Genomic DNA, 57,671 nt, shown 5'->3' with positions numbered 1-57,671 from the left:
ACAAAGAAAGAATATCATATTACGCCGTTTCATTTACTAATCACGCCAAAAAAAGACCTAGAGCGAGTGCTGTAGGTCTCTGTCTTTATCAATTGATTAATAACACAGAATATGCCATTTATCGAAATAAAAATCGTGCCATTTAAATCAAAAAATGACAGTTACAACGTGCAGCCATTACGATCAAATAACGAAATCGGCGATTTTTTATTTTTCTTGCGCCGAAATAAATTTGCAAAGAGAGACATCTTCCTTTTTTTGTTTGGAATTAATACAGGACTGAGAATGTCCGATATTGTTTGTCGAAAAGTTGGCGATATTAAATACTCCAGTACTCCCCAAATCATCGAGCAAAAAACAGGAAAAAAAAGAACCCTCTATTTAGAGAGCATGCAAAAACAAATTGAAGACTACACAGTAAACATGGACGACAATGACTGGTTTAGCAGAAAAGGAACTGGACATCTGCAGCCAAAAGCTGTTTATCAAATATTCCAAAAAGTGGCAGATGGTTTGGAAAGAGACGATATCGGAACCCACACGCTACGGAAAACATTTGGCTATCACTACTACAAGCGTACAAAAGATATTGTTTTTCTTATGGAAATATTCGGACATTCCAATCAACAAATCACTAAACGATATATCGGGATCACACAAGACGAAATCAGTGATTCGTTGAAAAATTTCCGTTTAGGCTTCTAAATGGATCACCACAGGGGCATTCTAAGCGAGTTTCAAGAATTTTAACCTATAATTATCACTAGAAAAAAAGAACGTCTTAAGAAAGACGAACGAATGTTGCACCAGGTACCACTTAAAAAAACTCTACTTCCGAACGAGAGATGTTCTTCAGGAATTTTAATGCATTTTAATAGCTTGTTGACTGGAATTTTGATAACAAAAATGTTATTATGTATATGTAAAGAGGACGTACTCGACATACGTCCTCCAAGTAGAACCGTTTAAGACGGTAGCAAAAATTAATTTCATATTTAAATGACCGTTAACTTGCCAAAGTTATTGAACGGTCATTTATTTTTTGTCGTTTTTCAGCAAATCCACAACCAACTTTATCAAAGCAATGGTAAACATACCAAAGCTTAGAATCAGTTGAACTGCTTCTAATGCGGACAAAAGGCTAACTCCTTTCATAGATTTCAGCACTTATTCTCATAAGCACCACCACCTTTCGGAAGTCGCCACCGTCATACCTTTTCTACCCTCTTATTATAACATAATTTTTACAGCGCAATAAACCCTCTTTTATGTGCCTAAAACGAATAGATGTTATAGTCTTTGCAATACAGACTATTTTTCAGTAATCTTTTACAGAAATGGAAAATTAAAATTCAACATGAAGTGCTGCGCAACATTCAAAAATTCTTTCATTTCAACTTTTCCTATAACCTTTACATTACGGCTTCCGTTATCCGTATAATCTAACGAATAAACCTGTTTTGTATTCACTTTGCTATCCTTTTGTAATGCTTTGCTGTTTATTGGAAGAAAGTATGGTCGCTGCTTATCTGTTGAAGTAATCGGGCAAACAATGATCAGACTTGACGATAAGTTGTATTCGTCCCGACTCATCACTAGAGCAGGACGTCTTTTTTGAACTTCACTCCCTTTAGAAGGATCAAAATTTATTGTCACAATATCGCCTTGTCTAATCATCTATTTCACTTCCATTAGGAACAAAATTCAATGACAATTCATCTTCATCATCTACAAACTCACCTTTTTTTGCATTTTGAAAAAAGTCCTCGGCCTTAGGTATTAGAGAAATGATTCCCTCTTCATCTTTAAAATAGTAAAATTCTTGTCCTTCTTTTACTGCTAACTTACTTGCCAAAGTAACCATTATTGCGTTACCTTGCTTTCTTGCCTTTACTGTTTCCATATTATGCACCTCCTCTTTTCTACATCTTATCATGTAATCACTAGTAATTACAATATTTTTTATTCAACTTTATAAAAGAATATTTTTTATAAAAAAAGACGTGTTTCTTCTTTCAGCAGTTTATTCCCTTTTTGAGAATTTACACTAGCTATGAAGTTATATATAAATTTCAAGTCTTCCTTCATTTTAATTTCCTACCCATCGCTTTATAGTATTTATAAAGATTTATACTACCATCTAAATTTAAAATGGTTCTAAGATTTCCATTTTTATCAAACACTTCTAAATGATCTTTATGAAGTCCATCAAGATAAACTTGGTCATTTTTTTGAGATTTCCTGTCTTTTTATCAACTTTATAGACAGTTTGTCCATCTACTCGTTTTTTAGTTTTTGTTGAATTATCCTTTAACTCCGATCCAAATTTTGTTTCAAAAAATTCATCCATATTCTTAACAGACTTTCCAGAGTCATAATTATAGCCGTTACCTAAATTTCCCCAAGCACTTGTAACGACCCCTGCTCCACCTGAAAAGTAAGTAGAAGCTGCTGAACCACCAAATGCCCATAATCCACCGCCTATAAACTCTGCTCCACCTTGTACTAAAGAAGCTAAGTCCGCAACAAATTGACCAATCGCATAGCTTTGTGTTCCTGAAAGTTCTGCTCCGACTTTTCGTTCACCAAACCATTCGTTTAATAATGATTTACCGTTATTATTCGCTAGTTGATCGATAAATCCTGAACCAAAACCTTTAATCAAGTTGAAGTTCTGCGTTCTAATTGCTTCCTGCAATGTATTAGTTAATTCTGCATCAAATTTCCCATCAACATAGACACCTGTCACATTGCCGTATTCATCAAACTTCGTCGTGATTTCTTGATTGGCAAGGTTATAGGCTTTTACTTTAGCATCAATTTTTTTCTGGCGATCTTCCTAACGAGTAGTAATTGGTTTTGCCCAATTCATATCTAATTTACTGATATCAAACGTACCTGTATAGGCATTCCACGCTTTGCAGCCTTCTACCTGTGCAATGCCTGCATTAAATTCTTGTTGGCTTGCTTGATATTCTGAAAAGAAACTTCCTGATCGCACGTTATAGTCATGAAATTTTTCTAGCTTCTCTCGTTGTTTTTGGATAGCATCGTAGGCGTTCATTCCTCGTCTTTTCAAATCTGGACGTTGTGTCTTAGCCGTACTAATCAAGTGATCGATCTGTTGTAACAATTGCTCCCCACGTTGGATCTCTTCTAGCAATTGATCTTCATCTAAGTCTATACTACTCACTGTACTTTGGTATTCACTTAGAAATTTCTTGTGCGCTGCTTCCAATGCCTCACCTGTCATAATTGCTGAACGACACAACGGCGTATAGGCAACCATGAAATAATTTTTTGCTAAATCATACGCTTTTCCTGATAGTGGCGCTGACAAAAACGACTGGATACTTTGTTGCAATGAAGCCATTGCTTGACTTGCGTGACTGTTTAATTGTGCTGCTTGTGAAGCTCGTGCTTGTGCTTCGCCAACATAAAATTTAAGTCCCATCCGTTTTCTCCTTTCCGTTCATCTTCAGAAAGGTTTGTTGTTCGGTACGTACTTTCTCTTCTTTCTCAAATAGAAAACGTTCTTCTTTTTGAAGTAGAATTAGCTCTTCATCAAATTCTCTTTGCGCTTTTTTGGCCAAATGAAGGCTTTCGTCACCACGTACTTCATAAAAAGCACGCTCGTCTGGCTCTGAATTTGCGATAACAGCATTGTATAAGGCTTGTTCCTTCTGTTGCAAGTCAAAGAACTCTTCTTGTAAGAACTCTATTCTTGCTCGTTCTTTGCGAATCTCCAACTGGTCATCTTGCAGCTGTTCCAATTTTAACCGATAATGATAATTTTTATCTTCTATTTCTTGCTGCTTTTCTACCTCGCTCATGAAAATCCTCCAGGAAAATTAAATTTGGGAAGCTGTGCTATCTTTTGATCGATACACTCAAATTCTTTGGCTACAGAATGAATATTATCACCCGCTGACACAACGCTAGTCGACATTTGTTTTAACCCATTTTGAAAAGTAGAAATAGATTCTTCAGCTGCAGCATTCTCAGAAACATTAATTCTTGAAGCAGTTGGAACAACATTTATACTATTCAATAGACTTGTGGACTGACTAAGTGAAACAGAAGCGCTCCCTGCTATACTTGAATCACTACTAATCGTCATGTGAGTCCCCTTTTCTTAGTTTAAGAAAAGTATAACAAAACAAGAGAAGCCATACAAATCTATTCTTACTCAACGTATATAATAGAATTTTTTTAGACTGTAATTTAAGACAAAAAAATGATCCAATACACAGCTGCAAAGGAGCATTTGCAATTCACCATCCGCTAATTGTTCTAAAACCTCCCCATCTGGAATTAGTTCATCATTTTCTCCAGTAAATTCTTGCATTTTTTATGGTATCTGACAAAGTAATCTTTGTCATTTCATTCATTACAATTGAAAACGAGCTGCCCTCTCTCATCCAAACCTTCTTAATCAAATATTTATTACGACAGAAAAAAATAAGATTTGGTTAGAAAATACTCCCTACATCTTTTTCAGGAAAGGAACCTTATATTTAACAACCACTCTTGATGTTTATTCACGGAAAATTGTTGGACAGGCAATATCTTTCAGAATGAAAGATCAGTTGGTAATTGATGCCTTCCTTCAAGCCTGTAAGGAAGAACAACCGTAGGTAGGACTCAATATTCATACGAATCAAGGTCACAGTACACAAGCACTAACTTCCAGTTAAAGTTAAGAAAAAAAGAAGCTGTCTTTACTAGTATAAGCCGCAAAGAAAATCCTTATGATAATGCTCTGATGGAATACTTTTATAAAACAATAAAAAGAGAGCTAATCAATGATGCAAATTTTACAAGCATTGATCAAGCTCAACTAGAGATAGTCAAATATATTGAAACGTATTACAACACCAAACGACTACATTCAGCACTTTCTTCTCAATCTCCCAAGGATTTTGATAAGTAACATCTTAAATTCTCTTAATTCATTGTCTAATTTTTCTTGACAAGTCCACCCCTTAAATTGAATATTAGTCTAGGCTATAGGAGACAACAAATAACAGTCTAACTTTTTGGGGTCACTGCATAGTGCTTTTCTGATCTAGCATTTTTTATTCAAAAAACTATTTTTCTAAAATCTCGATGATCTCGTCCATATTCTTTGAACCAAAAACAATTTCTTGATCGTCGATAATCATTGCTGGAACACTCATGATTTTCTTTTCTGTTTTCAATTCCGGAAAGACACCAATATCAATCATTTCCGCTTCGACATTATGATTAATTGAAGCAATTCTTTGACATGCTGCCACCACGTCTGGGCAGTAATGGCATGTTAACGAAACAAAAATTTGCACTTTCTTTTTAGGTAATTCTTTGATTTTGTCCACAGCAGGCGCTTCAATTGGTTGGCCCGCACTACCAACATTGTAAACTGCCAAAACAATTGAATTAACTTCGTGACCACTTGGAATGCCGCTGAATTTGATCCCAGTATATTCACCTTGGTCGTTCAAGACAACGACACTTGGTAATTTATCGATACCATAAGCTGTTTCCAATTCAGGTTTTTGACCTTTTTGAATGGTTTCTAATAGAATTTTATCGCTTAATGAGGCAAACTCCGTTAGGAAAGAATTTAGTTCTAAAGATTTCTCTTCACTGCTGTCCATTACTTGTAGCAGAGTAACTTTTTTTGTCAGTTTTCCGAAGATCCCCCCTAATTGTTCTCTCATTGCATCTGGGAACCAAGTATTATTGCCACTTGATTTAATAGGCTTTTTCTCCGTTTTTGGTTGGATTTCTTTGGCTGCAGCATGTACTTCAGCCAAACGTTTCTCTAAACGTTTATTAACAATTGGTAAGTCAGCTTTGGTTTTTACTTCTGTTATATATTTTTGCGCACTGGTTGCAGCAATTGCACCGTCTGCTACAGCTGTCACGATTTGACGTAATTCTTTGATTCGCAAGTCTCCTGCAGCATAAACACCAGCCACGTTTGTTTCCATATTTTCATTTGTTGGTACATACCCACGATCTAATTCAACTTTGCCTTCAAAGATCTCTGTACTAGGTTTATTTCCTGCAAAGACAAACATCCCAAAAGTGCTGTCTGAGGGCGCTTCATACGTAGTTTCTTCACCTGTTTGATTATTGACAAAAACTGCTTTACGTACAAAATCATCGCCTGTTATTTCTTTAACTTCAGTATTATAGACAATTTTAATATCAGGATGTTGTTTAGCCGCTTCTGCTGTTAATTTAGCACAAGTAAAATCAGGTTCCCGAATAATCATTGTTACAGATTTACCATAGCGAGTTAAATAAACCGCTTCTTCTGCCGCTGCATAACCGCCGCCTAAGACAAAGATATCCAATCCTTGGAAAAATTCACCATCACAAGTTGAACAATAAGCGATACCCCGACCTGTAAATTCTACTTCACCCGGAAAACCAATCTTACGTGCAGATGCTCCAGTTGCAATAATTACAGCATATGCTTGATAGGTTTTTGTTGCTGATTTCACGGTTTTAACGGTTTGACTTAAATCTACATCAATAATTTCATCCGTCGTAAAATCAACGCCAAAATCTAGTGCTTGTAAACGCATATCTTCCATTAATTCAGGACCCGTTGTAGCTCTGATTGCCGGATAATTTACAATCTCTGAAGTTGTGGTCACTTGTCCGCCGATTTTATCTTTTTCAATAATCAATGTATCCAACATTGCCCGTCCAGCATAAATTCCTGCGGATAAAGCAGCTGATCCGCCGCCAATTACGATTAAATCATAAATTTCTTGACTCATGTATTTACTCCAATCCCTTTTTATAAGCTATTTCAATTTTTTTAATATTTTAAGAAAGACTCCCCAAAAAAGGAAGCCTTAGGATTTATTTATTAAGTTAATTAGATTTTACCAACTAAGTCTAGACTTGGTGCAATTGTTTCTTCACCTGGTTTCCAATTTGCTGGACAAACTTTATCACCATGTTCTGCTACAAATTGAGATGCTTCTAATTTACGTACTAATTCTTCTGCATTACGTCCAATCCCCATATCGTTGATTTCGTAAGATTTGATTTCACCTTCTGGACTCACGATAAAGGTTCCACGGTAAGCTTGACCTAAATCTTCATTTAAAACACCAAAGAAACGAGCGATCTTACCATTAGGATCAGCTAGCATAGGATATTTGATTTTGCCGATTGTATCTGTCGCATCAGCCCATGCTTTGTGAACAAAGTGACTGTCTTCCGATACAGAGTATACTTCACAATTCAACTCTTTTAAGTGATCGTAATGATCTTGCATGTCCCCTAATTCTGTTGGACAAACAAATGAAAAGTCCGCTGGGTAAAAGAAGAAAATACTCCATTTTCCTAAAACATCAGCTGTTGAAACTTTGATAAAATCTCCATCTTGGTATGCATCACATTCAAAGTCTAATAATTTTGTGTTGATTAAATTCATTGCTATTCCTCCTATTTTTTAAAACAAAATAAGCTTGGGCTATTCCGATAAAAATAGTTCTTAAACTGGTTTAGTTTTATTCACATTTTCCCGATAAGCCAAACATTTTTCTACTTTATTAGCGTATCAGTTTGAAATAATTGTGTCAATAGAATTATTATAATTAAGTTATTTTATTTTAGATATTTCAAGTAGATTCTTGAGAAAATTACTCTTGTATTCTCAATAAGACTGAATTTAGCAAATAAATAGTTACTCAGCAAATATTACAGATTAGTAAAAATAAATTAAAATAATTCTGTTTAAATTTGGTATAATAAATAAAATGAATTTTTTAATCGGGAGGTAAGCTTCAAATGAAAACAATTGGTTTATTAGGTGGGATGAGTTGGGAAAGTACTGTTGATTATTATAAACTAATCAATGAAACGATAAAACGTGACCTTGGTGGTTTGCACTCAGCAAAATGCATTTTATTCAGTGTGGATTTCCAAGAAATTGAGTCCTATCAATTTTCTAATCAATGGGATAAAAGTGCTGCACTTTTGTCTGAAGCCTGTCAATCTTTAGAGAAAGCAGGGGCTGATTATATTGTTATTTGCACAAATACCATGCATAAAGTAGCGGACGTTATTCAGCAACAAATCAACATTCCTATTTTTCATATTGCTAAAATCACTGCGGCAGAACTAAAACGGAACCAGATAAAAACAGTTGGCTTACTTGGAACAAGCTTCACTATGGAAGAAGAATTTTATAAAAATATAATAGAAGAAGAAGGAATCCAAGTACTTGTTCCTGAGAAAAATGATCGTGATAAAATCAGTCAGATTATTTATGAAGAATTATGTCTTGGAAAAATCAACCAAGATTCAAAAGAGTTTTATTTGAATATAGTCAATGAACTTAATCAAAAAGGAGCTGAAGGTGTTATTTTAGGCTGCACAGAAATCGGCATGTTAATTAACCAAAATGATACTGAAGTTCAGCTTTTTGATACAACCAAAATTCATGCAGTTCAAGCCGCCTTGCATTCTTTAAACGATTAACGATACTTAAGAGCTGTAGAAAACTGAACTTTGGTCTGCTACAGCTCTATTATTTTTTACTCACCAGAGTTGAATATAGCTATGAAAGATGCCAAATCAGTGTAACTATTTTATTTAATTAAGACTGGATTTTACACCAATAAAAAGCTTTCATCCATCGTTTTATTTCTACTAAAATGCTTTCCGTGAACATCAATTGCCGCATGCCATTCTTTGCATAACTCATGAGGAATCCCGTCTACTAAATGGATAAACTCTTTGCGCATTTCAGCGTAAGTTTTATATTCACCAAAACCTAAACGATTAAACAAGCGGATTGCATATTGATCGGCAATAAAAACATTACGCTCAAAAATGTATAGCAGCATTGCATCGGCAGTTTCAGCACCCACACCTTTAATTGTCAAAAGTTCTTTTCTAAGCGTTTCTGTCGGATATGTACGAAACTTTTCAAGATCACTGCCATAAGCGATAAACCAATTGATAAGTTCTTTAATGTAATTACTCTTTTGTGTGTAAAATCCTGCTGGACGAATAAGTTCTTGCAGTTCAAATAGTTCGAGTGCTCGGAGTTTTTCTACAGTTAGATGTGGTTCAAGATTCGCTAATGCTTTTTTAGCATTTTTTTCTGTAGTTTGCTGGATTAAAATCATTGAAACCCAATCGGAAATTCGATTTTCATCTTCCCACCAATACTGAAAACCGTAGTGTTCGACTAAGCTATTTAGAACCTTAATTTTTTCTTTGTCTGTTTTCATCGTTATTCTTTCCTTTGTTTCAAATTTTACTTTGCTAAAATGTACATAAAAACCCAAATCAAAATCATAACATTTTAACTTGAGTTTCATTTTTACTATTCAACTATTTCTTTGTTCTTCGTAATCATAATCACTCCATCACCTAAAGGCAATAACGTTGAAGTCAGATCAGGATGCGTCATCACTGTATCTAAAAATTCATTTAATTTCCGATGAATCGTTCGTTGTCCGCGCGGGATTTCTTCAATCGGATCTAAAATTGTACCTGCTTGAAAGACATCATCTACCATTAATACTCCGCCAACACGTAATAAACGTAAACATTCCGGTAAAAACTCAATATATTTCGATTTGGCACTGTCCATAAAAATAAAATCATATGGTCCAGATAACGTTGGCAAGATATCCGAAGCTTGACCTTCCAAAAGCGTAACTTTATCAGTTAAACCTAAGCGTTCGTAGGTAACTTTCGCTTTTCTAATCATTACATCAAAACGATCAATTGTCGTAACATGACCATCTTCTCCTACATATTGAGCCATTAGACTTGAAGAAAATCCAATTGCTGTTCCAATTTCTAAAATATTTTTAGGTTTGATCTGATCTAAGAAAAATTGTAAGAAAACCACTGTTTCATGAGGAATAATCGGCACACCAGCAACATGTGCTTCTTCTTCAATTACGCCTAACTCTCCTTCAATTTTCTTTTGTTTATTTCGCATAAAATCGACAAGTTCCTGTTTCACTACTGGTCGATGCATCATTTCGTTCCGCACGTTAATCGCCTTCCATTCATCAATCATTTTTCTCTCAATTCACTATTAGTAATATAGCAGAAATCACTTTCAGATAATAGCTTTATGACCGAATTTTTTTCAAAAGGAATGATAGAAAAATGACGATTAACTCTATGTTAACTCTATATTCCATTAATTAAAACTAGTATTTAACTGTTTTTTTACGTCTTGATAAAGTTTCAATTGCTGACTTTTTTTCACATAATTTCTTGTATTAAAACATTGATAATTATTTTTTCTAACTGCATCAAGAATTCCTTCATAAAATGCTGCCGATAAAAGAAGAGCTTCTTGACAATCACTATCAATATCTGAAATCATCGATTTCGCTCCTTGATATAATTTTTCTGCTCGCATTGCTTCGTACTCCCAAAGTTTGATAAAACTCTCATCAATACGCTCATGTTTTAAAGTATCTAATGTAACATGATACTTTTTCATTACTTCTTTTGGAAGATAGATTCGCTGGTTTTTAAAATCTTCTCCAATATCTCGTAAAATATTGGTAATCTGCATTGCCTGCCCTAATTGAATGCCTTGATTTTTAACTTTTTCAGCTTGGTTTGATAAGATCGGCAGCAGCATTAATCCGACAGATCCAGCTACATAGTATGAATATTCTTCTAATTGCTCTTGTGTTTCCGGTTGTTGAAAATCCCAATCCATTTTCTGCCCAGTTAACATATCATAAAAGGCTTGTGGTTCCATCTTATATGTTTCAAAAACTGGAACTAATGCGCGCCAAAAATAACGATCCGGAATATTACCTGACAGAAATTCAGTTAGCTCTTTTTCCAGCAATGTTAAACGACCTAGATCATTATAAACATCAATGATATCATCTGCCTCCCGACAAAATGAGTAAACCGCGAACACACTCCAAGCTTTTTGTTTAGGTAGTTGTGCAAAAGCTCGATAGAAGCTTTTAGAATGTTTACGAATTGTTTGCTCGCACTCTGCAAAATCTTCGCTATATGCTATAAACAATTCATTCAAGTCCTTTTCATTTCTTTTGCCCATCATCTTTCATCAGCTCCTCTACCGCAAGTTTGGCACTAGTTAAAACAATAGGTACTCCCGCTCCTGGATGAGTACTACTACCGCAAAAATAAAGATTATCTGCATAGTCAAACTTGTTATGCGGTCGATAGTAATTACTTTGTTTTAGGGTAGGTTTTAACCCAAAAGTTGCGCCATTATAAGCATTAAAATTTTGTTCAAAGTTTTTTGGTGTATAGCATTTTTCATAAATAATATGTTCTTCAATATCTGAAAAAATAGTTTCTTTTTTAACCAATGATAATACATTTTTACGAAACTCTTGTGTTGTAGTCTCATCCCATGTTACTCCTTGGGAAAGCTCAGGGACAGGAACTAAAATATAAACACCTTCTTGTCCATCTGGTGCAAGGCTTTGATCGATTGAAGAAGGAACATAAATATAAAATGATGGATCTTCCGGCAATCGATGGTCCTCAAAGATATCGTTAATATTTTTTTCAAAATCTGCTGCAAAACGAATGGTATGAAGAGATTTCACTGGATATTTTTTATCTAAACCTAAATAAAGAATAAAGCACGAACATGAATAGTCCATTTTATCGATTTTTTTATTTGAATATTTTCCACGATCTTTTTCATTTGGCAACAAGTTTTTCATAGCATAAGGAAAATCTGCATTACAAACCACATAGTCACTTTCAACTAGACCAGTTTCTGTGGTAATACCTTTGGCCTGTTTATTTTCAAGTACAATTTCCTTAACTGACGTATTCAAGTGGATAGTCCCGCCTAATTCTTCAAATAAACGTGCCATACCTGTTGCTAAACTATACATTCCACCTTCGATATACCAAATTCCGTAAATCAATTCAATCATTGGAATAATCGTATATAAAGATGGACCATTATAAGGAGAAACACCGATATATAGTGTTTGAAATGCTAATGATTTACGCAAACGTTCATCTTTAACAAATTTAGAAATGGAACTATACGCATCATTAAACGTATGTAATTTAAAACCAGCAATTAAGGATTTTGGATTATAAAAATCCCAAAAAGAACGAAATGAACGCATAATAAAAGCTTTCTTAGCAATTTGATACCGTTTATAAATGCTAGCTAGATACTCCAAATAACCTTGCATATCATCTTCGGAAATACCTTCCAATGTATTCGTCAAAGATACTAAGTCCGAAGAAAAATTCAGTGGTTCTTCATTCGGAAAATTCAATGTAAGCATTGGATCAACTTTTTTCATGGGAATATAATTTTCCGGATCTCTCCCACACACTTCAAATACTTCTCGATAAATTTCAGGCATCATAACAATCGTCGGCCCAACATCAAATGTAAATCCTTGTTCTTTTATTTGATACATTTTACCGCCAACTTGCGGATTTTTTTCGTATAAATGAACATCATAACCTGAATTTTGTAGCCTTACCGCCGCAGCTAAACCTGCTGCACCTGCACCAATTACAATAACTTTTTTCACTGACTTACACCTCCAAAATCAATTTAACAAAAAAACTTATCAATCGATCAGTTTTTTTAGTATATCGTCATTTGTCATTAATGTAAAACTTTTAGCTTAAAAAAACAGAACGAAACTAAAAACTAGTTATCTGTTCTGCTTTTTTGGATGTTTAGTATAAAAGACCCACTAAATCTTCTTTTTCAATATTGCCAAAATACTTTTTAACATCAATTTTATCAACTGCTGCTTCAATTGCTGCTTTTTCATATTTTGTTCCAATTAAAATTTCTTCTACATCTTTAATTTCACCCAAACCAAAGAAGTCTCCGAAAATTTTGATTTCTTTAATTTCACCATCTTCCACATTCATTTGAGCTTCAATGGAACCAATTGGGAAGCGATGGCGGCGCTCTAGGTTGAAGGCTGGTGATTTACCGTAATTCCAGTCCCAATTCCGATAATATTCATCAGAAATTTTATTAATTTTTTCCCAGTCTTCATCTGTTAATTCATAAGTCTTCACTTGATCGATAGAATCTACACCAAAAATTTTCAATAAGATATCTTCGCGAAATTCTTCTGTAGTCATACTTTGTTTATCTGCTGGTAAAAATGGTTTGATGTTTGTCACACGAGAGCGTACAGATTTGATTCCTTTTGATTCGATTTTATCTTTACGAACTTTTAACGCATTCACCACTTCATCAATGTCGCTGTCAAACATCAAGGTACCATGGGCAAACATTCTTCCGGCTGTTGCATACATTGCATTACCTGAAAATTTCATGTCATTGATAACTAAATCATTACGACCTTTTAATTCAGCTCCGGAAACACCTAGCTCATGTAAAGCTTGTATAATCGGCTGTGTCACTTTAGCGAAATCGCGGAAAGAATTACCATCATCCGGCATAATAAAGCTGAAATTCAAATTCCCATGATCGTGATAAACCGCGCCACCGCCGCTCAAACGTCGAACAACATGAATCCCATTATTATCTACATACTCTTTGTTAATCTCTTCAATTGTATTTTGATTGCGACCAATAATAATAGATGGTTCATTGATATAAAATAATAAAATTGGTTCGTCTAATGGTTTTTCTTTTAATAAATATGTTTCAATTGCTAAGTTAATTCTTGGATCATTATTTTCATTCGGCACAAAAATCACGTTGCTTCACTCCTTAAATATCAATTACTAGATTTTTTTCTGCTAAACTAACCAAAACTTGGTCGCCTGCAGCTGTTTTTGCTTGTTGTTTTAATTCTGCTAATGAACCATGCTGAGGTAAATGAGTCAAAACTAGTTTTTTTACATTGGCTGCTTTCGCGATTTCACCTGATTCTTTAGAAGTAAAATGCGCATGATGATTTTCATTTCCTTCAAATAAATAGGTATCTGCCAAAAAGACATCTGCATCTTTAGCAAAATCAACAAAGCTAGCTAAATAACCAGAATCACCCGTATAAACAAATACTTTTCCAGTTTTTGCCTCAACAAACCGCATGGCGTAACATGGAACAGGATGAATGGTTTTCATAAAGGTTACAAAGAATGGGCCTAATTTTAATTCTTCTGCTTCAAAATAGGGGACTGCTTTTGAAACTCCCGGCATATTTAGAGCTTCAAAATGCTCAGAATCATCCGTATGACCATAAATCGGTAAAATCGGGGTTGGCTCCATAACAGGATATAATTGACGATAATATTGCAATACGCCTAAATCAGCAATGTGATCGTGATGATAGTGAGACAAAATCACTGCATCTAATGTTAACGGATCAACATGTTCTTCTAGATTCACTAACGTGGTACTTCCAGCATCTAATAGTAATTTAAACCCATCAGATTCTAGCAGATAAGAACTTGTTCCTTGCCCTTTATAAGGATACGCGCCTAGACAGCCTAAAACGGTTATTTTCAACTTCATCGACCTCCTTGAGTATTCTCTATTTAATGGTAACATAAAAACGCAAAATATAGTGATATATAAGTTTTCTAGCTTATTTATTAATAGCAAAAAAACAGAACAATTCTATTAAAAGAATGTTCTGCTTTCTGAATTATTTTAGTTTACTACATCAAGTAAAAAAGAGGCTTATGATATTTTAATGATTGGAATAAGATTCACAGCTTGCGTATCGTAGTCTGTTGGAATAGACAGCGTTTGAAAGCTATCAATCATTTTTTGTGATTCTTCTTGTACCCAAGCTGGATCTGTTGTATATCGTTCGTCTTGATAGTGATTTGGGTTTTTATAAAAGCGTATTGTTCCATCATGGTTAGAGAGATACGTGACAATAATTGTTGAAGCCATTGTTCCATCCATACTAAACGACAGTGTCACACTTGGTTCATTTAATGTTTTAGAACCATCAAATGGGAGTACTTGATGTCCACTGTTGTTTCTTTGTGCTGCAACTTCAATCGGTTGTCCTGCTACATTATAATATTGTAACAGTGCTTCAGTTACACGAGCATACTCAATTTGTTCATCAGAATAACCTGCCAATGAGTTTGCTGAAGAATTTAATTGATCCGTAGGTATATTAACTGCTTCCAGCATAACATCTTCTTCACCTTGTGGATAATTACCCGCATAATTTGGCGTCGCTAAAGAAATACCACCATTTTTATTTATAAAAAGATAGAATCGATTCGTTTCATTGTCCACAGCTGGGTTTTGATAGTCGCTTGATGGTTGAATATAGATTTCTGTATTTACTCTAACAGTGCGTAAGCGATTATCAGCTGTACTATCAATGTTCTCAACTCTGATGTCTTTAGTTGCTATTGTATTGAAGCTGGCACTGTATTCTTCTGTTGTTGTTGCATTTCGTTTAAATATTACTTTGCCATTGGTTCCTTGTGAAAAATCAAGTGTTATAGACTCTGGAACGTTTGATCCTCTAAATTGAAATACAGCTGGATACTGCAATCCTTCTCTGGCTACAGCATAGGGATATTCGTTATTTGAACTTTGTTGATCCGCCGTCTCACCAATATTTTTTTCTGTATTGATCTTGTCTTTATCCTGGATAATAGACTGCGAATAGATAGAACCATCTGCATCTTTTACTGTAATAATATTTGCCCCAAATGATAGCACTCTCCCTCTTGGAAGTTTATATTGCTGTCCTTTTTTTAGATCAATACCATTAATATCAGCTAATTTTTCAGCTTTTATGTTAACTTTTTGGCCAATTGCCCAAAGAGTATCTCCACGTTTCATCGTATACTCTTTTTGACCATTAACAACCTGAATACTATCAGTTGTATTAGCTTTCCACTCTTCTGCGAAAGTTATATTGTTTGCAAAAGATAACATAAATACTACTGCTGCCCCCACAATAATTGGATACTTTTTCATCTTTTTACTTCCTCCTCGAATGTATTATTTTCTGCACAAAAAAATAAATTATTTCTATTTATATTCAATGTACTTTTTGCTTGTTTTCAATTGAACCAAGTTCAATGTTTCTCCAATCTGTTTACGCGTGTGAATTGTTTCAAGGTTATCAATGGAAAATGTAACTATTCCTTCTTCTTCTTTGATGTTTGAAATAGTCAATTCTAATTCTTCCTGCTCTTTATTGGTTAATTGTGCATGCGGATTTTCTTTATAAAAAGCAGTTACTATTGTGTATTCTCCTTTTTCAGTAATCTGATCTCCATATTTTTTCTCTAACTCAGCTAAACTAGGAAGTTGAGTAGCTGACTGTTCGCCTTCTTTCACATTAGAGGTAACCGCTTTCTCTTCTGATTGAATCTTTGGTTCCTCTTTTTGTTTAATTAAATAAAATGCTGTAAAACATACAAAAACGATTAATGCCATAATCATTATTTTTTTAATAAAAACTCCCCCTCTCTTACGTAATAATCGTAACACAAGTGAAATAAAAAAGAAACATAAGAAACATTGGAATTAACAATTTTCGTAAAAAATAGCTATCTGACTTTTAATAATACTTTTCAGCTTAATTTTTTGAATAAAAAAACTGCAGCATGAAAGTTTTTCTTAAACTTTTGCTACAGTTATTAAATAAAAATTCTCTTTTCTTTTTTTATCCTAATAAGGCGCCTTTTTCTTCACGAGCTGTATCATAAAAACTAGCAATCGCTACATTATGATACGGTATTACCCAAAATAGCCCGATTCCAAAAACCAATGTTCCGATAATAAACCAGCCAATAAATGATACCTGCAATAATAGATATTGTCCAAAACGGTCTTTCATCAAATACAAACCATATTTAATTGCATCTCCGACTGATAATTCTGGATCATCAATTTTCGCCCAAACAGCAAATTGGAAGATTCCGCTAATAAAGATTCCAATAAAAATCATCAAAATCCCAAAAATAACTAATAATAATCCTAAGAAAATATCTCCAGCTATTTCTGTTTGAAACTGCTCTACTGAAACTGTGTTAAACATTAAACCAAAATACATCACTGATCCATAAGATAAAAGAATTGGCAAAAGTACAACTAGGTTCAACAATAATTCAACCAAATATTGAATAAGGTTAATCATTAGCATAGGAAGGTAAAATTTTCCTTGAAACATTGACGTTAACATACCAGATTCAACTTTTTTTCCTCTAAGGACTTGCAGAGCACAGTAGTAAGTTCCATAAGTAATAGCAAAATAAACAAAATTATTTAATAAAAATGACATTACATTATTTCCTGCACTATCTTTAGGTAATTGAGCGATACTGCCGACCACTGATCCAATAATAAATTTGATAAAAAAAGCTAAAAAGGTAATCCAAGCCATCGCTCCCCAATTTGATTTCAATGAAAGACGGGCTTGTTCTCTGTGTTTTGCGTTTGTAACTTGACTCTTCATATAAATGAAACTCCTTTTTTCTTCTAGTATTCGCGAATTTTAGCAGCCGTTTCAGCATCTAGGCGTTTAACGACTTCCGTCACTAATTTAACTGTGTTTAAATAATCATCTTCATGAATCATTGATGTGTGGGAATGCAAATAACGTACTGGCACCGTAATCGCTAGTGAAGGAACACCATTTCTAGTTAAATGCATCCGCCCAGCATCTGTTCCGCCACCTGTAATTACTGTATATTGGAACGGAATATTATTTTCTTCAGCCACTTGAATTACGAAATCACGTAGTTTTTTGTGAGGAATCATTGATGCATCAAAAATCAGAATTTGCGGTCCTTTTCCTAACTCAGAATTGGCTTCTTTAGGTGTCATTCCCGGGGTATCACCAGCGGTACCCGTATCAAGAGCAAATGCAATATCCGGATCCACTAAATGAGTACTTGTTTGCGCTCCGCGTAAACCAACTTCTTCTTGCACATCGCTTCCGGCAAATATAATATTCGGATGTCCCGCTTCTGCTAGGTTTTCCAAAACTTTGAGAGAAACAGCTGTTCCAACACGGTTATCCCAAGCTTTAGCTAACATAAATTTAGTATTATTCATTCGGCGGTACTCAATATATGGTGTAATCATATCTCCCGGCTTAATTCCCCACTCAGCAACTTCTTTGTCACTTGATGCGCCAATATCAATAAACATATTCGCTACATCGTATGGCTGTTTTCTAGCTTCTGGTGTTAACACATGAGGCGGTTTTGACCCAATCACACCATGGAATAACTCACCTGTATTTGTTTTGATCTGAACTTGCTGCGCCAGCATAACTTGCCCCCACCAGCCACCAAGTGTTTGAAATTTAATAAAGCCTTTTTCGGTAATTTGAGTAACCATAAAACCAACTTCATCCAAATGTCCCGAAAAATAAACTTTAGGCCCTTCTTTATCTCCCACTCGTTTTGCGATAATACTGCCTAATCCGTCGTACATGATTTTATCTGCAAACGGCTCTGCATATTTCTTAAAGACGTCTCTAACTTCCCCTTCATTGCCAGGAACACCTTTTGCATTCGTTAAATCAATTAATAATTTTTCATCTTTTTGGTTCAACTTTCTCATCCCCTTATAAATTGCATCTTCAAGAATTATATCATTTCTTTAGACTATTGAAAAAATTTATCTACTGCTAAACTCATCGGCTAGATCAAAAAAAGACTAGAGGATACAGCAAAACCATAAATCAGTCTTGCTGAACCCTCCAAACTTAATTAGCTATTTCGAGCACATATTTTATAAACCGTATTTATTAGTTTTTATCAAAGTACTTTTTACGACTGTAATAAATAATGAAGTAGCTTGCTAGAATTAATAGCAACGTATACCCTAATTGTTGTTGCCACAGTTCAAGTTTTTCATTTGTATTTGGTAATTTGTTCTTGTCGTTTGTGTTATTTACAGTTACAGTGGCTTGTTGTTTTGATCCTGTATTTGTTTTAGGGACTTCCTTTTTAACAGGCTGTGTAGCCTTTTTTTCATAGACAAGTACAACTTTTTGCGATTCTTCTGTGAAAATAACCTCATTTATATTTGTTAACGATTCTACAACACTTCTGGCACGAGGTACTTGTTTTTGAATTTCTTTAAAGGTATAGCCATCAATATCTCTTGGCTGGATTGTTTGTTTGGTACCCACCTTGCCAGTCATTAGATAGTCTTCACTAATTTTATTTCCATCTGTATCATTATGGGTAATGGCAATTTCACCTATTAACGCTTGATTTTCCACAGTTATTTCTTGAGATAAATGCTCAGGTTCAATTGTTATTTCCTCTGAAATTTCTTTAGCTAGATAACCTAACGGCGCTTTTGTTTCAACAAGAGTATAGCTTGCTTGATCTAAATTTGAAAATTCCGCAATTCCGTGCTCATCGGTCGTTATTACTTGTTGCTTCGTTGGATCAGCTTTGGAAATAAGAGTGAATTCTGCCCCGCTTAATGCAACTTTAGTTTCTTGATCGACCTTTTTAACTCGTAAAGTGCCTATTGATAGTAGATTAACTTTTTCAGCAATTTCAGTATTTCTTGATTCAATTTTTGTTTTTGTTAATTCTAATGTTACTGGATCAGAATCCAAATCATAACCTTTAGGAGCTTTAACCTCTGTAAACTTATAGATTCCTACTTCTAAATCTGAAATACTTATCAACCCTTGGTCATTAGAAACAAATTTAGTAGCTTCATCTTTATCTGTCACCCATTCTGAAGTGACAGTATTCGTTAAAAAGTATTCCGTACGATCTTCTTTAATTCGTGATAAAGTGAACTCTGCACCTGACAAAGCTTCACCATTCGAATCTACTTTTCTTAGTTCAATTGTTCCAGTTGTAGGAATATGTTCATTTTCAACAACCGTTACATAACTTGGATCATCTACTTGATCGTCGGATTTTGTAGGTAATACCACACCTTCTTGATAGTCCTCTGCTATTTTATAGCCTTCTGGTGCAGTTACTTCTTTGATTAAATAATTACCTTCAGCAATCGATTTAAAAACAGCTTTGCCGTCCTCGTCTGAAGTAACTCTCAAACCTAATGTATTTTTACTTTCCGCATCAAATAATTCGAATATTGCACCTTGAAGTGGTTGTTTAGTATCTTGGTCTACTTTTTGCAACGGGATTTGTCCGACACCTTGACCAGAACCTGACCCGCTTGTCACTGTATGATTGACTGTCATCCAATCGGATTTACTAATGTTGTTACTTGTAAATACAGCCGTGTTATACACATTAGCCGATTTTGTTGTGGCGGTTTGATATTCTACTGAAACTCCGCGTGTTTCATGTTTAAACGTAATTTTAAAGTAATTGTTTTCATAATTTTTAATGGCAGAGCCAGCCGGACTAGCGTTTTCATCGTAGTTAAAAGTAATCTCGTAATCTTCTCCCAAAGTAAGGACTTGATTTTTTACTATGTCTTTTACGACAAACGCATCTGTTCCTATAACAAAATTAGTATTTTCTGCTTTCGTTTTGTCACTAAGGGTAAAACTATCTTCTAAGATCAGATCTTTGTATGGACGGTTTTCAGGCATAATATTCGTTCTAACTGTCCAAGCAGCCAGTTTATTATCTAAAGCTGAGATACGCCCTCCCTTATAAGTATTGAGTCCTAAAGAAATAAGCGCTTCTGCTTTTAAATCATGGGCATAGCTGCCTTCGTCACTGATCTTAGCGATATTCGTAAATGTTGTATAATACGCCAAAGTCGGACCAACTGTTGGTTCCGTTTTATAGCGGACAACAACTTTCTTATTCCCTATTTCTGAAAACTCTAAATGAATTTTATTATCAGTAATTTCAATTTTAGTTGGATAACGAGCATCTCCTGGTTGAATGACTTCCCCAGTAATGATATCTGTTTTATCTTGATTTTGTACCATTTTATCAAGTTCTAAGATTTCAATAGAGTCTTTATCTAATTTTTGAATCGATTCAATTTCATCATCAAAAACTAAATTCTTATACTTATGTCTTTCTTCATTAATACCGACTGTCCAAGTAAAGATACCGGCAGTACTGTCATAAGCGACATTTTTTTGCCCACCGCTGACTAAGTAATTAGGAATATTGAATGAAGCCGAAGCTTCCATTGGGATTGTGCCGTTTCCATATAAAGCAACTTTATTGGTTAACTCATCTCCAGCTTTTATGTCTGAATTATCAAATTTACTTGTATAGGTAAAAATGTATTTATTCGTTGTTGCATTACCATGTTCACCTAACATATTTACAGTAAATCCAGATTCAGTTTTTTCCAACGTATAGTCAGTTCCTGCGACCATTGAATGTTTGGTTTCATCGTCACCTTTTTCATAATAATAAAAATCAATTGACCCATCCACTAATTCTTTTACTCGTTCACCGAATGTATCAGAAATTTTATTAAACTGCATACCCCAGTGCTTACTATTGATAACAATCGTCCAATCAACTGTTCCGCTTGTCATATCTAGTGAATCTTCTTCCAATGTTTTGGAAATATTTGACGGTGCTAAATTCACTTTGGCATCCGCTGAACTGGATGAATCTGATACTTCATTTTGAATTTCACGTAGACTAGGGTTGCTTACAGCTGTTTCATAAATAAATCTATATGCTGTAGATTGAGTTGTTGGATTAGTATTCGTATAGATAAAATCTGCTGAATAATTGCCAAAATCACTCGTATCCCAATCAGTACTTGGTGCATAACCACCTAAACTTATTGAGTTGGTACCATAGACATATAGTGTATAAATTTTTAGATTAGCAAAAGTTAAATCATTTGCCACTTCATCTGTTAAAATATCGGTCAATTTTGTTCCTGGCTGTAGTTCTGTGCTGTCCATATTATAATCAACAGTCCAAGTGATTGTATTTGTTTTAGCATTGTACTCACCTTTTTTAGTTAGGTGGGGATTATGATTATATTGAAAGTAAGCATAATTAGAAAGCGATGTACCAAAAATATTTGCATCGATTCTCATGTAATACAACGCTTCATTTGTGATAGATTCTTCATTGATTTCATTGTCATAGGTAACAATCACAGCTTTGTTGGTCGCATTATTTAACGTAATGTCTAACGTAGTATTATTTTGTGTCAAAGTATAATCAGCTGTACTTAGTAAAACCGGTTCACCAATTAATTGTCCGCCCATGGAAACGTCTTGCGTAAATACTTTAATGTTTTTAGCAGTAACATATGCAGCTGCATCCTCAAGCGTTCCAGAGTTATTTTTTACGATGTATGATTTAATCGCTATTTTCTCATTTGGCTGGATCGTTTCACGGTTGATATTCGTTCTAATTTCTGCAGCAACGCTATCTGTATTAAATTTTTTATTATTAGTCAAATTAATCATTGCTTCACCGGATAGTTTGAATAAAATATCATATACTTTTTCTTGATCGTTTGCTAATGGAAAGACAATCGTTTTTAATAAATCACTCGCGTTATCATACGGAATAAAACTTGTTTCAATTTCAATTTGATAGGTTCCATTGACGACGTTTTCATTAAAGACAATTGTTAACTTACCAGTTTTATCTAAAGTCCAGTTCCCAGCATTTTCTAAGCGCCCTGATATGTTATTTGAAATAGCAATGTCTGTCGGCAATTGATATTCATAAGTCCCAGCTTGTATTTTTTGGTTGGTAGTTCCTACTTGCAATGTTAATTTTAATGGTGCTTGTCTTTGAGGCCGATTAGTTGTTGTGTTGAATTCGTCCCCTTTAGTATCTGTTAAAACAGCATCTGTTATTATGTTAGCTGTTTGTTCTGCTTTTAACAAATCATTTTGTTTAAAAGCACTTGCTGTATCAGTACTTTCTGGTGTTTCCTTCCCTTCTTCAATTGAAGAAGGATTCGACTCCTTACTCTGTTCCGTACTGTTTTCTTCATTCACATTAGAGCTTGCTAGTGTTTCTGAAGTATCTGCAAGATCTAACTCATTGTTCGGCCTTTCACTATTTACTGTAGTCGTTTCATTAGTTTGGTCAGCTGATTCAGCATAACTTATTACAGGAATGAAACTGTTTAAAGTCATTAAAAATACAGTAAAAAGTACCCAAAATTTCTGCTTTCTCATAATAATCCTCTTTCTTTTTTATTATATTTAAAAATGCTAATACTATTATTTTAACACAACAAAATTTTATTTCTTCATTTTTATTGAATTTTTCCATAAAAACACATTAAAAAATAAATATAATAAACAAAAAAACATCATTATTATAAAAATATAATAATAACGTTTTTGTTTACGCTGTATAGAAATGTCATTTTTTAATCAAATTGGGATCTTGTTGTTGCCATTTTTTTGAGTAAAATGAATTGTCTAGTTGATATTTTGGTGATTGCTTAGAACCATTTTCGATAAACGGCTGAATCTGCTGGTCTGCAGCCAACCAACCTCGCCAACCTAAATGAATTGTATCTGCCATAAAATAAGGCGTGTCGCAATTCTTTGTAAAGTCAGCAATATTGTTAAAACCTTGACTCGTCAGCTGAAACTTCACTTTTTCAGCAAAACCTTGCAGCATTTCTTGAGAAAGTCCGGTAAAGTCTGACCAGTGTTTGTTTACTGGTGGAATAATAAACAATACATCGGCATTATCTTGAGCTAACTGGCTCAAAACCAATTGTAAATCTGAATACTCAGGAGAATATCGATAATCCCAATTTTTTTGCGAATTTTCTAGTTCTGGCAGTTTCTTTTTTAATCGCTTATTATAAAACGAATTAGCTATTTCAAATTGATTGTTATTAGTCGCATTTTTGCCAATTTCAATGGCTAATTGATTTAATGCATCTGCATTATAAGTCTCAGGTAACCTTTTTTTCGATTTTTCAATCGCTTTTTCTTTATTTATCATACCAATTTTTCCAAATAACTCATCTTCACGAGATAAGGCATTGTACATCAATTCCAAATAGTTCTTATCTGATTGGTTTGGCATTTTTTTTGTACTAATATTTTGCAATGCACTTTCTAAACGTTGATCTTCTTTCACTTTTGGAAACTCTAGTAATCGCCTTGCTAAGTAACTATCGCCGTCTGTCACTTGTTTTAGCTGTGTAACCCATTGGTACGTTTGCAAATCAGAAAAGTATGCATCAAAGTAATCGTTAGTGACCCCATCTTTTACAAACCACTGAGGTGAAAGAATAAAAACAACTTTTTTATGAGAAAGATTTTTCCCCATCGATTGCATCATCAGAGCTTGCGTTAAAGACTGAGTTCCGGGTGCCCCTAGTAAAAACGGACGATAATTCCGATTATACTTATCTGCTAAAACAGAAGGATGAAACGGACTGATTCGACTTAATTCAGATGAACCAAAAAATGGAATATATTCCTTAGAACCAATTGCCTTATTTTTGATAGCATTGCCTCGTAAAACATTAGTTGCCATAGAAGTAGATGCATCATCTAAAACTTTTTTACTGTCTAGATCTACTTTAAATGGCGCAAAAAACAATCCAATCAAAAGAACCGCAGAAATTAAAATTGGTCCAAATATTCCAAAAAGTTTTTTCTTAATACTCATTCCTGTAAAGCTTTCACTTGGTCAATAATTTTATTAGGTGTGTTCCATAAATCGCGGTCAAATTCTGAAACTGGTACTTGCACACCGAGTTGTCCATCAATTTCAACTAATAATTGAACCGTAGCCAATGAATCCATCAACCCTTCGTCAAATACATTTACATCTTTATTTTCTCTAACTTCATCTGTACCAGTAATTTCTTCTAAAATAGTTAAAACTGTTTCTTCTATATCCATCGTAAATAGCTCCTTTTTTAAAGTATCATTGTACTTTAGATTTAATTTCTATTTAAAAAATAATTTATCCAAAAATCCTGAAAAAATTAGAAAACTTAAACAAACTGCATTAAATGTTAAAAATACTGCAAAACCATGTGTAAATTTATTTGAAGGAATTTTCTCTTTATGTTTCTTTTTGAACCGCAGCCAAGCATCTGTCAAACAGATTAATGCAGCGTGATATAGCCCATAAACTAGATAAAACCAAGTTAAACCGTGCCAAATCCCCATAAGTAAGAATAAAGCAAAATACCCCACATTTGATGCTACAATTCGACTTTTAAAAACTTTATTTTTAATTAAAGTAAACATTAACCGCATATAAACATAATCTCTAAACCAAAAAGATAGGGTCATATGCCAACGATTCCAAAACTCCTTAATATTCCAGCTTAGAAATGGTTTATTAAAGTTCACTGGCGTATCATAGCCCATTAAGTAACTAGTTCCTACTGCAAACAGACTATATCCAGCAAAATCAAAAAATAAATACATACTGTAAACATACATATAAGCGACAAGTCCCCATGAAATACCGCCAGCCTTTAAAGCACCATGCTCCGCTATAGGTAATAAAACTTGACCAAAATAATAGCCAATAATAAATTTATATAAAAATCCAAGGAAGAAATTGTGCAATCCTTTTCCTAAAAAGTCTACATATTTCTCACGCGTCGGTGGATTTTCAACGTCCTTTTCAAAACGGCGATAACGATCAATCGGTCCCGAAGAAATAGTTGGAAAGAATAATAGAAATTCAATATAACGAAAAATATTGTATTCCTTAATTAAACCATCTCGTATTTCCATGACAATTTGAACGGACTTGAACGTTAAATAGGAAATCCCTAAAAAATTAAGCAATGAGTGATGTCCTAAAGCAAATGGTAAAATCTTAGATAAAGCTAACGGGGCAATGGCCAAAACTACGGCACTATAAAAGACTGCACTAGCATTTTTCTTTTGACGATAATGGAAGTATAGCCAAACAAGAATGGTTTGCCAAATAACATACCCTATTAAAGCTATTCCTTGTTTCCAACTTTCCCCGCCAAAACTCATATATAAAAAGAACAGTGTAACTAATACTTGATACCATGTCCAACGTTTACCTTTAATTAATAACGTTAAAATCATTGGCGCTAACGCAACTAACAAGTAAATAAAATAAATTGGGTTAGCATAAGGAATCATATGAGGAAATTCCATCATGGTTTATTCACCTCATTCATTAATCCTTTACGGTCAATTTTTCCGTTCGGTGTTAACGGCAGTTGTTCCACATAAATAAATTTTTGCGGGATCATATAATCCATTACCGAACCAGCTAATTCTTCTTTGATTGCTTTTGATAGTTGAAACTCTTTTTCAAAATTATGAGGGTAACTAACGACATAAGCTACCAACTGCTGAACTTTGTGATTTTGATATTTCGGAACGACTGCGGCTTGTTTAACATAAGAAACGCTAGCTAAATGATGGTCGATATCCTCAAGCTCGATACGATAACCATGTAATTTAACTTGAAAATCAATTCGTCCTTCATAAATCAGTAAGTCCTCCACTAATTTACCAGCATCCCCTGTTCGATAAGCCCGCTGATCATCTAATTCAAAAAAAGCTTGAGAAGTTTTTTCTGGATTATGCAAGTAACCTTTGGAAACGCTCGGTCCAACAATAACAATTTCACCAACTTCGCCATTGGGAATAGTTTGGTCTTTGTCCATAATATACACTCTTGTATCGGCTTTAACATAGCCAATTGGAATTCGATTGTATGCATCTAAAAGCTCCTGCGTCACTTCGATACGAGAAATAGCCACCGTTGCTTCTGTAGGTCCATACGTATTAAAAATGCGTGCTTTTGGAAAACGATCCAGCAATTTTTGGGCAGTTGCTTTAGATAACTCTTCTCCGCAGAATAAGAAGATTTTTAAGTTCTCGACATGCTCTTCGTCAAATGTTGGTTCCATTAAACAGATGTCCATAAATGACGGTGTCGAAACCCAGACCTCTATTTCTAAAGTTGGTAAAACTGTAAATAATTGTTTAAAATCATTAATTATTTCTTTACGCAGGGGTGTCAATGAGCCACCTGAAGTCAGAGCTGGATAAAGATCCATAACAGATAGGTCAAACGAATAGGGTGCTTGAGATAAAAAACGCATGCCTTCAGTTATTCCAAAGTCTCTCAATTCCCAATTCACAAAACTAAGTAAGTTATCATGACTAATTTGAACCCCTTTTGGTACACCCGTCGTTCCAGAGGTAAAGATAGTGTAATATGTTTCTGCACCTGTAACCGGGATCAATGGTACCGATTGGATAGGCTGTTCACAGATTTCGCGCAACTGATTTATTGAAACTATTTCAGCTGAAGTCTTGATATTAGGCCACTCTTTTATAGCAAAAATTACAGCAGGTTTAGCTACTTCTAAAATCATTTCTATTCGTTCTTTTGGCGTATGAGCTTCGATTGGAATATATGGATGTCCTGATTTTGAAGCACCTAGAAAACAAGCTAACATTTCAAATTCTAATTCTCCATAAACTACAACTGGTTGTGCTCGCTCAAAATTATCTTGTAAATATGCTGCAACTGCATCTGATTCTTGTTTCAATTCTCCATAAGTATAAGTTCTATTCGCTTCAACATAAACAGGTCGGTTGGCTTCTTTCATCGCCCAACGATCTATTGCTTCTATAATATTTAAAACCGTCATGAAGCCTGACCTCCCTAAAATTCGTTATAAATAAATGTTCCGCCGTCAATATTTTTGTAGTGGTATAAATATATCAACATCAACAAAATACCGAAATAAAAAATTGTTCGTCCTATAAATTTCCCCCAGTACTGCACATTAGGTTGTTTAAAGAAATCTTTCATGTTAACTTATGCCTCCTAGAGTTAACTTAATAAGCTCTTATTTTTGGTACTGTTATTGTAATCAAAACAAACAAGAAAAGAAACAGAATTCTTAAATGAAATACGGTTTTTCACTAACAGTTTTGTCACTTCAAACTGAAAAGAAGATGAAACAACCTAAAAAGTTATTATCTCACCTTCTTTCAGCTTTGATAAGCCCTTATAATAGGACGATGTTCTTATAAAAAAGTTAAGCTATTTTAAGTTTCTACCATGAATAATCCGAGAATAAATCGCTGATGTTAAAAAGTAATACGCTAAATAAATCAGAACTAAAATACCACATGCAAGGTATGCTAACCAATATCCCGACCCACTAATATATTTACTAAAAACAAAAATCGCAAATGTTGCATGCAAAACTCCAATCAACATAGGTGGAAAGAAAATAATACTATTTTGTTGATAGAGTAATTTAGTAATTTCTTTTTTAGGAATCCCAATTTTCTTAAGAAGATCGTAACTTTCTTTTTCGTTTTCCGCTTCTGCAAACTGCTGCAACATTAAAATACTTCCAGTAATAATCAATGCTAAGATCCCTAAGAACATGGCCACATAAATCAATAATCCCATCACTCTTCGCTGATAGCGTAAATCTGAAAAACGATTGGTATAATTCAACTGCCAATATTCATTTTCTTTGTTTTCATCATTATTTTGAGTTGGATTTTTTTGTTCTGGCTGTTGCCTAACTTTTGAGGTATAACCTTCCAACTGATTATTAACCCATTGGTATTGAAAATAAATCGGATTATTCCATTCAACTTTAACTTCATCTGAAAGTTTGTTTGATAGAGCTTCTTCATCTACCGCGTCTACATTAAAAGCCATTAAATTATACTCAATCCCTGAGTTGACTTGCTCAAATAACTGATCCGAAACCACAACCGTTGGAAATCCGTATCTCATCAAGTCTTGTCCGAGAAAATCTGGTCTAACTTTTGATACTTCCAATTTTAGCCCTTCTTGCAAGTCAAACGTTGAGTCATAGCGAATAAAACCGCCTAAAATATTCTGAATACTATCCAGCAGTACTACATCTTTGTCATTTACCAATTCGATATCTTTCAAATAAGGATTAATTTTTTGATATTCACGATAATTCGATAAAGATAATAAATTTATCGGGCTTAGTGTATTCTCTTTTTGTTCTCGACCAATTTTTATATCATACTGACTTCCTGTTAATTTAAAGTTTAATGTTACAACTGAATCAATGTTAGCGCCTGGTTCATCTTCAATTTTTTGTGATACTTCTTGAAAACTAGGTTCCGCTACAATAAAATCGGTCGGCGCTTCCACATTTACTGAATTCATTCCTAAAGTATAAAATGAAGCAGCTCCACCAATCATCCCTAAAGAAATTGCAATAAAAATTGTAATAGCAAATAATGTATTTCCACTTCTTTTTAGGTGATGTTTGGTATTTTCTACGGCCAGCATGTTCATCCTTCGGTAATAAGTAACTTTACTTTTCCCAAATAGAAAAACAATTAAATACATCGTGTACTTAAAAAATAAATACGTGCCAAGTATACAGATCAGCATAATTATTAATGGTGCAATAAAAAAACCAGCCATTTTAAGACCATTTTCCATTAAAAGTGAGCCAAATTGAATAATATTATAAGACAAAAAATAACCGACAAGTATCAATAGTAGTCCTAAAGTCCCTGAAACAAATTTCCATTTTGTCATTTTATTAACTGCATTTGTGTTTTTTTCAGGTTGTTTAACTAAATTATTGACTTTATAACGGTAAATAAGCCAACTACTTCTTAAAGAAACAGCCAGTAACATAAACACAAAAGCAATACTTGTCTGAACGATTGATGGAATAGAAAAACGAAATAGACTCTCAACTTGTAAAAACATTGCTTTTGCTAGAATCATAGAAAAAAGCTTAGAAAAAATAATGCCTAAAACGATTCCAGTAATTAATGAAAAACCACCTAAAATCAAGGTTTCTATAAAAAATAAAAAGGAAATTTTACCTTTGCGCATACCGATTAAATGATACAAACCAATTTCCCTGCTTCTTTTTAACAGGAAGAAATGATTAGCAGCAAACATAAAACCCAAAATCATAACCACTACTAAAAAGCCGCCGATACTCATTGCACCATTGATTTGGATATCACGCCCCGCTCTACTAATCAACGTCCGATTGTAGGTAATCGCACTAAAACAATAATAAACAACAACTGCAAAGGTCATACTAATGAAATAAACAAGATAATTAAGAAATTGACCTTTAAAATTTTTCCAAGATAAATTAAAAATCATTGGCTCGACCACCTCCACCGATCGTTGCCTGCATATCAATCACTCGATTAAAAAATTCTTTTCGAGAACCTTGTCGAACTACTTCTGAAAAGATTACCCCATCCTTGATAAACAAAATCCGATTACAATAACTGGCAGTATACGGATCATGGGTAACCATCATAATCGTCGCATCGTCCTGCAAATTCATATTTGTCATGTATTGAAGTAATTCTGCTGCTGATTTAGAGTCTAAAGATCCTGTAGGTTCATCAGCAAAAATAATATCTGGCTTGGTAATCAATGCTCGGGCCGCAGCCACTCGCTGTTTTTGACCAACAGAAATATCACTTGGATAAGCGTTTAACAACAAATCAATACCCAAAATACTAGCAACATGGTGTAAACGCTGTTCCATCTCAGGCAAAGACAGACGATCCACTGCTAAAGGTAATAAAATATTATCTTTCACATTCAAGGTATCCATTAAGTTAAAATTTTGAAAAATAAAACCTAATTTTTTTCGTCGAAAATCACTAATTTCATTGTCACGCATTTTTAAAATATCTTTTCCATCAATTCGAACCGTTCCAGTCGTTGGCAGATCAATCGTTGAAATCGTATTTAACAATGTTGATTTCCCAGCACCACTAGGTCCCATAATCCCGATAAATTCTCCTCGATCTACTGAAAATGAGATATTATTCAATATTTGAACTTTATTATTCCGATAACCATAAGATTTACTTAAATGATTTACTTCTAAAATTTTTTTCATACATTTCGCTCCAGTTTCGTCATTATCCTTATTCTACCAATATTTTGAACGGCTGAACATCGTTTCCTCTTACAATTAAGTAATAATAAAAAAAATTTTATGAGACATTTATTTTTCTCTGCAAAAATGTTGTGATACTTTGTACAAACCTTTTAGGTAGTTGTTTTCATATTTTTTTCATTTCTAATAAACACTACATATAGTTGTTCAATCGGAATTTTTTTTATTTTAAACACTATATATAGTTGAAAGATTTCTTGAATTGTTTTATGATAAGGAAGGAATAAATCTACGAGGAGATGGATGCAAATGATGGATACTAAGCAAGCTACTAGTGGAGTGAACACACCGAATTCGGCACTCAATACTATGAAAATTGTGAAAAGAGATGGACGACTGGTTGATTTTGATGATCAGAAAATCTATGACGCTTTGATCAAAGCTGAACAAAAAATTCGCGGATCTTTAGACCCGCTTGCTCATGAACGTATTCAAGAAATTGTGGAAAGAATTGATCAGGAAATTTCAGACCGCTTCACTGATGATGTGAAAATCTATGAAATCCAAAATATTGTTGAGCATATTTTATTGGCAAAAAACGAATATGAGTTAGCCGAAGAATATATTAATTACCGCACTCGCCGTGATTTCGAACGCAGCAAAGCAACCGACATTAATTTTACAATCAGTAAATTAATTAATAAAGATCAAACTGTTGTAAATGAAAATGCCAATAAAGATAGTGATGTCTTCAATACACAACGAGATTTAACTGCTGGAATTGTAGGCAAATCAATCGGGTTGAAAATGTTACCGCCTCACGTTGCAAATGCCCATCAAAAAGGCGATATCCATTATCATGACTTAGATTACCATCCATATACACCAATGACAAACTGTTGTTTGATTGATTTTAAAGGCATGTTAAATAATGGTTTTAAAATAGGAAATGCTGAAGTTGAATCACCAAAATCAATTCAAACGGCTACTGCTCAAATCTCACAAATTATTGCAAACGTCGCTTCAAGTCAATATGGCGGGTGTTCTGCTGACCGAGTAGACGAGCTTTTAGCCCCATTCGCTGAATTAAACTATCAAAAACATTTAGCTGATGCAGTTGAGTGGATTGAAGGCACTGAACGTCAAGAAGCCTATGCAAAATCAAAAACACAAAAAGATATTTACGACGCTATGCAAAGTTTGGAATATGAAATCAATACGTTATTCACATCTAATGGTCAAACCCCATTTACCTCTTTAGGTTTTGGTCTAGGCTTAAATTGGTTTGAACGTGAAATTCAACGAGCTATTTTACAAATCCGTATCAAAGGTTTAGGCAGCGAACACAGAACTGCTATTTTCCCTAAATTAATTTTCACATTAAAACGCGGTGTAAACTTAAACGAAACGGACCCCAACTACGATGTAAAACAACTTGCTTTGGAATGTGCTACTAAACGGATGTATCCAGACATTTTGAATTACGATAAACTTGTTGAATTAACCGGTAGTTTTAAAGTACCAATGGGTTGCCGTTCCTTTTTACAAGGTTGGAAAGATGAAAATGGTGAAGAAATTAATGTTGGTCGCATGAATTTAGGTGTTGTCACATTAAACTTACCTCGTATTGCTTTAGAAGCCAATGGTGATCTTGATAAATTCTGGGTCCTTTTAGCTGAACGATTAGAGACAATGAAAGATGCTCTTGTTTATCGTGTAGAGCGTTGTAAAGAAGCAACTCCAGCCAATGCTCCGATTTTATATATGTATGGAGCTTTTGGTAAACGTTTGTCTAAAAAAGAATCAGTTAATGAGCTATTTAAAAATAAACGTGCCACTGTCTCACTAGGGTATATTGGATTATATGAAGTAGCTTCTGCCTTTTATGGTGGTGATTGGGAAAATACTCCTGAAGCCAAAGACTTTACTTTAGCTATCTTAAAAGATTTAAAAGCTCATGCAGATAAATGGGGCGACGATTATGGCTATCATTTCAGTGTTTATTCAACACCAAGTGAAAGTTTAACGGATCGTTTCTGCCGATTAGATACTGAAAAATTTGGGATTGTCGAAAATATTACGGATAAAGAGTATTATACAAACAGTTTCCATTATGATGTTCGTAAAAATCCAACGCCTTTTGAAAAATTAGATTTTGAAAAAGATTACCCGCAATATTGCTCTGGTGGGTTTATCCATTATTGCGAATACCCTGTTTTACAACAAAACCCTAAGGCATTAGAGTCTGTATGGGATTATGCTTATGACAAAGTTGGTTACCTTGGAACAAATACACCTATCGATCATTGTTATGAATGTGGATTTGAAGGAGATTTCCACCCAACCGAACGCGGATTTGAATGTCCACAATGCGGCAACCACGATCCAAAATCATGTGACGTAGTAAAAAGAACCTGCGGCTACTTGGGTAATCCACAAGCAAGACCAATGGTACACGGACGCCATAAAGAAATCTCATCACGAGTGAAGCATATGAAATAAAAAGCGAAATGAACCGAATAGTCCTCGAACAAATTAGGAAAATGTAGGAAAGATGCTCTTTATCTTTTCAGCATTTTATCTATTTGTTGAGAGGACTGGTTCATGTAGCTGGATTAGATAAAAAGCGGAATGAACTCGCTTAGCTCTGACTGAAAAATAGGAACTATTGATTGCGGTGCACTTTGCCGCTGACAATAGTTATCTTTTTTCCGAAGAGTTGGTTCATGCAGCTGGATTAATAAAAAGCGGAATGAACCGAATAGTCCTCGAACAAATTAGAAAAATGTAGGAAAGATGGTTTTTATCTTTTCAACATTTTATCTATTTGTCGAGAGGATTGGTTTATATCAGATAGATAAAACAAAACGATGTTCTTTACAGAAATTGCTGTAACCATCGTTTTTATTGAAAGGATGACGAAATATGAGAAATCCTAAACCACAAGAATGGCTAGCAGAAGAACTTAGTCAAAATTATATCGCAGATTACAAAGCATTTAACTTTGTCGACGGTGAAGGTGTTCGAAACAGTTTATACGTTAGCGGCTGTCTTTTTGCTTGTGAAGGTTGTTTCAACCAAGCAGTTCAAAATTTCCGCTATGGAAAGCCATTTACAAAAGAATTAGAAGACAAAATTATTGAAGATCTTTCCCATGATTATGTTCAAGGTTTGACCTTACTTGGTGGAGAGCCTTTTTTAAATACAGAAGTGTGCTTAACGGTGGTGGATCGTGTTCACCAAGAATTTGGTACGCAAAAAGATATTTGGTCTTGGTCCGGTTACACATTTGAAGAATTACTACTGGAATCTAATGATAAACTTGAATTACTAAATAAAATTGATATTTTGGTAGATGGGCGTTTTGAACTATCTAAACGAAACTTAAATCTGCAATTTCGAGGCAGTAGCAATCAACGTATTATTGATGTAAAAAAATCATTGGCTTCTGGACAAGCTGTGATTTGGGAAAAATGTCATGATGCTGACCAAGCCTACGAACAAATAAAAAAATCCGAATTAATTTAATAAAACGAGTGTGGACAAAAATGAGTACTAGTTTTTATCCATACTTTTTTATTTTATAATGTTATTTCCTACCTAATCATTAGCTACACCAACATATCTATATTACAATAAAAAGAAACACGCAAAGGATGAGCTGAAATGACAAAACCGCCTTCTTCAAAGATTTTAAAAGCGATTATTACAGGTGCTGCTTCAGGAATTGGTTATGCTACAGCAAAACTGTTTATTGAACAAGGAATAATGGTTGGGTTGATTGATGCTGATAAAAAGAAACTAGAAACTATTTCAAAGGAATTTAAAAAAACTGGAGCAAATTGTTATTATCGGAATGCGGATGTAACAGATGAAGCAAATTTAAAAAAAGCAATTGATGAATTACATTTCAGCATGCAAGGATTGGATATTTTTTTCAGTAATGCCGGTATTAATGGGACTTGGGCTCCTTTAGAATCCTTAACTATCTCTGAATGGGATCGTACAATTAATACAAATCTTCGCAGTACCTTTCTTTGTACAAAATTTGCGGTCCCTCATATGAAAGAAAACGGCGGCTCCATTATTATTACTAGCTCAATTAACGGTACTAGAATATTTGATAACTTCGGCTCTTCAGCCTATAGTACATCGAAAGCTGGACAAGTCGCATTTGCTAAAATGGCTGCATTAGAACTAGCTCGCTATAATATTCGTGTAAATGTAATCTGTCCTGGTGCAATTGATACAGCTATTAATGAAAAAACAATTTTGTCTGAATCACTAAAAGAAATTGAAATCAAAATTGAGTATCCTGAAGGTAATCGTCCACTAAAACAAGAAACTGGAACTAGTGAGCAAATTGCTAAAGCTGTTCTATTTCTTGCGACAGATGCGTCTGCAAATATTTCTGGAACAGAACTTTATATTGATGGTGCTGAATCACTTTTATAAAATTAACAATTAAATAAGCTGAAATTACCACTCTTGAAAAAGTGACTATTTCAGCTTATTTGTTATGACTATTCTTTAAAAAAACTAAGAACTTTCGAGCGAATTTTACTGTGATCGATAATTTTCTCTGGATAGTCTTTGCCTATCACACATTGACTTGATTGTTGGATTTCATTAGGCATCGTGCTCGGCATATGAATATATTTATTAGGTACATTCCCTAACTCCGGTACAAACTGACGAATGAAGTCACCTTTAGAATCAAACCGTTCGCTTTGCGTGATTGGGTTGAATATTCGAAAATATGGAACTGCATCTGTCCCGGTTGATGCAGCCCATTGCCAGCCGCCAATATTACTGGCAGGATCGTAATCAATTAGCTGTTGTTGAAAATAACGTTCACCCCAACGCCAATCAATTAGTAAATCTTTCGTTAAAAATGATGCAACAACCATTCGTAAACGGTTATGCATCCAGCCTGTTTGGTTCAGTTGCCTCATTGCTGCATCAACCAACGGGTAACCTGTTTTACCATTTTTCCAACAATCAAAATAATAGTCACTATTGTTCCACTGCAATTGTCGATATTGTTCTTTGATCTCTTCGTTTTTCTGTTGAGGGTAATCGAAATAAATCATGTTATAAAAATCTCGCCAACATAACTCAGAAATAAACGTCTGCCGACCATTCGAATCTGGCTCTGCATTAACCGCATGCCATACTTTACGAATCGACAATTCTCCTGTCCTAAGAAACCTGGATAATTTACTTGTTTGATCTAATGCTGGATAATCACGAGTATCACCATAATCATGTAAGTATTCTTTGATAAACTCTTTTAGGTATCTCTCTGCTACTAATTCACCGCAATCGTATTCAAAAGGCAGCTCACTATCATTTATCAACTGCTTAAATGCTTGCTGCCCTTCTTCAAAGATAGGATGTGATAATTGACTAAATGACTTTTCAATTTTTTGTGTCTTCTCATAAGATCGTTTCGGTTTTGTCAGCCATTGTCTAAAATAAGGTGTAAAGACTTTGTAATTTTCGCCATTTGGCTTTCTGATTTCTTTTACGCCATGAAGATGACTGTCTTGAAAAGCATACACTTTTATCTGTTTTCCATTGAAAAAATCCAACATTTTTTGGTCACGTTCTCGCCCGAAACCACGTTCATCTAGATTAAAATAAATAGTCTGCCAATCAGGATATGTTTCTTTAAATTCCTGAAAACTATGTTCCGGATCTCCAGATAAAAAATGAATCTTGATTTTCTTAGCTTTGGCAGATTCAACAAATGCATACACACTTTTGAAAAAACTCTTGTGATTAAAGCTATCTGCAATAAACTGTGCTGGATTTAACTGAAAAATGCAAATGAGTTCTTCCTCAAGCTTACTCTGTTTCAACAATTCATTGAAAGCTGTATTATCCTCAAAGCGCAAATCTTTACGAAACCACATGACTGTTTTACTCATTTATTTCTCCCCTTTTAGCAAACATTATTATTTAAGCCTAACACCCCTATAGAACTAAAACAAAAATTTCAAGCTGTCCCATTGAATAAACAATAGGTCAGACTAATCGAAAAATCACTTATTCATCCAAATTTATTTGATCACCCTCGTTTGACTTTTCCCATAAAGGCAATACAATATTTTCGTACGACATCGGATCTAGATTTGTGACCGTAATCCCTAGCAAACGAATTCCTTCATCTAGACCAAGAATTTCTTCCCAAATCAAATTGGCTTGATAGAATAATTCTTCTTTTTTTGAGACATATTCTGGCAGAGTTTGACGCTTAGTCACCGTTGTATAATCTGCGTAACGAACCTTTAAAACAACTGTTTTCCCATGTTTTTGAACCTTCTTTAAAGCCGATTCTACACTTTCGGCTAATTGTCTTAATTGTGCTGTTACCTGAGCTTCCGTTGTTAGCGGAGTACCATATGTATGTTCTTTACCGACCGATTTTCGATCTCTAGTTACATTTACAGGAGAATCATGTATGCCTCTAACTTTTCGATAAAGCGAATAACCCATTTTTCCAAATCTGCTAATCAGTTCCATCTCATCTTTTTCATAAAGATCTGCTCCAGTAAAAATACCTAGTTCATGCATTTTTGGCACAGTCTTCTTACCAACACCATGAAATTTTTCAATCGGAAGTGCTTTTAGGAATTCCTCAGCTTCATCAGGCATAACAACCGTTAGACCTTTCGGCTTTTGGAAATCAGACGCTAATTTGGCTAAAAATTTATTATAACTAATTCCAGCTGAACAAGTTAAATGAAGTTCATTCCAGATATCATATTGAATTAGCTTGGCAATCTTAATTGCTGATTTACTATCGATTTTATTTATCGTCACATCTAAATACGCTTCATCAATTGAAACGGGTTCAATAATATCTGTATAACGACTGAAGATTTCTCTGATCTGATGAGAAATTTCGGAATATTTCTGATAATCCCCCGCTTTAAAAATTGCTTCCGGACAAAGCTCAAAAGCTTTTTGGGCACTCATCGCTGAATGAATTCCAAACTTGCGGGCTTCATAATTCGCTGTAGTCACAACGCCTTTACCACCTGTATCACTAGGATGGCGTGCAATGACCAAAGGATGCCCAACTAACTCCGGATGATCGCGCTCTTCAACAGAGGCAAAGAAGGCATCCATATCGATATGAATAATCTTACGGGAAGTATCTTTTTTTAATGGAAAACGCAATTCACTAATCATTCTACCACCCCTTCTTTGATGTTCATAAAACGCGCAAACATTTTTCAAGTTAGTTTTAAATAAATTCCCTTTTCACTACTAAACCGCATTTTTTCAATTTTTTTCCGTACATCACTAGATACTTTTGAAACTGGAATAACTTCATGATCGACTTCAACTAACGGATCTACCAGCCGCAGCTTTTTCTTTTGAAAGATATCATACTCTTCATTACTAGAAACAACGGTATAATTCGGCGGTTGATTTATTTTCTCAAGTAATTCTTGAATTTTATCCGAGTTGATTAATTTTAAGGTTGCTAAAAATTGGTTATCAGTCATCATTAAATCAGCTTCAGTCAAATTATTATTATCCAATCCAAGCCGGATTATCTGAGCCATCCAATCATAACTAAAAATATTTCTAGGATCGTAGAAAAAATCAATAACTATCTTTTTATATTGGTCAACAAACCATTCTGCCCAACCAATCGACTCTAAAACAATTTTATCCGAAATTATTTTGATTGCTGTTAAAAACTGATGAATTTCATCGATTGAAACAGAAAAATATCGGTAAACTTCTCTTAAAGTATAATCAATTCGATCACAACATAATAATGGCGCTTCTTGCTCCAATAAGCCCCACTGTTCATCATTTAATAGTAGTTTTTGATAATCATAGCCATATTTTTTTAATACCTCTGGAATCGCTGAAGTTTCAAGTATTCGCTGTTTTATCTTTTCATGATAATCATCCGCCTCATTCGCTAAAGCCAAATCAACCACATGAGAAAATGCAGTATGTGACACATCATGAAGTAATCCAGCAATCTGCTCTTCAATTGATCCGCCAAGCTTTCGAATCAGCAACATAACGCCAATTGAGTGTTCATATCTTGTTTCATTCCAAGTAGAGTTAATTAAAAAAGCCGGCCCCGCCATATGAACATCTTTCAACCGTTGAACCTCTTTTGATAAAATTAAATCAGCTAAAACAGCTTCAATTTCAAATGAACCGTATAAGACATCTTCAACTATCATATTTACACCTAATCCATATTATTATTCACTCCATTATATACGAACATTTGTTCAATAGCAATTAAATCTAACTACTAAATAAATAAAAAAATAAGACCAACTTATTAAAAATCAGTCTTATTTCCTCTCTATTTAAATCGCTTCAGTTCCACGTTCTCCAGTCCGAATCCGAATTGCTTCTTCAACATTATATACGAATATCTTACCGTCACCAACCTCACCTGTTTGGCAAGTGGCTAAAATCATTGAAATAACTTCCTCTACTTTTTCATCTGAAACAACAAAACTTACTTTAACTTTCGGCAGTAAGGTCGTAATGATTTCTTGTCCACGAACATATTCTTTAATTCCTTTTTGATTACCAAAACCCAGTACTTGACTCACCGTCATCCCGCTAGCTTCTTTATTTTCATTTATTTTTTCTTTTAACTCTTCTAATTTTTCCTGTTGGATAATCGCTTCTACTTTTTTCATCTATCTTCCTCCTACGAATCTAAGCCCATAAATGTTGGATAAGCCGTTTCATCATGTTCAATTCGATCTAAACCTACTGCTTCTTCTTTTGCTGAAACTCTAATTGGCATAAATAATTGAATCCCTTTGATAATAATAAAACTCGCTGCTGCAGCAAAAATGATCGTAAATACAATACTGCCAACTTGAGCTATAAATAAGTCAGTACCACCATAAATCAAGCCCACTTTACCACCAACTGCCGGATCTGCAAAAATCCCTGTCATAATTCCGCCAAAAATACCGCCAACACCGTGACAACCAAAAGCATCCAGCGCATCATCATAACCAATTTTATGCTTCACAAATGAAATAAAATAATAACAAAACGGACTAACCAAAGCTCCTAAAACAAACGAGCTCCAAAGCGATACAAAACCAGCTCCCGGCGTAATCGCAACTAATCCTACAATAGCTCCTGTACAAGCACCAACAATCGTTGGTTTCCCAATTGATAATTTTTCAATCAACATCCACGAAAGCATTCCTGTTGCTGCCGCTGTATTCGTTGTCATCATTGCATGAATTGCTAAACCATCTGCCGCTAAAGCTGATCCTGCATTAAATCCAAACCAACCAAACCACAACAAACCGGCGCCAAGAACTACAAATGGAATATTATGTGGACGATATTCAGTCTGATGAAATTCTCTGCGTTTCCCAACAACTAAAGCTAAAACTAAACCAGATACACCTGAACTAATATGAACCACATTTCCTCCAGCAAAATCAATTGAGCCAATCTCCTCTAAAAATCCGCCTCCCCAAACCATGTGCGCCATCGGATAATAAACCACAATTGACCAAATCGCTATAAAAATAAAAATAGCTGAAAAACGCATTCTACCAACAACTGCCCCAGTAATAATTGCAGTCGTAATCAACGCAAACATCATTTGAAATCCAGCAAATAAACCTTCTGGAATCGTATCTCCTTCAGTCATGGAAACGTGATTAAAGAAAATTTTATCAAAATTTCCAATGAAAGTATTTTCCCCACTAAACGATAACGAATAACCTAAAATAACCCAAAGCACCGAAGCCAATCCCATTACACAAATAACCATCATCATAGTGTTAAGAATGTTTTTTCGCCGTTCCAATCCTCCGTAAAAAAATGCCAATGCAGGCGTCATTAAAAAGACCATCGCTGAACAAATTAAAATAAATGCGATATTTTCTGTTTCCATCTTAAACCCCTCCATTTTTAAATTAAGCCAACCTTCATTTAGCTTTGTCGGTAATTTTATCATCGTTTTCTGAAAAATTACAATAATAATCTCTGATTTTTCAAAAATAATTTCAATTTTCTGACAATTAATGTTATGAAAAATGACATATAGACCAATTATAATTATTATGTGTTGAACCAGACATTGAATATGGAACCAAAAAAAATAAACCAACAGTAGCGTTGATTTATTTTCATGAAACTCTAGTTAATTCACATGATATTCCTTATAGACCTCTTGCTTTTTCAACCCACGAAGCTTTGCTACTTCTTTAATCGCTTCTTTTGAAGAACTGCCAGCATTTATCAACAATTCAATATGCTCTTTTAGCGGTAAAGCAAGGTCTTCATTTCCCTCATCAGCTGTTCCTGAAAAACCTTCCACTAACAAACAACATTCTCCTTTTAAGGTATGATCCGCTAAATATTTACTAAGTTCTTCCAATGTTCCTCGCAAATATTCTTCGTGTAATTTCGTCAGTTCACGGCAAATAACTGCTTTTCGCTCTGTTCCAAATACTTCTGAAAAATGCTTTACAGTTGTCGCAATTCGATGAGGTGATTCATAAAAAATTTGAGTGGGTACATCAGTCTTTAAACGTTCCAATACTTCGATTTGTTCTTTTTTCTTTCTAGGTAAAAATCCGTAGAACGTAAATGGCTGTGGCATCAATCCTGAAGCAATTAGCGCAGTGATACCCGCACTTGGTCCTGGTAAAGCAATAACTTTCAGATTTGCCTCAATACAAGCTGCCACTAATTCATGTCCAGGATCACTAATTGACGGCATACCTGCGTCGCTCACTTGAGCAATCACTTCGCCAGCTTCCAAACGCTGAATAAATTGAGGAATCCGTTCTTTATAATTATGTTCATGAAAACTAATTTGCGGTGTAGAAATCTCAAAATGATTCAATAATTTTTGAGTATTACGTGTATCCTCACTGGCAATAATCGTCGCTTCTTTTAACATATTAATGCAGCGAAAGCTCATATCTTCTAAATTACCAATTGGTGTGGGAACAAGATATAGTACCCCAGAATTACCAGAATCAAAACTTTTCTGTTTCTGCATAGTGGCTCCTTTGCATGTTACATTATTATAAAAAGGCTGAGACAATATTTGCCACAGCCTCAATTTTAATTATTTTGCTATTTACTACGTTCACCGTAGATCACATCTAAACAAAAAGCACATTCCTCATCATTTTCACGACGAGAACCGTATAAAATATTGCAGACATGAAAGCCTTCCTCATAAAGCTTTTCCAAATTCATTCGAGATTTTGATAACTCTTGCTTAACAGAGTCATTTGGTTCAGCTGCTAATTTGGTTAGCTCTTGCAAATGTTCCCGTAAGCGTTGATTTTCAATTTCAAGCGTTGTATTTTTTTCAACTAACTCGTGTAAAGCTTCTTTAATTTCTGATAATTGCCCTAACGTTCCTTTTAAATCGGTCTCTAAGGAACTCAAACCGTCATATAAAGAGCGTTTATCCATTGCGATCACCATTGTTTTCAGATTGGGATTTTTCAGTTGCTTCTTTGATTTCTTCGTAGTCATACTCAACAGCCATTTCACGTCCAACTAAGCGAACTTTAATGATACGGCTTAATAAGTTCAGTCCGACTACCTTACCCTTACCATCTGGGGTAATCACTTCTTTTCCATAATCAGGCAATTCTTTTTTCGCTGCTTCATATTCATCATTTTCGTATTTCAGACAACACATCAAGCGCCCGCATAAACCAGAAATTTTCACAGGGTTCAACGACAATCCTTGATCTTTCGCCATTTTAATAGACACAGGCATAAAATCACCTAAAAATGTTGAACAGCACAATTGACGACCACACGGACCGATTCCACCTAAAATTTTGGCTTCGTCTCTTACCCCAATCTGGCGTAATTCTATACGTGTACGGAAAATTGCTGCCAAATCTTTAACTAACTCACGAAAATCAATTCGACCATCTGCAGTAAAATAAAAGACCATTTTGCTACGGTCAAATGTATATTCGACACGAATTAATTTCATTTCTAATTCATGGGCACGAATTTTTTCTTTCGCGATGCTTAATGCAGCAGTTGCATCATCAATATTTTTTTGTTCTTTTTCTAGATCAGTGTCTGATGCTTTATTTAAAATCGGCTTTAACTCTTCAGGTAAATCTTCCGGATCAATCGTTTTTTTCGGTATCGCAACTGTGGCCAGCTGTTTAGACTGCTGTGATTCCACAAGAACTTTATCATTGTAAAAATACTCTGATTTTCCAGGAGCAAAATAATAGATATGACCGGCTTCACGGAAGCGAACTCCTACTACTTCTACCATTTTCATCCTCCTATTACTGTTTTAGGGTGAATCATTCGGATCACTAACTGCTCACAAACACTTTGCCAACTAACATTAGCTTCCCACTTTTGGCGGGCTTTTAAAATTAGTTCAATTCTTTGTGCTTGCTGTTCTATCACTCGTTTAATCTGTTCATTTGACACAGAGTCAGTGAATTCTTTACGATAATAAGCCAGTAATAAATCAAAACTCAGCGCTTGCTGTTCTTTTTCTTTAAACGCTTTTATCATCTTTTTTTGAACATAGATAAAGGCTTGAGAATCATCTTTTTTTAAATACTCAAACCATTGTTGAATAATTTCCCTAGCCTCATTAAACCATTGATCTTGAGAGATTTCAACTGCTTTGTCAAAACTATTTGTGAGTTCTGCTAAAAGTAGCGCAGTATTTTTATTAATCCCAGATGTTTCTAATGTATTTACCAGCTTTTCCTTGTTTAACGGTTGAAAATGAAGCACTTGACATCTTGATTGAATCGTCGGCAAAATTTTAGCTAAGGAAGTGGTTTCCAAGATTGCCAAAACTTTTCCTTCGGGTTCTTCTAAAAATTTTAACAAGCTATTCGCAGCTCCAACGCTCATTTTATCTGCTTGCTCAATTAGAAAAACTTTCTGAGCAGTTTCTACACCACTTTTACTAAACTCAGCTTTTAGTTCTCTAATTTGATCGACTTTGATCGTCTGACCGTCAGGAGCAATTCTTAACACATCCGGATGTTCATTTTCATTGATCCGTGTACAATTATTGCATTGATTACATGGATTATTTTCAATCAGATTAGTACAAAAAACATGTTTCGCCATCCATAAGCCAACTTCTTTTTTACCAGTTCCTGTATCGCCTTCAAAAAGATAAGCATGGGCAAGACGACCATGCTCAAAACTTTTCTGAAGCTGCTGGTAAAGCAGCGGTTGTTGTTCACTTAATACTTGTGCTTCTGTCATCTTAATACTGATGGAACCCTTCTACTGGGAGAACAAAAACTGTTGCTCCGCCCACCTCGACCTCTACAGGATAAGGTACTTGTCCATCCATCGTAATATCTAAGGTCACTGGAGTAGATACATATTGTTTACGAGATTGGCACGTTTTTTTAATTAATTCTAAGGCTTCTTCAACACGGTCATCATCGATCCCCACGATAAATGTGCTGTTACCAGCCTTTAAAAATCCGCCTGTTGATGATAGTTTTGTTGCTCGAATGTTGGCATCAATAAATTCATTGGCTAAACGATTGCTGTCTTTATCTTGGACAATTGCTAAAATAATTTTCATGTGTATTCACCTTCCTAATTTCTAAAATATGTTGGATAACGTTTAGTAATTGCTTCAAAAGTTGCTGCTACAACATCTTCTAAACTCATTCTAGCATCAATCTTAGTGATTCTTTCAGGATTTTCTTCGACTAATTTCAAGTATTCATGACGAACACGCTGGTGAAATTCAAGTCCTTCTGAATCTAAGCGGTCAATTTGCTGTTGACGATTATTTTTGATGCGGTTCAAACCTGTATCAGAATCAACATCTAAATAAATCGTAAAATCAGGCGTCGTGCCTTCAATTGCAAACTCATTGATTGAGGCGATTGCTTCGACACCAATTCGGCGACCTGCTCCTTGATAAGCCAAAGAACTATCAACAAAACGATCACAAAGAACGATCTTACCTTCTTCTAACGCCGGTAAAACTTTTTCCATTAAATGCTGACGTCGTGCTGCTGCATATAATAAAGCTTCCGTCCGCTCATCCATTTCTTGATTTCTTGGGTCTAAAATAATTTGACGAATCTTCTCAGCAATGGGAATGCCGCCTGGTTCTCTTGTTTTGATAATACTTCTTTCTGCAACTAAGTCCAATTTTGGATATAATTCATGTAATACACTTGTTTTTCCAGCACCATCTGGACCTTCAATTGTTATAAAAATACCTTGCACTTCACTAATCCCCTTACTTACTATGATTCCTTATATCTATTATACTTTATCTCTGACAATCAGTCTAATTGAATTCCTTCACTCTTACAAATAATTTAGTATCCTGTTATTTAGTTTACTTATTTTGGCTTTTCATTCCCATAAGTATATACTCAATCTATAAAGAAGAATAGGAGTGAATGCTTTGGAAAAATTATTTACAGAAGTTGATAACTATTTTATTGAAAAACTAGTAGAAAATGATCCCATTTTTGAGCAAATTCTGAAAAATAACCAAAAACATCAATTACCGCCGCATGATGTCTCACCTTCTCAAGGAAAATTTCTTTATCTACTATCAAAGATCAAAGGAGCTAAACGTATCTTGGAAATCGGTACGCTTGGTGGGTACAGCACACTCTGGTTTGCCAAAGCACTAGGTTCTGATGGAGAAGTGATCTCGCTTGAATTTGATAAAAAACATGCTGAAGTGGCTAGAAAAAATTTAGCTCTTGCTGGTGTTTCTGATAAAACGAAAATTTTAGTAGGTGCCGCTTCTGATAGTTTAAGAAAAATGGTAGACGCTCAAACAACTCCTTTTGATCTTATTTTCATTGATGCAGACAAAGAAAATAACTCCGTTTATTTGGAGTATGCGCTACAACTCGCTCGTTGCGGTACCGTTATTATTGGTGATAATGTTGTACGCGATGGTGCTGTAATTAACGCAGCTAGTTCTGATAAGCGAGTTTTAGGCGTACGTTCTTTTGTTGATGATCTTGCCACTTCAACCAAACTAACGTCCACTGCGATTGAAACTGTTGGAGTTAAGGGTTATGACGGATTTACAATTAGTATTGTTGAAAAATAAATAACCATCAGTTAATGATCGAAGATACGCTCTTAATCATTAGCTGATGGTTTTAATTTTTAAAGTTCACGACGACCTTCTACAGCTTTTAGTAAAGTCACTTCATCTGCATACTCAATATCACTACCCACAGACAAACCATGAGCTAATCTGGTTACAATAATACCTGCCGGCTTAATTAAACGGGAAAGATACATCGCTGTTGCTTCACCTTCTGTCGTTGCATTTGTCGCAATAATGACTTCTTTAACCTCATCATCATGTAACCGTTGAATTAATGAAGCGATATTAATATCTTCGGGACCAGTTCCTTCCATTGGTGACAATACACCGTGCAGTACATGGTACAAGCCATGATATTCCCGCATTTTTTCCATAGCCATCACATCTTTCGGCTCTTCAACAACCAAAATAATACTACGATCCCGACTTTTATCCTGACAAATCTCGCAAGGATCTTCTTCTGTTATATTCCCGCAAATACTACAAAAATGTAGATCGCGTTTGACACTGATTAGGGATTTCGCAAATGCATTCACATCTTCTTCTTTCATATCAAGAGTATGAAAAGCTAAACGGACAGCGGTTTTTTGACCGATTCCGGGTAATTTCATGTAACTTTCAACTAATTTAGCTATTGGTTCTGGGTAATGCATATTCAACAAATCCTTTCAAACGTTGTATCTATCTGATATACAAACTCAGCTCATTATACCATTTTTTTTAGTTAATTTTGTAGAATATTGATTCTCAAGAAAACTGAAATAATGATGCCCAAAAATAAAATTATTGTCAACTTAACAATTATATTGTATAGTTTTATTAAAACTATACAACTATGAGGTGATTTTTGTTGTACGAGCTATTTATTCTATCCATATTAATGTATTTTCCTACGCATGCTTACCAATTATCTAAAATCATTGAACCATGGATTCATATTAGTCGGGGAACGCTTTCAACTACTCTGAAAAAAATGCTGGCAAAACAAGTAATCGTTCTAGCTAATACTGAGACAACAAGTGACAATCGACAGATTCAAAATTATCAAATTACTAACTATGGTAAAACATATTTTTTTGAGTTAATGATGGATGTTTCAGATCAAAGTAATTTTATCAAACTTTTCCATATAAAAACTAATGCCTTTCATTTATTAAAAAAACAGCAACGACAGTTTTTAATTCAAGAATTTATTAGTGCTTGCTTAAAACGGCAAGAATTTCTTTTAAAGCAAGTAGCTAATTTACAAGCCACTGATGAACCTCCGCAAGAAATGAAATATCAACATTTTAGCGATTTAGCAACGGCTTCATTAAAACTTGAATATCAACAATTAGAACTAGAAAAATCATGGGCCGAAAAATTGGAGGAAAATCATTTTGGAAAGTATTCAAAGTAAAGCTCTCAAACTATTTGCACGCTTGGCAAAGATTAATAAGATTTGGACGTTAGAAGGTGCAGATTTGCAAGCAGCTATTGCTCAAAAACAGAAAAAATTGGCAACGCCCTCAAAGAAAATGACGGAGGATTTTTTAGTTTACTATGATACAAGTCTGTCTTTTCCATTTTATAAAATCAGCCAGAAACAAAAGGCAAGTCAAAAAAGTTTAATTTATTTAGCTGGCGGTGGGTTTGTTTTACCCATGAGTGAACTTCATTGGTCTTATATTGAAAATATCATGCGCAGTCTGGATATAGAAATATATGTCCCTATTTATCCTTTAGCACCTGAGTTTTCTTTTGAAGATATGAGTGAGTTTCTAGTTGATTTTTATCGAAATCTGGACGTAGATTTTTCCAACTTGACCATTATGGGAGATTCAGCTGGAGGAACATTAGCATTATCTTTGGCTCAATCAATACAAAAACGTAATTTAAAGAACCCTAAACAAATAATTGCTATCTCTCCTTTAGTTCGATTTGATTTTTCTAATCCTCAAATTCAAATTGCACAAAAATCTGATTTCATTTCAGCTTCGAAGGCTTTAGGTCAAATTGGAGAATGGGTTGCTACTGGTTCCTCTTTGAATGATCCTTTGATTAGTCCGTATTATGGCAACTTTAAAGATACTTCACCTATTCACATTTTTTCTGGAACAGCTGATATTACTAATCCGGATACACGAACGATGGTGGAACAAAATCCGACTGATTTCAATTATTATGAGTACGATAAAATGCCTCATATATTCCCTCTATTTCCACTTCCTGAAGGGAAATCAGCTTCGAACATTATTAAAAGCTTGTTATAATAAGCTTTTAATAAAAAGATCAGATGGAGTAATAAATACTCCATCTGATCTTTTTTATTGTTCATCATTTTAAAATCCAGGTAATCCTTTTGTATATTTGCCCATAGTCGATTCTGTTTCTTTTTCAACTTTTGCTAAACCATCGTTTACTGCCATAATCACAAGGTCTTGAAGCATTTCTACGTCTTCTGGGTCAACAACATCTTCTTTAATAGAAATATCTTTCAATTTACGATCGCCAGTAAAGGTTGCCGTTACTAATTGATTCGTTGCTTCTCCAACAAATTCTCTTTCGTTTAACTCAGATTGAGCTTTTTCCATATCTTTTTGCATTTTTTGGACTTGTTTCATCATCCCTTGCATATTTCCCATGCCACGCATCATAATTATCGTCTCCTCTTAATCGTTTATTACTTCAACGAGCTCTGTGCCAAACATGGCAATGGCTTCGTCGACTACTTGGTTGTTTGTTTCAGGTTCAGGTTGTTGCTCTGCTTCTGTCATAAAATGAGAATCTCCATTTGAAACTGACTCCTCTGAATCGGATGTTCCAATCGAATCTTTGTTTTGGCTAATAAATGATTGGCGTAATTTAGGCCAACTTTCTTTCGTAATACAAACCATATCTGGTGCATAATCAGCCAATCGACTCAAATTATTATGAACAGCTAACTGTAACTCTTCATCATCCATCGCACGTCCACAGACAATTTCATAGTCAAAAGCAATCACTAAGCCTTTAGGTCCTGCTGCAACTGGTTCACTTGCTTTTAACATTGCCCGTTGTGTAACAGATAGTGTCTGAAGTAAATCTTCCCAAACGTTTTTGACATTTAATAAATGATCTCTGGTTGCTTCATTTAGAACCTTATAAACCAGTTCTGTCGGAATCCGTAAGGCATTTTTACTACTGGTTACTCGGGTTGTTTTAGCAGGTTCAGGCTCTTTCGCAGCAACACCATTTTTCTTGATCCCAGCCAATTCTTTTTGTAAAGTTTCGATTTGCTGCTGTAAGGCAGTCAATTCAGTGGAAGAACTAGCTACTTCTTGCTTTGGTTCCTCAGAAGTTTCTATGGTTCTTTTTACTGATTTCGCTAATTTGACTGTAGCAACTTCTAGATAGATATTTGCATTGTTAGTAAAACGGATATCGTTTTGCGTATCGCTTAAGATTTGGATCATCTGATAAATTTTTTCTGCCGAAGTCTGTCCAGCTAATTCTTTAAACTTATCTGTTAAATTTCCAACTTTTTCTGCTAATAATTTTGGTGCTTGCTGGAACATAAGCAAATCTCGGCAATATAATAACAAATCTTCCAAAAATCTTCGAGCTTCTTTGCCTGAACTAAGAATGCTTTCTAGCGTTTCTAAGGCCTGTTCCACGTCACCTGTAACACAACAAGAAATATATTGATCCATCATTTCGTAAGTTAAACTGCCAGTCACTTGCATAGCATCTGCCAAGGTTACTTTTTCATCACTAAATGAAATGGTCTGATCCAAGATACTCAAGGCATCCCGCATCCCGCCTTCTGCTGCCCGGCCAATGACATATAAAGCCTGCTCTTCAAATTCGACATTGATTTGCTTTAAAATATACGCCAGATGATCCACAATATCTTGTGTTCCGATTCGTTTAAAATCAAAGCGTTGTGTTCTAGAAATAATCGTTAGCGGAATCTTGTGCGGCTCAGTTGTTGCTAAAATAAAAATAACATTCTTAGGCGGTTCTTCTAACGTTTTCAATAATGCGTTAAAAGCACCTGTAGAAAGCATATGGACTTCATCAATGATATAAACTTTATACTCTGCTTGAGTAGGTGCATATTTTGCTTTATCACGAATATCACGAATTTCTTCAACACCATTATTACTAGCCGCATCAATTTCAATGACGTCATTTAAACGACCTTCTGTAATAGCAATACATGTTTCACATTCATTACAAGGTTCACCATCAACGCTATGTTGACAGTTAATTGCTTTAGCAAAAATTTTTGCCGCACTAGTTTTCCCTGTTCCTCTAGGTCCGGTAAACAAATAGGCATGTGAGGTTTTCTTTTGTATAATCGCATTTTTTAATGTCTGAGTAATCGCTTTTTGTCCCACAACATCATCAAAACGCTGTGAACGCCATACACGATATAACGCTTGATAAGCCATAATTTACCCCTCCCTGAAATTTCACTATCTACTATTATACGTGATTTCTGCCGATAAAACATTAAAAAAAGCTGACTGATTAAAATTTCTTTCACAAAAAAACCCAGACTTTCGTCCAGGCTTTACAAACTTATTAAATATGTGTATCTGTCTCTTCCTTTTTTGTCGGTCCATCCATCGCGCGGAACATTTGATTATAGCGCTCTTCATCTTCTTGGTTATCTCTAATCACTTTAGATAATGTGAATGAGGAAGAAATCAGCCCAACTGATCCCATTAAGTAGTAACCTTTAACCATCAAAGGCTCCTTCAATGTGTATAAACCGACTAACATCAATGCCACGAAAAAGGCAAATGATCCCCAACTTAAAAAAACAAAAGCCGGTGTATTTCTATAAGCTTTCTTTTTCATTTTTCTCTCCTTAAATAATAATAGTAGTGCTTTTTTAGTATATCATTATCAATTATTAAAAGACAATCATTATTTTTAATAACATTTTCATAATTATAAAAAAAACAAAATTATTATCCATTTAAATACGCAATATCTTTTGGTAAAACCAATCTTCTATTATCAATATATTTTCGTAAATCGGTCAAATTTTTAAAAGACGGGATATCTTCAACAATCATATTTACCTCGGAGTCTATCTCCTCAATTGTGTAATTCGATACATACAAATCGTAGTCTTGACTAGATTGATTAGTAAACTCATTATAGAAATGATTTTCTTGGACAGAAAGTAGAATTTTATTTTGGAAATTATCTTTTAACACTGAACTTAGTAATTGGGCATGTTCTTTCCCTAAGTCACTCAGAACTAACACTGAGACTTGGTGCCTCATTTCATCTGTTAACTTACTAAGATTTTCCCAGCGTATCGCCATTTCATGAAGAATGCTATTTAAATACATTGTTTTCCATGGAAATTTCATTTTCATTTCAATAACAGATAATGCTTTGGTGACTACCGCAGTAAAAACGATAAAATTTTGCTTAATCGCTTTGCTTGAATATAGGTAACGGTCATAAACCATAAATTGCTTATATGGAAATAACTTATGTTTAGCGTAGATATATTCAATTAAATGAACAATACTAAACCTACTTTGTTCTGAAATTGAAATCGATAAAGCATTTTTGACTGTATCAATTAAACTTTCAGCTTGATGAATGACATTCTGTTTTTCTTGTTCATTATCCCAGCCAAAATCCCACCAAAAAATGGAATAACAAAAATCCTCATACCAATTATCAGGTAAAACAACATCTAAAGGTTCGGCAATTTCTTCTATATCTGACTGATATTTTTTCACATCAGTCGTTCTTTTGACAAAAATGTTCATCGGATCTTTTTTAGACTGAATTAGAAATCCCTGACGTTCTCTGATAATTGTCACCGCAATGGAATAAGCAAGGTGAACGATTTGGCTGTCATTTAATTCTAAATTAAATTTCTGATTAATTTTATTTGTCAGGTTAAAAACTTTTTTCCGGTCTAATTGAAAAGGCCAATCTCGAATACCATAAACTTCTATAAAATAGCTTGTAAAAAAATAGCGTACTTGTCGTTCATCTTTTCCATGAACAAAATAAGGCGAGCGATCCATCTGGATATTACGATCTTTTAAAGCTGTGCCAATTACCTTAGATAAGCGATACAAACTAGAATTACTTAAAAATAATTTTTGTTCCCAATAAGCTGCTTGTTTATTAGGCTGAAAAAAAATCGATTCTAGTAATGTAAACGCATTGGATTCTTGAATGATTTCATTGTAAATTTCATGAATCGATTTGTGCGGCGATGTAATCAAACGAATCCCATGTTTTCTAGAAGTTTCAATCGTCAAATAATCTGACCAGCGATCTTCTACATACTGACAATCCAACATAATAGTTTTTTTAGAACATTCAATTTTTTCAGCTAAGTAATCTGAGGTAATCCAACCATTGGAACTACTTAACAGGTTCAACAACAACACTCTTCGATGCATAGATGGTGATAATAACCGTTCCATAATCTCTCCTCTTTTCCACTAAACTACTTTCCTTCAAAAATTTCCATTAGTTACGTTTTTTTTGAAGAAATCCTTATTTACCAATAATTATAGCATCATATTCCTTACTTTGAAATCAATCCAAAGCGCACGTCAATTGGTTTATTTAAAAACAGCTCTTATTATGAAAATATAAACAGCGCGGATTTAAAGTTTATCGATAAATGGAAAGTCTCACCACTATATTGGAGGGATTCTACATGAAAAAAGAAACATTTAAACAAACGATTATTATTGGATTCATTAGTATTTTAGGCGTGATTTTAGTGATCGGCGGCTATATTTTTAGTGATGCTGTCAGTCGGGCTAATCAAGCGGAAACAGAATCTTCAAAAGAAAAAGTTACGTTAGTTAAAAATGTTCCTACTGAAAAAGAACTAAGTTCAAAAAAAGCAGCACCAAAAGTGAAACAAATTAGCACTTCAGAAACTGCAAAAGATACAACAGCACCTACTATTACTGCACCAGAAGAAACGATTGAACAAAATGCTCCTGTTGATATTTTTGAAGATGTAACTGCTAATGATAATAAAGATGGCGACATCACAGCTAAACTAGCAACCACTGAAACTGTCGATACTTCGGTCGTCGGCACTCAAACTGTTCATTTTTCAGTAACTGACAGCAGCGGTAACCAAGCAGCAGCAGAAAAAACGTTTCACATCGTTGCCAAAAGTGAACCGATTGCTGAACCTCAAGTTGAAGAACCTGTTTCAACTCCTGCTGATACGACTCAAGCAGCAGCTACAAGCGCTCCTACAGTCCAAGCAGAACCTGCCTATGCACCAATGACAATTACAATGGCTGGTCAAACCGTTTCGTATCAAAATGGCGGTCAAGGCAGTGGTCAAAGTATTATTGATTCAAATCCTGCCGGCGTTGCTTCCACTTGGGGTGGTGCAGCCGTTCAATCTAGTGATGATGGTCAAAATACTCATTTTATCGGGCATAACCCAGGCGCATTTTCAACTGTCTTTTCACTAAGCGTTGGCAGCCAAATCGTTGTAACTGATGCTAATGGTACACCTACCACTTATACTGTACGTACAATGCTTGAGTTAGATGATTACGGTGAAGAAGTTGGTACAGGAAGAAATTACTGGGATCTTATCGTAGGAACTGGCGGTGGAGAAAGAATTTCACTTCAAAGTTGTGTTAATGATGATATAAACTTGTTTGCAATTGCGTATAAATAAATGTGACGTAGATCAAGATAGATGGTGTGAAAAAGTCAAGCTCTTCTACTATGTATAGCCCTGAAAAGGTCAACTTTTCGGGGCTATACAGCGTTTTATAAATTGCTCGATTTTTGTCACAACCTCATTACTTTATTAAAGGTTATTCAGCGAGCACTCTTTTTTAAATTCAAATAATTTTGACGAGCATCCGCAGCAACTTGTTTCATGTCTGGATAAGCTTTCTTTATATCATTCGCCGTTATAAAAAAGAATATCCATGCTACTATTTGAATAGGTATTGAAATTAACCCTGCTAAACCTAAAAAAACATCTCCTGTCCCACCATTAGATATTTCAATAATTATCGGAACAAAAAATAGTAACCCTATCGCATTTACAACATATATTAAAATTGGAGCTACATACTTTCGTTTAGATACTAAAGTTAATTTTCTAGCATTTATATTTGCTAAAATAGTAAACACAAGTAGGATTGTGCCTACAGAGTTCACATTGAAGTCTAAAAACGAGAATATATAAAATACTATAAAAGCAATCGGAATTGCTAAATAGTAGCCATATGTTTGATATGGTCTGCTTTGTTCCTTCATTTCATTTCTTGCTTTCTTAGATTCTTCTTTCATGAGTATATCTCCTTATTTTCTGTTAATTTTAAATTTAAATACTTCGTTAAATTGTTTCTTTGATCGAAATTTTTTTATACGTAGTTGTTTTAATTTGATTCAGAATATTTTGTCTCAACTCTATTTCTTGTTGTGATACATAACTCAATTGGGTAATTATTTAATTCACAGAGAACGCCCACTAATCAAAAACTGGCAGGCTACTATTAATAGTGAGTGCGTACGTTTATCATAATGTTAGTCATCATTTACGGCTTAATCACTACACGATTGCAAGGTACGTCATTACTAGCATACATTGCAAAAGGATGGTCAAAATCTTCTATGTTTTTACTGAACAATGAACTATCTCCTTGCCATTCTTGATAAAATCGCATTTGTAAAATAGTTTCATTACAAAATAATATATAGTAAATCTTGTTTTTCGTCATTAAAGTTAGGCGAGAATTCAAATACTGAATATAGGACATAGTCAATAGATACTGATCCTTTATGCTTAAATCTTTCTCAATATAATCTATAATGCGAAACTCATTGCTTGAATATTCGTAGCCAGTTCTATCAGTGTTGTATTCAATGACAGCTTCAAATTGTTCCTGAGATATTTCTATTTCCTCACTTCTATCTAAAGTACAATCTAATATTAAGCAACCAAAAATATCAAAAATTTTCCTATTAAATAGTGAGTCTGTTTCGTCTAAAGTAAGCATTAATTCTTGTTTGTGCATTTGTGCATCAAATATTTGAATATTATTTTCCCATAAACTATTACACAACATTTGTATCACTCTCCTAAATATTTTAATGCTTTTTCAATTTCTGAATTATTTAAAAGTATTTGAATTCAAGATTGTGTATAGTAGCTTGTTTTTAGATCAATGAAATTTTTCAAGTTGATATTAAAACTTCTTTTCATCAAGTATTAATTGTTCAATGTTACTTCTAAAAGAAAGCCTACCTATCGAAAACTACTAGGCTACTCTTCATAAACGAAATTATATAAACTGATAGGTAAAATAGCGAAAAAGATCATCTTTAGACATTATTAATTATATTATTAGGTAATTCATCACTTGTATAAATTACAACAGGATTATTATACTCGTCCAAATTTTCATTAAATGGGGTATCATTAGTATCCCACTCCTGATAAAAAAAGATAGTTAAAATATCTTCCTCTAAACTTAACAAGTAATAAATTCTTTTATCTGTCATTAATGTTAAACGTGAATTTAAATATTGAATAAATGATTTTCCTAATAGATATTGATCTTCAACTGTTAACTGTTGATTAATATAATCAATTATTCGAACTTCATTACATGAAGTTTCGTAATTTCTTTTACTTCCAAAATTTTTTTTCCTGAATTCTTCAAACTGTTCATAAGATAGGACATCCTCCTCCGTATCCCTGTCTCCTTCATATGAAATAGTCAAAAAATCATAAAATTTTTCTATCTGAATATTGAACAAATTCGTCAATTGCTTAATAGTAAAAGTGAATTGTTTGTTTTCATCCAACATTTTAGAATCCATTATAGTCTGTTTCCACATTTTATTTGCTAACATACTTTAGTCTAACCTCTATTAAAGTCCGCGACCGATTGCTGAAGTAATATTTTGATCTGTTTCCTCCATAATCTCAGCGGCTTGGTTCAATTGCTTGTTGATTTGATCCAACAGTTCGCCGACCTCTGAAATTTTTGGTTTAAGCGCAGCGAATTGATCGTTGAAGCTATCAAACCCTGAACCTTCCCAATTTCCTTGAATTGTGTCTTGTTCTGATTGAAGCTTTTGTAAAATGTCTTGAACTTGTTATGATCCAACCTTATATTTTGTTGCAGACGTATGTAATTTTTGTTGTGATAATTTAATGCGATCCCCATCCAATTGTAAACTCCCCTTTAATCATTATTTTCATTTCAATAGCATTTTAACACAAAAAGAGATTTATTTTTATCTATTTATTTAATTAGGTATTTTCTATAAAAACATAAAAAAGAACCTCAACAAATTAGTTACTCTGTAGTGACCCCAAGAAGTTAGACTTTTTGTAGAGTGGATTTCTCCACTCTATTTTTTATGCAGTTTTTTGATTGAAATGTCGAAATTCTACTGGGCTTTTCCAGTTAAGTTTTTCTTTGATTCTATAATGATTGTAATAATGAATATAGTTCTCAATGGCTTGTCGTAACTCATTTTGACTTTGATAAACTTTTCCATAATACAATTCTTGCTTTAGAATACTGAAGAAATTCTCCATAGGAGAATTATCTAAGCAGGTTCCTTTCCGAGACATACTTTGAAAGATACGATTATCCTTTAATGTTTGTATATAGGTGTTCATTTGATAAGCCCAGCCTTGATCAGAGTGGAAGGTGCGACGATAGGGACAATCATTTGTTTGAGAAATTGCTTCTTCTAGCCCTGCCATAACTGTTTTACCATTTGGTTGAGTAGAAAAGCTGTAACTTAGAATTTCACTGTTATACATATCCATAAACGGATCTAAATATAGTTTTTTCTGTCGAAGAATGCCCGCATCATCTGTTTCATAGTATTTAAATTCAGTTGTATCCGTCGTAATTTTTTGATGAGAGACCGAAGTTTTGAATCTTCGATGAATCAAGTTTTTAGCTACTTTCCCAACAGTTCCTTTATATGAATTATATTTCCTAGATTTCTTGGTAAATGCTTTGACTTGTAACTGTAGCTTTTGAATTAATCTCTGTACTTTCTTTTTATTTACTTGATATCCACGTCGTTTCAATTCCTGTGTCATTCTTCTATAGCCATAATGTTGATGTTCCTTACGAATCGCTTGAATTTCTTCTTCAATCATTTGTGTTGAAGTTGTTCTGTCGAAGCGTTTTTGCCAGTACATGTAAGTGGCTTTTGGAAACCTTAGGGTTTCCAAAATATCTTTTAATCGAAAGTGTCCTCGGAGGCTGTGAATGGTTCGCGCGATTCTTTCATTTTTTGTTCGTCCTCTAAACGCAGCCTCCTCAATTCTTTTAAATAGGCATTCTCAATTTTTAACATTCTATTTTCTTTTTCTAGTTTATCTAATTGAGATTGTTCACTGGGTAATAATGGCTGGGTTTCATTTCGTTTTTTCTTAGGCATTATAGGTGGACGTCCTTTCTGTTTGGAGAGTCCATCTATACCAAGATTCCGATATGTTTTAAGCCAATTCGCAATTAATGGTGGATTGTTCATTTTGAGAAGATTGGCCACTTCTTGATAGGAGAACTCTGTAGTTAAATACAACTCTATCGCATCTAACTTAAATTGAACAGAGTAATTCTTACTTTTTCGACTACGAAGTAGTCCTTCTTCACCAAGTTCTTTATAGGCATTAATCCATTTCCTTATTTGAGAACTATTTTTAAACCCATATTTTTTTGCGAGAAACCGTGTACCTCCTTGACCAGATAAATAGTCATGGACAACCTTAAGTTTAAATTCAAAACTGTATTTTGCCATACAAAAAAACCTCCAAAAGTTAGATTTCCAGGTCTAACTTTTGGGGGTCGGCTCATT

The 57,671-nt window shown here is 34.4% G+C and carries 56 protein-coding genes and 2 pseudogenes; 10 read left to right on the top strand and 48 right to left on the bottom strand.

Going from position 1 to position 57,671, the window contains the following annotated elements:
- Positions 1–111: 111 nt before the first annotated feature.
- Positions 112–705 (top strand): tyrosine-type recombinase/integrase, encoded by a 594-nt coding sequence (locus C240_RS12135; protein WP_271496007.1) that lies wholly within the window; start codon positions 112–114, stop codon positions 703–705.
- Positions 706–1,035: 330 nt separating this feature from the next.
- Here C240_RS12135 and C240_RS12130 read toward each other — a convergent pair whose 3' ends face one another.
- From C240_RS12130 to C240_RS12100, 7 genes are all read right to left on the bottom strand, one after another.
- Complete coding sequence (locus C240_RS12130) at positions 1,036–1,155, bottom strand: putative holin-like toxin (RefSeq protein WP_271496005.1); 120 nt, start codon at positions 1,153–1,155, stop codon at positions 1,036–1,038.
- 174 nt (positions 1,156–1,329) lie between these two features.
- Positions 1,330–1,677 carry a type II toxin-antitoxin system PemK/MazF family toxin gene (locus C240_RS12125; RefSeq protein ID WP_271496003.1) on the bottom strand — a complete coding sequence of 116 codons (348 nt, stop codon included), beginning with the start codon at positions 1,675–1,677 and terminating at the stop codon, positions 1,330–1,332.
- Positions 1,670–1,903: a type II toxin-antitoxin system PemI/MazE family antitoxin gene (gene mazE, locus C240_RS12120; protein ID WP_271496001.1), complete on the bottom strand. Its 234-nt coding sequence runs from the start codon at positions 1,901–1,903 to the stop codon at positions 1,670–1,672. Before mazE ends, C240_RS12125 begins: the two co-directional genes overlap by 8 nt.
- 282 nt (positions 1,904–2,185) lie before the next feature.
- A complete protein-coding gene (locus C240_RS12115; RefSeq protein WP_271495999.1) occupies positions 2,186–2,749 on the bottom strand; it encodes a hypothetical protein in 564 nt (187 codons plus the stop codon).
- A 90-nt stretch (positions 2,750–2,839) separates the two neighbouring features.
- Positions 2,840–3,454, bottom strand: a complete 615-nt coding sequence (locus tag C240_RS12110) for a T7SS effector LXG polymorphic toxin (RefSeq protein WP_271495997.1) — start codon at positions 3,452–3,454, stop codon at positions 2,840–2,842.
- Positions 3,444–3,833 (bottom strand): hypothetical protein, encoded by a 390-nt coding sequence (locus C240_RS12105; RefSeq protein ID WP_271495995.1) that lies wholly within the window; start codon positions 3,831–3,833, stop codon positions 3,444–3,446. The genes C240_RS12110 and C240_RS12105 overlap by 11 nt, the downstream gene beginning before the upstream one ends.
- Positions 3,830–4,120 (bottom strand): TIGR04197 family type VII secretion effector, encoded by a 291-nt coding sequence (locus tag C240_RS12100; RefSeq protein WP_271495993.1) that lies wholly within the window; start codon positions 4,118–4,120, stop codon positions 3,830–3,832. Before C240_RS12100 ends, C240_RS12105 begins: the two co-directional genes overlap by 4 nt.
- 280 nt (positions 4,121–4,400) lie before the next feature.
- Here C240_RS12100 and C240_RS16390 point away from each other — a divergent pair.
- Positions 4,401–4,933, top strand: a pseudogene (locus C240_RS16390) (IS3 family transposase); the annotation flags it as partial.
- A 157-nt stretch (positions 4,934–5,090) separates the two neighbouring features.
- Here the strand turns inward: C240_RS16390 and C240_RS12095 are convergent.
- Together C240_RS12095 and ahpC are read right to left on the bottom strand one after the other, a co-directional pair.
- Positions 5,091–6,776 carry an FAD-dependent oxidoreductase gene (locus tag C240_RS12095; protein WP_271495991.1) on the bottom strand — a complete coding sequence of 562 codons (1,686 nt, stop codon included), beginning with the start codon at positions 6,774–6,776 and terminating at the stop codon, positions 5,091–5,093.
- A 101-nt stretch (positions 6,777–6,877) separates the two neighbouring features.
- The gene (ahpC, locus tag C240_RS12090; RefSeq protein WP_271495989.1) at positions 6,878–7,441 is read right to left on the bottom strand and encodes an alkyl hydroperoxide reductase subunit C; all 564 of its coding nucleotides are present in this window, start codon (positions 7,439–7,441) and stop codon (positions 6,878–6,880) included.
- A 356-nt stretch (positions 7,442–7,797) separates the two neighbouring features.
- Between ahpC and C240_RS12085 the strand changes: the two genes are divergently transcribed.
- A complete protein-coding gene (locus C240_RS12085; protein ID WP_271495987.1) occupies positions 7,798–8,490 on the top strand; it encodes an aspartate/glutamate racemase family protein in 693 nt (230 codons plus the stop codon).
- A 131-nt stretch (positions 8,491–8,621) separates the two neighbouring features.
- On the opposite strand, the gene C240_RS12080 is transcribed toward C240_RS12085, so the two are convergent.
- From C240_RS12080 to C240_RS11995, 18 genes are all read right to left on the bottom strand, one after another.
- Complete coding sequence (locus tag C240_RS12080) at positions 8,622–9,248, bottom strand: endonuclease III domain-containing protein (RefSeq protein WP_271495985.1); 627 nt, start codon at positions 9,246–9,248, stop codon at positions 8,622–8,624.
- Positions 9,249–9,343: 95 nt separating this feature from the next.
- Complete coding sequence (locus tag C240_RS12075) at positions 9,344–10,024, bottom strand: O-methyltransferase (protein WP_271496115.1); 681 nt, start codon at positions 10,022–10,024, stop codon at positions 9,344–9,346.
- 153 nt (positions 10,025–10,177) lie between these two features.
- Positions 10,178–11,068: a phytoene/squalene synthase family protein gene (locus C240_RS12070; protein ID WP_333908815.1), complete on the bottom strand. Its 891-nt coding sequence runs from the start codon at positions 11,066–11,068 to the stop codon at positions 10,178–10,180.
- On the bottom strand, positions 11,049–12,545 hold the full coding sequence (locus C240_RS12065) for a phytoene desaturase family protein (protein ID WP_271495984.1): 1,497 nt from the start codon (positions 12,543–12,545) through the stop codon (positions 11,049–11,051). The genes C240_RS12070 and C240_RS12065 overlap by 20 nt, the downstream gene beginning before the upstream one ends.
- A gap of 151 nt (positions 12,546–12,696) precedes the next feature.
- Complete coding sequence (locus C240_RS12060) at positions 12,697–13,701, bottom strand: lipoate--protein ligase (protein ID WP_271495983.1); 1,005 nt, start codon at positions 13,699–13,701, stop codon at positions 12,697–12,699.
- A gap of 13 nt (positions 13,702–13,714) precedes the next feature.
- Positions 13,715–14,455 carry an MBL fold metallo-hydrolase gene (locus C240_RS12055; protein ID WP_271495982.1) on the bottom strand — a complete coding sequence of 247 codons (741 nt, stop codon included), beginning with the start codon at positions 14,453–14,455 and terminating at the stop codon, positions 13,715–13,717.
- A 174-nt stretch (positions 14,456–14,629) separates the two neighbouring features.
- The gene (locus tag C240_RS12050) at positions 14,630–15,901 is read right to left on the bottom strand and encodes a LysM peptidoglycan-binding domain-containing protein (protein WP_271495981.1); all 1,272 of its coding nucleotides are present in this window, start codon (positions 15,899–15,901) and stop codon (positions 14,630–14,632) included.
- Between the two features lie 54 nt (positions 15,902–15,955).
- The gene (locus tag C240_RS12045; RefSeq protein ID WP_271495980.1) at positions 15,956–16,366 is read right to left on the bottom strand and encodes a hypothetical protein; all 411 of its coding nucleotides are present in this window, start codon (positions 16,364–16,366) and stop codon (positions 15,956–15,958) included.
- Positions 16,367–16,595: 229 nt separating this feature from the next.
- On the bottom strand, positions 16,596–17,387 hold the full coding sequence (locus C240_RS12040; RefSeq protein WP_271495979.1) for a DUF975 family protein: 792 nt from the start codon (positions 17,385–17,387) through the stop codon (positions 16,596–16,598).
- Between the two features lie 23 nt (positions 17,388–17,410).
- Positions 17,411–18,502 (bottom strand): M42 family metallopeptidase, encoded by a 1,092-nt coding sequence (locus tag C240_RS12035; protein WP_442896596.1) that lies wholly within the window; start codon positions 18,500–18,502, stop codon positions 17,411–17,413.
- 187 nt (positions 18,503–18,689) lie between these two features.
- A complete protein-coding gene (locus tag C240_RS12030) occupies positions 18,690–23,015 on the bottom strand; it encodes a SpaA isopeptide-forming pilin-related protein (RefSeq protein ID WP_271495977.1) in 4,326 nt (1,441 codons plus the stop codon).
- A gap of 190 nt (positions 23,016–23,205) precedes the next feature.
- Positions 23,206–24,477, bottom strand: a complete 1,272-nt coding sequence (gene dltD / locus C240_RS12025) for a D-alanyl-lipoteichoic acid biosynthesis protein DltD (protein ID WP_271495976.1) — start codon at positions 24,475–24,477, stop codon at positions 23,206–23,208.
- Positions 24,474–24,713: a D-alanine--poly(phosphoribitol) ligase subunit DltC gene (gene dltC / locus C240_RS12020; RefSeq protein ID WP_271495975.1), complete on the bottom strand. Its 240-nt coding sequence runs from the start codon at positions 24,711–24,713 to the stop codon at positions 24,474–24,476. The genes dltD and dltC overlap by 4 nt, the downstream gene beginning before the upstream one ends.
- Before the next feature lie 48 nt (positions 24,714–24,761).
- Positions 24,762–25,964, bottom strand: a complete 1,203-nt coding sequence (gene dltB, locus C240_RS12015) for a D-alanyl-lipoteichoic acid biosynthesis protein DltB (RefSeq protein ID WP_271496111.1) — start codon at positions 25,962–25,964, stop codon at positions 24,762–24,764.
- Positions 25,964–27,478 (bottom strand): D-alanine--poly(phosphoribitol) ligase subunit DltA, encoded by a 1,515-nt coding sequence (gene dltA / locus C240_RS12010; protein WP_271495974.1) that lies wholly within the window; start codon positions 27,476–27,478, stop codon positions 25,964–25,966. Before dltA ends, dltB begins: the two co-directional genes overlap by 1 nt.
- 14 nt (positions 27,479–27,492) lie before the next feature.
- Complete coding sequence (locus C240_RS12005) at positions 27,493–27,642, bottom strand: teichoic acid D-Ala incorporation-associated protein DltX (RefSeq protein WP_271495973.1); 150 nt, start codon at positions 27,640–27,642, stop codon at positions 27,493–27,495.
- A 234-nt stretch (positions 27,643–27,876) separates the two neighbouring features.
- Positions 27,877–29,967: an ABC transporter permease gene (locus C240_RS12000; RefSeq protein WP_271495972.1), complete on the bottom strand. Its 2,091-nt coding sequence runs from the start codon at positions 29,965–29,967 to the stop codon at positions 27,877–27,879.
- Positions 29,957–30,724, bottom strand: coding sequence for an ABC transporter ATP-binding protein (locus C240_RS11995; protein WP_271495971.1), 768 nt, complete (start codon positions 30,722–30,724; stop codon positions 29,957–29,959). The genes C240_RS12000 and C240_RS11995 overlap by 11 nt, the downstream gene beginning before the upstream one ends.
- Positions 30,725–31,033: 309 nt before the next feature.
- On the opposite strand from C240_RS11995, the gene nrdD reads away from it, so the two are divergent.
- The 3 genes from nrdD (at position 31,034) to C240_RS11980 (ending at position 35,179) form a co-directional block, all read left to right on the top strand.
- Positions 31,034–33,226: an anaerobic ribonucleoside-triphosphate reductase gene (nrdD, locus tag C240_RS11990; RefSeq protein WP_271495970.1), complete on the top strand. Its 2,193-nt coding sequence runs from the start codon at positions 31,034–31,036 to the stop codon at positions 33,224–33,226.
- Between the two features lie 423 nt (positions 33,227–33,649).
- The gene (gene nrdG / locus C240_RS11985; protein WP_271495969.1) at positions 33,650–34,252 is read left to right on the top strand and encodes an anaerobic ribonucleoside-triphosphate reductase activating protein; all 603 of its coding nucleotides are present in this window, start codon (positions 33,650–33,652) and stop codon (positions 34,250–34,252) included.
- A 138-nt stretch (positions 34,253–34,390) separates the two neighbouring features.
- A complete protein-coding gene (locus tag C240_RS11980; protein ID WP_271495968.1) occupies positions 34,391–35,179 on the top strand; it encodes an SDR family oxidoreductase in 789 nt (262 codons plus the stop codon).
- A 68-nt stretch (positions 35,180–35,247) separates the two neighbouring features.
- Here C240_RS11980 and C240_RS11975 read toward each other — a convergent pair whose 3' ends face one another.
- The 11 genes from C240_RS11975 to tmk form a co-directional block, all read right to left on the bottom strand.
- Positions 35,248–36,657, bottom strand: coding sequence for a cryptochrome/photolyase family protein (locus C240_RS11975; RefSeq protein WP_271495967.1), 1,410 nt, complete (start codon positions 36,655–36,657; stop codon positions 35,248–35,250).
- 118 nt (positions 36,658–36,775) lie between these two features.
- Positions 36,776–37,924 carry a DNA polymerase IV gene (gene dinB, locus C240_RS11970; RefSeq protein ID WP_271495966.1) on the bottom strand — a complete coding sequence of 383 codons (1,149 nt, stop codon included), beginning with the start codon at positions 37,922–37,924 and terminating at the stop codon, positions 36,776–36,778.
- Positions 37,925–37,968: 44 nt separating this feature from the next.
- Positions 37,969–38,946, bottom strand: coding sequence for an HD domain-containing protein (locus C240_RS11965; protein WP_271495965.1), 978 nt, complete (start codon positions 38,944–38,946; stop codon positions 37,969–37,971).
- 132 nt (positions 38,947–39,078) lie between these two features.
- Positions 39,079–39,420 carry a P-II family nitrogen regulator gene (locus tag C240_RS11960; protein WP_271495964.1) on the bottom strand — a complete coding sequence of 114 codons (342 nt, stop codon included), beginning with the start codon at positions 39,418–39,420 and terminating at the stop codon, positions 39,079–39,081.
- A gap of 11 nt (positions 39,421–39,431) precedes the next feature.
- The gene (locus C240_RS11955) at positions 39,432–40,649 is read right to left on the bottom strand and encodes an ammonium transporter (RefSeq protein ID WP_271495963.1); all 1,218 of its coding nucleotides are present in this window, start codon (positions 40,647–40,649) and stop codon (positions 39,432–39,434) included.
- A 249-nt stretch (positions 40,650–40,898) separates the two neighbouring features.
- The gene (gene rsmI, locus C240_RS11950) at positions 40,899–41,765 is read right to left on the bottom strand and encodes a 16S rRNA (cytidine(1402)-2'-O)-methyltransferase (RefSeq protein WP_271495962.1); all 867 of its coding nucleotides are present in this window, start codon (positions 41,763–41,765) and stop codon (positions 40,899–40,901) included.
- 77 nt (positions 41,766–41,842) lie between these two features.
- The gene (locus C240_RS11945) at positions 41,843–42,190 is read right to left on the bottom strand and encodes a DNA replication initiation control protein YabA (RefSeq protein WP_271495961.1); all 348 of its coding nucleotides are present in this window, start codon (positions 42,188–42,190) and stop codon (positions 41,843–41,845) included.
- Positions 42,183–43,025, bottom strand: coding sequence for a PSP1 domain-containing protein (locus tag C240_RS11940; protein WP_271495960.1), 843 nt, complete (start codon positions 43,023–43,025; stop codon positions 42,183–42,185). The genes C240_RS11945 and C240_RS11940 overlap by 8 nt, the downstream gene beginning before the upstream one ends.
- 2 nt (positions 43,026–43,027) lie before the next feature.
- Complete coding sequence (gene holB / locus C240_RS11935; RefSeq protein WP_271495959.1) at positions 43,028–43,990, bottom strand: DNA polymerase III subunit delta'; 963 nt, start codon at positions 43,988–43,990, stop codon at positions 43,028–43,030.
- 1 nt (position 43,991) lies between these two features.
- A complete protein-coding gene (locus tag C240_RS11930; RefSeq protein WP_010760520.1) occupies positions 43,992–44,321 on the bottom strand; it encodes a cyclic-di-AMP receptor in 330 nt (109 codons plus the stop codon).
- A gap of 14 nt (positions 44,322–44,335) precedes the next feature.
- Positions 44,336–44,980 carry a dTMP kinase gene (gene tmk, locus C240_RS11925; protein WP_271495958.1) on the bottom strand — a complete coding sequence of 215 codons (645 nt, stop codon included), beginning with the start codon at positions 44,978–44,980 and terminating at the stop codon, positions 44,336–44,338.
- A 184-nt stretch (positions 44,981–45,164) separates the two neighbouring features.
- On the opposite strand from tmk, the gene C240_RS11920 reads away from it, so the two are divergent.
- Complete coding sequence (locus C240_RS11920; RefSeq protein WP_271495957.1) at positions 45,165–45,830, top strand: O-methyltransferase; 666 nt, start codon at positions 45,165–45,167, stop codon at positions 45,828–45,830.
- 59 nt (positions 45,831–45,889) lie between these two features.
- Here C240_RS11920 and recR read toward each other — a convergent pair whose 3' ends face one another.
- Positions 45,890–46,486 (bottom strand): recombination mediator RecR, encoded by a 597-nt coding sequence (gene recR, locus C240_RS11915; protein WP_271495956.1) that lies wholly within the window; start codon positions 46,484–46,486, stop codon positions 45,890–45,892.
- A gap of 197 nt (positions 46,487–46,683) precedes the next feature.
- On the opposite strand from recR, the gene C240_RS11910 reads away from it, so the two are divergent.
- Both C240_RS11910 and C240_RS11905 read left to right on the top strand, forming a co-directional pair.
- The gene (locus tag C240_RS11910) at positions 46,684–47,232 is read left to right on the top strand and encodes a PadR family transcriptional regulator (RefSeq protein WP_271495955.1); all 549 of its coding nucleotides are present in this window, start codon (positions 46,684–46,686) and stop codon (positions 47,230–47,232) included.
- Positions 47,213–48,085 (top strand): alpha/beta hydrolase fold domain-containing protein, encoded by an 873-nt coding sequence (locus C240_RS11905; protein ID WP_271495954.1) that lies wholly within the window; start codon positions 47,213–47,215, stop codon positions 48,083–48,085. Before C240_RS11910 ends, C240_RS11905 begins: the two co-directional genes overlap by 20 nt.
- Positions 48,086–48,154: 69 nt before the next feature.
- Here the strand turns inward: C240_RS11905 and C240_RS11900 are convergent, their stop codons facing one another.
- The 4 genes from C240_RS11900 to C240_RS11885 form a co-directional block, all read right to left on the bottom strand.
- Positions 48,155–48,469, bottom strand: a complete 315-nt coding sequence (locus tag C240_RS11900; protein WP_271495953.1) for a YbaB/EbfC family nucleoid-associated protein — start codon at positions 48,467–48,469, stop codon at positions 48,155–48,157.
- Between the two features lie 15 nt (positions 48,470–48,484).
- A complete protein-coding gene (gene dnaX / locus C240_RS11895) occupies positions 48,485–50,248 on the bottom strand; it encodes a DNA polymerase III subunit gamma/tau (protein WP_271495952.1) in 1,764 nt (587 codons plus the stop codon).
- Between the two features lie 133 nt (positions 50,249–50,381).
- On the bottom strand, positions 50,382–50,660 hold the full coding sequence (locus C240_RS11890) for a YiaA/YiaB family inner membrane protein (protein WP_271495951.1): 279 nt from the start codon (positions 50,658–50,660) through the stop codon (positions 50,382–50,384).
- Between the two features lie 113 nt (positions 50,661–50,773).
- Complete coding sequence (locus C240_RS11885; protein WP_271495950.1) at positions 50,774–52,267, bottom strand: helix-turn-helix domain-containing protein; 1,494 nt, start codon at positions 52,265–52,267, stop codon at positions 50,774–50,776.
- A gap of 239 nt (positions 52,268–52,506) precedes the next feature.
- On the opposite strand from C240_RS11885, the gene C240_RS11880 reads away from it, so the two are divergent.
- On the top strand, positions 52,507–53,502 hold the full coding sequence (locus C240_RS11880; protein ID WP_271495949.1) for an immunoglobulin-like domain-containing protein: 996 nt from the start codon (positions 52,507–52,509) through the stop codon (positions 53,500–53,502).
- Between the two features lie 146 nt (positions 53,503–53,648).
- On the opposite strand, the gene C240_RS11875 is transcribed toward C240_RS11880, so the two are convergent.
- The 5 genes and pseudogenes from C240_RS11875 to C240_RS11855 all read right to left on the bottom strand — a co-directional run bounded on the left by C240_RS11875 (position 53,649) and on the right by C240_RS11855 (position 57,614).
- A complete protein-coding gene (locus C240_RS11875; RefSeq protein WP_271495948.1) occupies positions 53,649–54,128 on the bottom strand; it encodes a hypothetical protein in 480 nt (159 codons plus the stop codon).
- 248 nt (positions 54,129–54,376) lie between these two features.
- Positions 54,377–54,907 (bottom strand): hypothetical protein, encoded by a 531-nt coding sequence (locus C240_RS11870; protein ID WP_271495947.1) that lies wholly within the window; start codon positions 54,905–54,907, stop codon positions 54,377–54,379.
- A gap of 256 nt (positions 54,908–55,163) precedes the next feature.
- Positions 55,164–55,664, bottom strand: coding sequence for a hypothetical protein (locus C240_RS11865; protein WP_271495946.1), 501 nt, complete (start codon positions 55,662–55,664; stop codon positions 55,164–55,166).
- A 51-nt stretch (positions 55,665–55,715) separates the two neighbouring features.
- On the bottom strand, positions 55,716–55,931 hold the full coding sequence (locus C240_RS11860) for a WXG100 family type VII secretion target (RefSeq protein WP_271496109.1): 216 nt from the start codon (positions 55,929–55,931) through the stop codon (positions 55,716–55,718).
- Between the two features lie 277 nt (positions 55,932–56,208).
- Positions 56,209–57,614: pseudogene (locus C240_RS11855) on the bottom strand (IS3 family transposase).
- Between the last annotated feature and the right edge of the window lie 57 nt (positions 57,615–57,671).

Source organism: Enterococcus sp. 5H, assembly GCF_028128615.1.
Taxonomy (GTDB): domain Bacteria; phylum Bacillota; class Bacilli; order Lactobacillales; family Enterococcaceae; genus Enterococcus_L.
The sequence above is the reverse complement of the archived record's forward strand: the minus strand, read 5'-3'. Positions and strand labels throughout refer to the sequence as shown.

Excerpts from the sequence above, each read along its gene's own strand:
- C240_RS12135 (WP_271496007.1), top strand. The coding sequence starts at position 112 with ATGCCATTTATCGAAATAAAAATCGTGCCATTTAAATCAAAAAATGAC.
- C240_RS12130 (WP_271496005.1), bottom strand. The coding sequence starts at position 1,155 with ATGAAAGGAGTTAGCCTTTTGTCCGCATTAGAAGCAGTTCAACTGATT.
- C240_RS12125 (WP_271496003.1), bottom strand. The coding sequence starts at position 1,677 with ATGATTAGACAAGGCGATATTGTGACAATAAATTTTGATCCTTCTAAA.
- mazE (WP_271496001.1), bottom strand. The coding sequence starts at position 1,903 with ATGGAAACAGTAAAGGCAAGAAAGCAAGGTAACGCAATAATGGTTACT.
- C240_RS12110 (WP_271495997.1), bottom strand. The coding sequence starts at position 3,454 with ATGGGACTTAAATTTTATGTTGGCGAAGCACAAGCACGAGCTTCACAA.
- C240_RS12105 (WP_271495995.1), bottom strand. The coding sequence starts at position 3,833 with ATGAGCGAGGTAGAAAAGCAGCAAGAAATAGAAGATAAAAATTATCAT.
- C240_RS12100 (WP_271495993.1), bottom strand. The coding sequence starts at position 4,120 with ATGACGATTAGTAGTGATTCAAGTATAGCAGGGAGCGCTTCTGTTTCA.
- C240_RS12095 (WP_271495991.1), bottom strand. The coding sequence starts at position 6,776 with ATGAGTCAAGAAATTTATGATTTAATCGTAATTGGCGGCGGATCAGCT.
- ahpC (WP_271495989.1), bottom strand. The coding sequence starts at position 7,441 with ATGAATTTAATCAACACAAAATTATTAGACTTTGAATGTGATGCATAC.
- C240_RS12085 (WP_271495987.1), top strand. The coding sequence starts at position 7,798 with ATGAAAACAATTGGTTTATTAGGTGGGATGAGTTGGGAAAGTACTGTT.
- C240_RS12080 (WP_271495985.1), bottom strand. The coding sequence starts at position 9,248 with ATGAAAACAGACAAAGAAAAAATTAAGGTTCTAAATAGCTTAGTCGAA.
- C240_RS12070 (WP_333908815.1), bottom strand. The coding sequence starts at position 11,068 with ATGATGGGCAAAAGAAATGAAAAGGACTTGAATGAATTGTTTATAGCA.
- C240_RS12050 (WP_271495981.1), bottom strand. The coding sequence starts at position 15,901 with ATGAAAAAGTATCCAATTATTGTGGGGGCAGCAGTAGTATTTATGTTA.
- C240_RS12045 (WP_271495980.1), bottom strand. The coding sequence starts at position 16,366 with ATGGCATTAATCGTTTTTGTATGTTTTACAGCATTTTATTTAATTAAA.
- C240_RS12040 (WP_271495979.1), bottom strand. The coding sequence starts at position 17,387 with ATGAAGAGTCAAGTTACAAACGCAAAACACAGAGAACAAGCCCGTCTT.
- C240_RS12035 (WP_442896596.1), bottom strand. The coding sequence starts at position 18,502 with ATGAGAAAGTTGAACCAAAAAGATGAAAAATTATTAATTGATTTAACG.
- C240_RS12030 (WP_271495977.1), bottom strand. The coding sequence starts at position 23,015 with ATGAGAAAGCAGAAATTTTGGGTACTTTTTACTGTATTTTTAATGACT.
- dltD (WP_271495976.1), bottom strand. The coding sequence starts at position 24,477 with ATGAGTATTAAGAAAAAACTTTTTGGAATATTTGGACCAATTTTAATT.
- dltC (WP_271495975.1), bottom strand. The coding sequence starts at position 24,713 with ATGGATATAGAAGAAACAGTTTTAACTATTTTAGAAGAAATTACTGGT.
- dltB (WP_271496111.1), bottom strand. The coding sequence starts at position 25,964 with ATGGAATTTCCTCATATGATTCCTTATGCTAACCCAATTTATTTTATT.
- dltA (WP_271495974.1), bottom strand. The coding sequence starts at position 27,478 with ATGACGGTTTTAAATATTATAGAAGCAATAGATCGTTGGGCGATGAAA.
- C240_RS12005 (WP_271495973.1), bottom strand. The coding sequence starts at position 27,642 with ATGAAAGATTTCTTTAAACAACCTAATGTGCAGTACTGGGGGAAATTT.
- C240_RS12000 (WP_271495972.1), bottom strand. The coding sequence starts at position 29,967 with ATGATTTTTAATTTATCTTGGAAAAATTTTAAAGGTCAATTTCTTAAT.
- C240_RS11995 (WP_271495971.1), bottom strand. The coding sequence starts at position 30,724 with ATGAAAAAAATTTTAGAAGTAAATCATTTAAGTAAATCTTATGGTTAT.
- nrdD (WP_271495970.1), top strand. The coding sequence starts at position 31,034 with ATGATGGATACTAAGCAAGCTACTAGTGGAGTGAACACACCGAATTCG.
- nrdG (WP_271495969.1), top strand. The coding sequence starts at position 33,650 with ATGAGAAATCCTAAACCACAAGAATGGCTAGCAGAAGAACTTAGTCAA.
- C240_RS11980 (WP_271495968.1), top strand. The coding sequence starts at position 34,391 with ATGACAAAACCGCCTTCTTCAAAGATTTTAAAAGCGATTATTACAGGT.
- C240_RS11975 (WP_271495967.1), bottom strand. The coding sequence starts at position 36,657 with ATGAGTAAAACAGTCATGTGGTTTCGTAAAGATTTGCGCTTTGAGGAT.
- dinB (WP_271495966.1), bottom strand. The coding sequence starts at position 37,924 with ATGATTAGTGAATTGCGTTTTCCATTAAAAAAAGATACTTCCCGTAAG.
- C240_RS11965 (WP_271495965.1), bottom strand. The coding sequence starts at position 38,946 with ATGATAGTTGAAGATGTCTTATACGGTTCATTTGAAATTGAAGCTGTT.
- C240_RS11960 (WP_271495964.1), bottom strand. The coding sequence starts at position 39,420 with ATGAAAAAAGTAGAAGCGATTATCCAACAGGAAAAATTAGAAGAGTTA.
- C240_RS11955 (WP_271495963.1), bottom strand. The coding sequence starts at position 40,649 with ATGGAAACAGAAAATATCGCATTTATTTTAATTTGTTCAGCGATGGTC.
- rsmI (WP_271495962.1), bottom strand. The coding sequence starts at position 41,765 with ATGCAGAAACAGAAAAGTTTTGATTCTGGTAATTCTGGGGTACTATAT.
- C240_RS11945 (WP_271495961.1), bottom strand. The coding sequence starts at position 42,190 with ATGGATAAACGCTCTTTATATGACGGTTTGAGTTCCTTAGAGACCGAT.
- C240_RS11940 (WP_271495960.1), bottom strand. The coding sequence starts at position 43,025 with ATGGTAGAAGTAGTAGGAGTTCGCTTCCGTGAAGCCGGTCATATCTAT.
- holB (WP_271495959.1), bottom strand. The coding sequence starts at position 43,990 with ATGACAGAAGCACAAGTATTAAGTGAACAACAACCGCTGCTTTACCAG.
- C240_RS11930 (WP_010760520.1), bottom strand. The coding sequence starts at position 44,321 with ATGAAAATTATTTTAGCAATTGTCCAAGATAAAGACAGCAATCGTTTA.
- recR (WP_271495956.1), bottom strand. The coding sequence starts at position 46,486 with ATGCATTACCCAGAACCAATAGCTAAATTAGTTGAAAGTTACATGAAA.
- C240_RS11900 (WP_271495953.1), bottom strand. The coding sequence starts at position 48,469 with ATGATGCGTGGCATGGGAAATATGCAAGGGATGATGAAACAAGTCCAA.
- dnaX (WP_271495952.1), bottom strand. The coding sequence starts at position 50,248 with ATGGCTTATCAAGCGTTATATCGTGTATGGCGTTCACAGCGTTTTGAT.
- C240_RS11890 (WP_271495951.1), bottom strand. The coding sequence starts at position 50,660 with ATGAAAAAGAAAGCTTATAGAAATACACCGGCTTTTGTTTTTTTAAGT.
- C240_RS11885 (WP_271495950.1), bottom strand. The coding sequence starts at position 52,267 with ATGGAACGGTTATTATCACCATCTATGCATCGAAGAGTGTTGTTGTTG.
- C240_RS11880 (WP_271495949.1), top strand. The coding sequence starts at position 52,507 with ATGAAAAAAGAAACATTTAAACAAACGATTATTATTGGATTCATTAGT.
- C240_RS11875 (WP_271495948.1), bottom strand. The coding sequence starts at position 54,128 with ATGAAAGAAGAATCTAAGAAAGCAAGAAATGAAATGAAGGAACAAAGC.
- C240_RS11870 (WP_271495947.1), bottom strand. The coding sequence starts at position 54,907 with ATGTTGTGTAATAGTTTATGGGAAAATAATATTCAAATATTTGATGCA.
- C240_RS11865 (WP_271495946.1), bottom strand. The coding sequence starts at position 55,664 with ATGGATTCTAAAATGTTGGATGAAAACAAACAATTCACTTTTACTATT.